This is a genomic window from Kineococcus anabasis (assembly GCF_054590795.1).
The window spans coordinates 308,366-356,414 of sequence record NZ_BAAIHU010000007.1 but is presented as its reverse complement, the minus strand read 5'-3'; the positions used below and the strand labels follow the sequence as shown (position 1 = coordinate 356,414).

General features: G+C 76.4%; 36 protein-coding genes, 1 tRNA gene and 1 pseudogene (1 of these 38 only partly in view). 31 read left to right on the top strand and 7 right to left on the bottom strand.

The genetic code is table 11. The features are described 5' to 3' along the window. The first annotated feature begins 161 nt into the window (after positions 1-161). Both ACYQBY_RS12410 and ACYQBY_RS12405 read left to right on the top strand, forming a co-directional pair. Positions 162-1,094 (top strand): hypothetical protein, encoded by a 933-nt coding sequence (locus ACYQBY_RS12410; protein WP_459644158.1) that lies wholly within the window; start codon positions 162-164, stop codon positions 1,092-1,094. Positions 1,095-1,222: 128 nt separating this feature from the next. Next, positions 1,223-1,753 carry a hypothetical protein gene (locus ACYQBY_RS12405; RefSeq protein WP_459644157.1) on the top strand — a complete coding sequence of 177 codons (531 nt, stop codon included), beginning with the start codon at positions 1,223-1,225 and terminating at the stop codon, positions 1,751-1,753. Between the two features lie 374 nt (positions 1,754-2,127). Here ACYQBY_RS12405 and ACYQBY_RS12400 read toward each other — a convergent pair whose 3' ends face one another. The 4 genes from ACYQBY_RS12400 to ACYQBY_RS12385 all read right to left on the bottom strand — a co-directional run bounded on the left by ACYQBY_RS12400 (position 2,128) and on the right by ACYQBY_RS12385 (position 6,268). Then, complete coding sequence (locus ACYQBY_RS12400; protein ID WP_459644156.1) at positions 2,128-3,312, bottom strand: glycosyltransferase family 61 protein; 1,185 nt, start codon at positions 3,310-3,312, stop codon at positions 2,128-2,130. A 75-nt stretch (positions 3,313-3,387) separates the two neighbouring features. Beyond that, positions 3,388-4,236: a DUF4097 family beta strand repeat-containing protein gene (locus ACYQBY_RS12395; RefSeq protein ID WP_459644155.1), complete on the bottom strand. Its 849-nt coding sequence runs from the start codon at positions 4,234-4,236 to the stop codon at positions 3,388-3,390. Continuing rightward, complete coding sequence (locus ACYQBY_RS12390; RefSeq protein ID WP_459644393.1) at positions 4,233-4,913, bottom strand: response regulator; 681 nt, start codon at positions 4,911-4,913, stop codon at positions 4,233-4,235. The genes ACYQBY_RS12395 and ACYQBY_RS12390 overlap by 4 nt, the downstream gene beginning before the upstream one ends. 8 nt (positions 4,914-4,921) lie before the next feature. Then, positions 4,922-6,268: a sensor histidine kinase gene (locus tag ACYQBY_RS12385; protein WP_459644154.1), complete on the bottom strand. Its 1,347-nt coding sequence runs from the start codon at positions 6,266-6,268 to the stop codon at positions 4,922-4,924. Positions 6,269-6,432: 164 nt separating this feature from the next. On the opposite strand from ACYQBY_RS12385, the gene ACYQBY_RS12380 reads away from it, so the two are divergent. From ACYQBY_RS12380 to ACYQBY_RS12330, 11 genes and pseudogenes are all read left to right on the top strand, one after another. Next, the gene (locus tag ACYQBY_RS12380; protein ID WP_459644153.1) at positions 6,433-8,709 is read left to right on the top strand and encodes an MMPL family transporter; all 2,277 of its coding nucleotides are present in this window, start codon (positions 6,433-6,435) and stop codon (positions 8,707-8,709) included. A gap of 64 nt (positions 8,710-8,773) precedes the next feature. After that, positions 8,774-9,619 carry an alpha/beta fold hydrolase gene (locus tag ACYQBY_RS12375; protein ID WP_459644152.1) on the top strand — a complete coding sequence of 282 codons (846 nt, stop codon included), beginning with the start codon at positions 8,774-8,776 and terminating at the stop codon, positions 9,617-9,619. Beyond that, positions 9,604-11,277 carry a SpoIIE family protein phosphatase gene (locus tag ACYQBY_RS12370; protein WP_459644151.1) on the top strand — a complete coding sequence of 558 codons (1,674 nt, stop codon included), beginning with the start codon at positions 9,604-9,606 and terminating at the stop codon, positions 11,275-11,277. Before ACYQBY_RS12375 ends, ACYQBY_RS12370 begins: the two co-directional genes overlap by 16 nt. Further along, positions 11,274-11,684: a YchJ family protein gene (locus ACYQBY_RS12365; RefSeq protein WP_459644150.1), complete on the top strand. Its 411-nt coding sequence runs from the start codon at positions 11,274-11,276 to the stop codon at positions 11,682-11,684. The genes ACYQBY_RS12370 and ACYQBY_RS12365 overlap by 4 nt, the downstream gene beginning before the upstream one ends. 13 nt (positions 11,685-11,697) lie before the next feature. Beyond that, positions 11,698-12,093 (top strand): VOC family protein, encoded by a 396-nt coding sequence (locus tag ACYQBY_RS12360; RefSeq protein ID WP_459644149.1) that lies wholly within the window; start codon positions 11,698-11,700, stop codon positions 12,091-12,093. A 45-nt stretch (positions 12,094-12,138) separates the two neighbouring features. Next, the gene (locus ACYQBY_RS12355) at positions 12,139-13,431 is read left to right on the top strand and encodes a lactate racemase domain-containing protein (protein WP_459644148.1); all 1,293 of its coding nucleotides are present in this window, start codon (positions 12,139-12,141) and stop codon (positions 13,429-13,431) included. A 254-nt stretch (positions 13,432-13,685) separates the two neighbouring features. Continuing rightward, a complete protein-coding gene (locus ACYQBY_RS12350) occupies positions 13,686-14,969 on the top strand; it encodes a protein-glutamate methylesterase/protein-glutamine glutaminase (protein ID WP_459644147.1) in 1,284 nt (427 codons plus the stop codon). Between the two features lie 4 nt (positions 14,970-14,973). Next, complete coding sequence (locus ACYQBY_RS12345) at positions 14,974-15,798, top strand: CheR family methyltransferase (protein ID WP_459644146.1); 825 nt, start codon at positions 14,974-14,976, stop codon at positions 15,796-15,798. Positions 15,799-15,801: 3 nt separating this feature from the next. Continuing rightward, on the top strand, positions 15,802-16,185 hold the full coding sequence (locus tag ACYQBY_RS12340; RefSeq protein ID WP_459644145.1) for a response regulator: 384 nt from the start codon (positions 15,802-15,804) through the stop codon (positions 16,183-16,185). Then, positions 16,182-16,661 carry a chemotaxis protein CheX gene (locus ACYQBY_RS12335; RefSeq protein ID WP_459644144.1) on the top strand — a complete coding sequence of 160 codons (480 nt, stop codon included), beginning with the start codon at positions 16,182-16,184 and terminating at the stop codon, positions 16,659-16,661. The genes ACYQBY_RS12340 and ACYQBY_RS12335 overlap by 4 nt, the downstream gene beginning before the upstream one ends. Positions 16,662-16,694: 33 nt before the next feature. After that, positions 16,695-17,051 (top strand): annotated as a pseudogene (locus ACYQBY_RS12330) (response regulator); the annotation flags it as partial. Between the two features lie 655 nt (positions 17,052-17,706). Here ACYQBY_RS12330 and ACYQBY_RS12325 read toward each other — a convergent pair. Further along, positions 17,707-18,438 carry a polyprenol monophosphomannose synthase gene (locus tag ACYQBY_RS12325; RefSeq protein WP_459644143.1) on the bottom strand — a complete coding sequence of 244 codons (732 nt, stop codon included), beginning with the start codon at positions 18,436-18,438 and terminating at the stop codon, positions 17,707-17,709. A gap of 158 nt (positions 18,439-18,596) precedes the next feature. Here ACYQBY_RS12325 and ACYQBY_RS12320 point away from each other — a divergent pair, with 158 nt between their 5' ends. The 4 genes from ACYQBY_RS12320 to ACYQBY_RS12305 all read left to right on the top strand — a co-directional run bounded on the left by ACYQBY_RS12320 (position 18,597) and on the right by ACYQBY_RS12305 (position 21,532). Then, positions 18,597-20,177, top strand: coding sequence for a methyl-accepting chemotaxis protein (locus tag ACYQBY_RS12320; protein ID WP_459644142.1), 1,581 nt, complete (start codon positions 18,597-18,599; stop codon positions 20,175-20,177). 211 nt (positions 20,178-20,388) lie between these two features. Then, positions 20,389-20,481 (top strand) — tRNA-Ser (locus ACYQBY_RS12315). Positions 20,482-20,568: 87 nt separating this feature from the next. After that, positions 20,569-21,051 (top strand): hypothetical protein, encoded by a 483-nt coding sequence (locus ACYQBY_RS12310; RefSeq protein WP_459644141.1) that lies wholly within the window; start codon positions 20,569-20,571, stop codon positions 21,049-21,051. 46 nt (positions 21,052-21,097) lie between these two features. Beyond that, a complete protein-coding gene (locus ACYQBY_RS12305; RefSeq protein WP_459644140.1) occupies positions 21,098-21,532 on the top strand; it encodes an ATP-binding protein in 435 nt (144 codons plus the stop codon). Between the two features lie 27 nt (positions 21,533-21,559). On the opposite strand, the gene ACYQBY_RS12300 is transcribed toward ACYQBY_RS12305, so the two are convergent. Further along, positions 21,560-22,366, bottom strand: coding sequence for an MBL fold metallo-hydrolase (locus tag ACYQBY_RS12300; protein WP_459644139.1), 807 nt, complete (start codon positions 22,364-22,366; stop codon positions 21,560-21,562). A 180-nt stretch (positions 22,367-22,546) separates the two neighbouring features. On the opposite strand from ACYQBY_RS12300, the gene ACYQBY_RS12295 reads away from it, so the two are divergent. After that, entirely contained in the window at positions 22,547-24,061 is a 1,515-nt protein-coding gene (locus tag ACYQBY_RS12295; protein WP_459644138.1) for a diguanylate cyclase domain-containing protein, read from the top strand. Between the two features lie 211 nt (positions 24,062-24,272). Here the strand turns inward: ACYQBY_RS12295 and ACYQBY_RS12290 are convergent, their stop codons facing one another. After that, positions 24,273-26,522 carry a putative bifunctional diguanylate cyclase/phosphodiesterase gene (locus tag ACYQBY_RS12290; RefSeq protein WP_459644137.1) on the bottom strand — a complete coding sequence of 750 codons (2,250 nt, stop codon included), beginning with the start codon at positions 26,520-26,522 and terminating at the stop codon, positions 24,273-24,275. Between the two features lie 415 nt (positions 26,523-26,937). Between ACYQBY_RS12290 and ACYQBY_RS12285 the strand changes: the two genes are divergently transcribed. The 13 genes from ACYQBY_RS12285 to ACYQBY_RS12225 all read left to right on the top strand — a co-directional run. Beyond that, on the top strand, positions 26,938-29,532 hold the full coding sequence (locus ACYQBY_RS12285; RefSeq protein ID WP_459644136.1) for a cell wall-binding repeat-containing protein: 2,595 nt from the start codon (positions 26,938-26,940) through the stop codon (positions 29,530-29,532). Positions 29,533-29,753: 221 nt separating this feature from the next. Next, a complete protein-coding gene (locus ACYQBY_RS12280) occupies positions 29,754-31,808 on the top strand; it encodes a cell wall-binding repeat-containing protein (RefSeq protein WP_459644135.1) in 2,055 nt (684 codons plus the stop codon). Between the two features lie 176 nt (positions 31,809-31,984). Then, a complete protein-coding gene (locus ACYQBY_RS12275; protein ID WP_459644134.1) occupies positions 31,985-34,141 on the top strand; it encodes a cell wall-binding repeat-containing protein in 2,157 nt (718 codons plus the stop codon). Between the two features lie 120 nt (positions 34,142-34,261). After that, complete coding sequence (locus ACYQBY_RS12270; protein WP_459644133.1) at positions 34,262-34,843, top strand: Uma2 family endonuclease; 582 nt, start codon at positions 34,262-34,264, stop codon at positions 34,841-34,843. A gap of 120 nt (positions 34,844-34,963) precedes the next feature. Beyond that, positions 34,964-35,755, top strand: coding sequence for a carbon-nitrogen hydrolase family protein (locus tag ACYQBY_RS12265; protein WP_459644132.1), 792 nt, complete (start codon positions 34,964-34,966; stop codon positions 35,753-35,755). A 69-nt stretch (positions 35,756-35,824) separates the two neighbouring features. Continuing rightward, on the top strand, positions 35,825-39,337 hold the full coding sequence (locus tag ACYQBY_RS12260; RefSeq protein WP_459644131.1) for an Ig-like domain-containing protein: 3,513 nt from the start codon (positions 35,825-35,827) through the stop codon (positions 39,335-39,337). A gap of 253 nt (positions 39,338-39,590) precedes the next feature. Then, a complete protein-coding gene (locus ACYQBY_RS12255) occupies positions 39,591-40,556 on the top strand; it encodes a trypsin-like serine peptidase (RefSeq protein ID WP_459644130.1) in 966 nt (321 codons plus the stop codon). 137 nt (positions 40,557-40,693) lie between these two features. Then, the gene (locus ACYQBY_RS12250; RefSeq protein WP_459644129.1) at positions 40,694-41,110 is read left to right on the top strand and encodes a carboxypeptidase-like regulatory domain-containing protein; all 417 of its coding nucleotides are present in this window, start codon (positions 40,694-40,696) and stop codon (positions 41,108-41,110) included. Positions 41,111-41,182: 72 nt separating this feature from the next. After that, positions 41,183-42,109 carry a D-isomer specific 2-hydroxyacid dehydrogenase family protein gene (locus tag ACYQBY_RS12245; RefSeq protein ID WP_459644128.1) on the top strand — a complete coding sequence of 309 codons (927 nt, stop codon included), beginning with the start codon at positions 41,183-41,185 and terminating at the stop codon, positions 42,107-42,109. Between the two features lie 143 nt (positions 42,110-42,252). Beyond that, positions 42,253-44,469, top strand: a complete 2,217-nt coding sequence (locus tag ACYQBY_RS12240) for an ATP-binding SpoIIE family protein phosphatase (protein WP_459644127.1) — start codon at positions 42,253-42,255, stop codon at positions 44,467-44,469. A 313-nt stretch (positions 44,470-44,782) separates the two neighbouring features. Beyond that, a complete protein-coding gene (locus ACYQBY_RS12235; RefSeq protein ID WP_459644126.1) occupies positions 44,783-46,693 on the top strand; it encodes a VanW family protein in 1,911 nt (636 codons plus the stop codon). A gap of 74 nt (positions 46,694-46,767) precedes the next feature. After that, entirely contained in the window at positions 46,768-47,547 is a 780-nt protein-coding gene (locus ACYQBY_RS12230; RefSeq protein ID WP_459644125.1) for a hypothetical protein, read from the top strand. Between the two features lie 120 nt (positions 47,548-47,667). Further along, positions 47,668-48,049, top strand: the 5' portion of a protein-coding gene (locus ACYQBY_RS12225) for a CAP domain-containing protein (RefSeq protein ID WP_459644124.1). The gene runs 110 nt beyond the window's last position; only the first 382 of its 492 coding nucleotides appear in the window; its start codon is at positions 47,668-47,670; the stop codon falls past the right edge of the window.

The following is a 48,049-nucleotide window of genomic DNA, read 5'->3' as shown; positions in this document are numbered from 1 at the left end:
CCCCCCCCGTCCGTGCGTCCGGGGAGGTGCGGTGCTCCGGGAGAGGGGACTCTCCGTGCACATTGCGGCCGTTCGCGTGACGATACTCAGGGCGGAGGTTGGCCCGGTGCAATCGTGGGGACACGGTCGAGCCTGGAGGCGCAGTCATGCACTACTCGTTGGTGAGTTCCCCCGTGCTGGGTTTCGACCTGGTCCGGCTGGCGGGGGGCGACGCGGTCGCGGGCGTTCTGCTGCGCGCCCTCGCGTGCTCGCCGGACGACCTGGCCGTCCTGGCCCGCCGGCACGACGGGCCCGCCCGGGAGCGCGCCTGGGACCGGGTGCGGGAGATCACCGAGTCGATGCCGCGGATGGGCGACGTCCTGTCGGACCTGGCCTCGGACCTGACCGAGGGCGGCGCCGAGGAGGGCTGGAGCGGCCCCCGGGCCGAGGCCGGTGTGCTGCGCGTGCTGCAGTCGAGCACCGTCGCCGACGCCGACGCGCTGGTGCGCCTGGTGCACCACGACGTGCTGGACTGGACGTGGACGCAGGACGGCGGGGTGGGGCTGCGCACGGAGCAGGCCTCGCAGGCCGCGGAGGTCCTGGCGGACGCCGCCGTCTCGGCGTACCTCTCGGCGTGGCTGCCGCCGGACCTGCGCCGGGTCCTGGCCGCGCCGTACCTGTCGGCGGCGAAGGAGCTGCCGCCGCTGCCGCGCATCCCCGCCGGGCTCGGGCCCGCGCAGGCGGGGGCGGTGGAGCTGCTGGAGCGGCTGGCGGCGATGGACACGGAGGACCGCGCGTGCCTGCGCGCCGCCACGCAGAGCGTGAAGGCCAGCGGCGGGGACTGGGCGTCCGCCGTGCACGACGCGTCGTGGGCGGTGCACCTGTCGGACCGCGTCCGGACGGCCGCGCAGGCGCAGATGCTCGCGGTGCGCGCCTTCCGCGCGGGTGGCCTGGACGCCGCGGACGGCGCGAACGGCGTGTGGAACGCCATCAGCGGCGCGCTGCACGCGGAGGTCGTGGCGGACCTGCTGGGCGGGCAGTCGCGCGAGCGGCTGCTGCGCCCGTGGGAGGTGGCGTTCCCGCCGGTCCCGCCCGCGGGGCCCACCCTGGCCTGACGTCCGTCCTGCCGGCGCCCCCTCCTCCACCCCGCCCGGGTGGGGCGAGGGGGCGCCGGCGTGTGCGGGGGTGTTCGCCCCGAGCGCACAGCGTTGACGCTGCAAGCGCGTAATCGTGTAATCAACGTATGGACGACATCGCAGCATGGTTCCGGGGCCGGCTCCCCGGGGAGTGGTTCGAGGGCGACCCCGACGTCACCGTCGACCGGGAGGAGGTCCTCGTCGTGGGGCGGCTCGCCGACCCCGGCGCGGCCCCGGGGGAGCAGCCCTCCGGGGAGCAGGCCGCCGGCGGGGACGCCTCCGCCCAGCGGCAGGCCGAGGCCGGGCGCATCGCCCGCTTCCGCGAGGACACCCGCACCGCGCGGATGCGCATCGCGGACGAGGCCGAGGCCCGCTTCGGCCGCAAGGTGGCCTGGGGCGCGACGTGCGGGCCGACGCGCTCGGTCTTCACCAGCCTGGCCGTGCCGGTCATGACGCGGCTGCGCCAGCCGGAGCGGCGGGTGCTCGACACCCTCGTCGCCGCCGGGGTGGCCCGCTCCCGCGCCGAGGCCCTGGCCTGGTGCGTGCGCCTGGTCGGGCAGCACGAGGGCGACTGGATCGAGCGGCTGCGCTCGGCGCTGGGGGCGGTCTCCGAGGCCCGGGCCTCCGGCCCGGCCTGAGCGGGGCCACGCGCGGGGCCGGCCCACGCTCCACCCCGCCCCTCTCCGGGTCTGGGCGGGCCGGGGCGGGCGTGGTGCGCCCGAACCCGGAGATGGGCGGGGTGGGGGAGCTCGGCGGTGAACGTCCGGTGACCTGGCGGTGGCGCAGGTGACGCGGAGGTGGACGGGAAGATTTCCTCCCGGGGCGTGTAACACCCGGACGGAGCCTGCCGATAGGGCTCGTGAGTCCGGGGGGACTCGTGCCAGGAGGGCGGGGGGCTCTCCGGCGCGAGCCGGGCGGGGGGGAAGTGCGTCGCGCCTGACGGTGGCTGGGGGGCCGCCGTCAGGCGCGTTGCTTTCTCCGCCCCACGCCGGACCGCCGGCCCCGGAGGACCTCAGCCCAGCGCCGCGAGCTCCCGGCGCAGCTCCGCGACCGGGACGTGCACGTCCGCCAGGTTGTCCGGGTAGCGCAGCGGCCACGGCAGCGCCGGCTCCGAGCCCACCACGCAGCGGTACCGCAGGCCGGCCGTCGCCGCGAGCTTGCAGGACGCCCCGTACACCAGGTTGCTCGGCATCAGCTCCAGCAGCGTCGAGCCCGGCCGGCACCACGCGACGTTCGCCATCCCGGCCCCGATCAGCCCGGCCACGACGTCCGCGCCCGCCATCAGCGACGCCTCCGCCCGCACCCCCAGCTCCTCCGGGTCCACGACCGTGAAGCCGTGCCCGTCGAGGACGTCGAGCACCTCCTCGCGGTTCACGATGCGCCGGTGCGTGCTGGCCCTGCGGTCCAGGAACACCCGGCGCGGCCCGCCGCCTCCCGCGGGGACCGCCTCCGGAGGCACCCGCTCCCGCAGCCACCGCACGATCCACGGGTGCACCCAGCGCGCCCGCCCCGGCACCGACGCCACGAGCAGCCGCTCGCAGGACAGCGCCTCCCCGGCGACGGGCGAGATGCGCCGCTCCTGCGGGACCCCCAGCAGGTCCAGCCACTCCCGCACGTACCCGGAGCCCTGGTCCGGCACCAGCCAGGCGTCCACCGCGGCCGGGTCGGCCACCTCCGCGAGCAGCTCGTGGCGCGGGGCCCCCTGCACCGTCCAGTGGTAGTAGTTCTCCCACCACGGCAGCAGGAGGCTGGCGACGGTGCCCTCCAGGCGCACCTGCCGCGGCGCCGCGGCCCCGGACCCGGCGAGCGCCCGCACCCCCGGGTTGCGCCGCGCCACGTCGGGCGTGGGGTGCCCCGGCTCCCGCCACAGGTCGGTGAGCAGCGCGCCGTCGACGACCGCCCAGCCCTCCGCGCCCACCACCGTCGCGTCCCGCACGTCGAGCACGACCTCCTCCGGCACCCGGGTGAGGTCGCCCCAGCGGAAGGCGCGCCAGTCCGCCGCGCCCATCCCGGCGGGCCGCGACAGCCGCGGCGCCCACGCCTGGCGCACCACCGTCCGGGACAGCCGGCCCGCCCCGGCCAGCTCGGCCGAGGTCGTCGTGCGCAGCGGGGTGCCGAGCGCCGAGCGGGCACGCTTGAGCGGGACGAGGCAGCGGTGCCGCCCCGTGCGGGCCAGGTAGGCGGCGCCCAGGTTCACGGTGCGCAGGGTGACAGATGTTCAGACGCGCAACGACTGCGACGTCACGGGAGGGTGTCGCGGGAGGTGGTCCGGTCAGCGCGTCCCGGCCACCACGGCCACGTCGCCCGTGGTCGTCCGCACGGTCATCGGCCGGCCGTCCACCGTGTCGGCGGGCACCGCGCCCGTCACGTCCCCGGCCCGTGTCGCGATGTCCGTCGCGTACTGCGTCCCGTCGTCGGGCACGGAGACCGTGATGTCGCCGGTGTTCGCCTGCGCGGTGACGGAGACCGGCGCCGCGGTCAGCTCCGCACCGATGTCCCCGGTGTTCGTGCGCAGCTCCAGCGTCGCGACGGCGCCCTCCACGGTGAGGTCGCCGGTCCTGGTGGTGGCGTCCAGGCGCCCGCCCGCGGCGTCCTCCCAGGACAGGTCGCCCGTGCTCATCCGCGCGGTCACCTCCGACAGCGCACCCGACAGCGCCGCGTCACCCGTGCTCGCGTCCACGCGGACGGAGGTGCCCGGCGGCACCTGCACCTCGTGCCGCACGGAGCACGGCACGTACCAGGTGCCGCCGGAGCAGTCCGCCGTCAGCCGCAGCGTGCCGCCGTCCAGGGCGGCCGTCGCCACGGGTCGCCCGCCCCGCCCGCTCAGCCGGGTCGTCACCCGCGCACCGGTGCTGCCGGGGACGACCAGCACCTCGAGATCGCCCGTGCCGCTCTCCGCGACGACGGCCGTCACCGGGCCGGTGAAGTCCCGCGTGCTGGAGCGGGTCGTGCTCGTCATCTGCCCCAGCGCCAGCAGGCCCGTGCACACCACGAGGGAGCCGGCCAGGCCCGCCGCCACCCAGCGCCCGGGGTGCGCCGGGCCGGGCCGGCCGGTGGGGTGGGCGGTCAGGGGACCGGGGCCGTGCGCGGGGGCGGCGGTCTTGTCGAGGGACGTGGTCACGGGATCCTCCGGGGGGTGGCGCCGCTGCGGACGGCGGTCTCGAGGTAGCGCAGGACGGCCAGGACGCGCCGGTGGTCCTCCGAGTCAGGAGGCAGGTCGAGCTTCGTGAAGATGCTCGAGACGTGCTTCTCCACCGCCTTCTCGCTCACGACGAGCTGGGCGGCGATCGCGGAGTTCGAGCGGCCCTGCGCCATCAGGCCCAGCACCTCCGACTCCCGCGGGGTCAGGCGGGCCACCGGGTCGTCCCGCCGCACCCGCGACAGGAGCTGGGCGACGACCTCGGGGTCCACGGCGGTCCCTCCCCCGGCGACGTGGTGCAGGCTGCGGACGAACTCCGCGACGTCCGCGACGCGGTCCTTGAGCAGGTAACCCACGCCCGTGGCCCGGCCGGCCACCAGGTCGGTGGCGTAGTCCTCCTCCACGTACTGCGAGAGCACCAGCACCGCGGTGCCGGGGTGCTGCTGCCGCACGACGAGCGCGGCGCGGATGCCCTCGTCGGTGAACGTCGGCGGCATCCGCACGTCCACCACCGCCAGGTCCGGGGCGTGCTCGGCGACGGCGGCCAGCAGCGGCTCCGCCCGGTCCACCGCGGCCACCACCTCCACGCCCTCCGCGGTCAGCAGGCTCACCAGGCCCTCCCGCAGCAGCACCGAGTCCTCCGCGATCACCACGCGCAGGGGGGCGCTCACCGCGCACCGAGCCCGTCGCGGGTGCCCCAGGGCAGGCCCGCGGTCAGGACCGTCGGCCCACCCGCGGGGGAGTCCACGTGCAGCCAGCCGTCCACGGACGCCAGCCGGTCCGCCAGCCCCCGCAGGCCGGAGCCGCCCGCACCGGCGGGCACCGGCCCGGAGGCGGCCCGCGCCCCGCCCGCGCCGTCGTCGCGGACCCGCAGCAGCAGCTCCCGGCCCTCGCGCCACACCTCCACGTGCGCCCGGGAGGCCCGCGCGTGCTTGGCGACGTTCGTCAGGGCCTCGGAGACGCAGAAGTACGCGATGGCCTCGCTCGTCGCGGACGGCCGCCCGTCGCGGGCCGGCTCCAGGGCCACGTCCACCGCCACCGGCACCGGCGAGCTCGCCGCCAGCGCCGACAGCGCCGCGTCGAGACCGCGGTCGGTCAGCACGGGCGGGTGGATGCCGCGGGCCACGTGCCGCATGTCCGCGATGGCCTCCTTCGCGGTGCCGTGCGCCCTGTCCAGCAGCTCCCCGGCCGCCGACGGGTCCCGCTGCAGCGCCCGCTGCGCCATGCCGAGCTGCATCGCCAGGGCCACCAGGCGCTGCTGCGGGCCGTCGTGCAGGTCCCGCTCGATGCGGCGGCGCTCCGCCTCCACCGAGTCCACCGCCCGCTCGCGGGTCACCGTCAGGGACTCCACCCGCCGCTGCAGCGCGGCCTCCCGCGCCGCCCGCGTCGGGGCCAGCAGCACCTGCGCGGAGGCGACCTCCGGCACGACGAGCACGCGGGCCAGGAACGGGGTGCCCAGCACCAGCAGCGCACCGAGCAGGGCCGCGGCGGGGCCGTCCACCGGCATCGGCACCGCCGGGGAGAGGAACGGCCAGGACAGCCCCGCACCCGCCCCGGGCAGGAAGGGCGCCACGAGCGCGGCGAGCCCGCCGCCCAGCAGCACCGCCACGACGGTGCCGCTGAGCAGGCCCCACACGCACACCAGGAGCAGGTGCAGGGCGGTGCGCCACGGCTGCGGGTCCAGCAGCACACGCCGCCACCACGAGCCGGGCCCGTGCGCCGGCAGCGGCCCCGGCACGGCCACGCCGAGCAGGTTCGCGTGCCGCCAGCGCTCCAGCGACGCCGTCGCCCGCGCCCCCCACCGCGCCGCCAGCAGCAGCGGCGCGCCGGTGAGCAGGACGGGCACGAGGGCGGCGCCCACGAGGAGCACGACGACCTCGGTGAGGTAGAGGCCCACCAGGAGCAGGTCCAGGAGCAGGTGGCACGCGGCCCACCAGCCCTCGGACCAGCTGCGCGCGAGGGAGGAGCGGTGCGGCACCGCCACACGGGGCAGCGGGGGAGAGGTGCTGGTCACGGAGCCGACACTAGGTCCGGGCCGGCGCCCCGCGGGAGCGTGCGGGCCCCCCTCCCCGGGGTGGGGGGAACCCCACCCCGGGGAGGGGTGGGCGCACCAGCGACGGGGTGGTGCCGGGGACGCCAGGTTCGGGGTGTTGCCGATCACGTCGCCCGGAGGCCCCTGTGACCACCCCGCCCGCCCCCACGCCCGCCCAGCACCGCGGCGCGTCCCTGCCCGCCCAGGCCGCCCCGCCCTCCGCCCTGCCCTCCGCCCTGCCCTCCGCCCCGCCCTCCGCCCCGCCCTCCGGGCCGCCGGACGGTTCCTCCCGGGGCGCGGCCCTCGCCGCGGCCAGCACCCGGCGCCCCCGGCTCGTCGTCCTGGCGTGGGTGCTGCTCGCCGCCGCCGCGTTCCTGCCGCTGTCCCGCGGCACCACGACCGTCGACGGCCCCCAGCAGCACGTGGGCGACTCGCGCGCCGCCGCCGTCGCCACCTCCGGCGCGGACTTCGGCGGTGGGGTGCGCGAGACCGTCGTGCTCACCGCGCCGCGGGCGCTCGGGGAGGCGGACGTGGCGCGCCTGCACGCGCAGGTCCTCGACACCTACCGCGGCACCCCGCACGTGCAGCGCGTCGGGGAGGGCGCCCTGTCCGCCGACGGGCGCACCTACGCCGTTCCCCTGCACCTGGACACCCCGCCCGGGCGGGACCCCGAGGAGGACGTCGCGGGGTCGCTGGAGCGCACCGCGGCGCTGGCGGCCGCCAACCCCGGCCTGCGCATCGGGCAGGTCGGCCCCGGCTCGGTCGGCCGGCAGATGGGCGAGCGGCTGGGGCAGGAGCTGCAGCGGGCGGAGCTGCTGAGCATCCCGCTGACCCTGCTCGTGCTGCTCCTGGCGTTCGGCTCCCTCGTGGCCGCCGTCGTGCCCGTCGTGCTGGGCCTGCTCGCCGTGGTCGTCGCGATGGGCCTGACCGCGCTCGTCTCCACCGTCCACCCCGTGGCGCCGGAGGCCGCGAGCCTCACGCTGCTCATCGGCCTGGCCGTCGGCGTGGACTACGCCCTGTTCGTCCTGCGCCGGGCCCGCACCGCCCGCGCGCAGGGCCTGACGGTGCGCGGGTCGGTGCTGCTGTCGGCGCGCACCTCCGGCCGCGCCGTCGTCGTCTCCGGCGCGACCGTCGTGGTCTCGATGGCGGGGATGCTGGTGGCCGGCGGTCTCTACACCTCCCTCGCCCTCGGCGCGGTCCTCGTCGTGGCGGTCGCGGTGCTGGCCTCCGCGACGCTCCTGCCGGCCGTGCTGGTGCTCCTCGGCGACCGGGTGGAGGCGCTGCACCTGCCGCGCCGCCGCCGCGACCGGGACGGCGCGTCCGGCTGGGGCCGCCTGGCGGCCGCCGCCGCGGCCCGCCCCGCCGCCGCGCTGCTCGCCGGGGGCGCCGTCCTCGTGGCCCTGGCGGTGCCCGCGGCGGGGATGCGCACGGCCCTCGCCGGGAACGAGTCGCTGCCCCGGGAGCTGTCGAGCGTGCAGGCGATGGACCGGCTGGACGCCGCCTTCCCCGGCTCCGGCTCCACCGTCGACGTCGTCGTCACCTCCCGCGCCGCCGACGCCGCGCAGGTCACCGCCGCGCTCACCCGCCTCGGCGCCCGCGCCGGGCGGGACGCGGCGGCGCTCGGTCTGCGCCCCTCCCCGGGCGAGCCGCCCGCCGTGCGCTCCTCCACCGACGGCACCGTCCACGTCCTGGCGCTGCCCCTGGCGGCGGCACCCTCCGGCGAGGCGGCCGAGGAGGCCGTGGGGCAGGTCCGCGCCTCCCTCGTGCCCGCCCTGCGCGCGGACCTGCGCGGGGTGGGTGGCACGTCCGTCCACGTCGGCGGCGCCGCGGAGGGGACCGACCTGGCGCGGTGGATGTCCGACCGGCTGCCGTGGGTCGCGGGGTTCGTCCTGCTCCTGACGTTCGCGGTGGTGCTGGTCTCCTTCGGCTCCCCGGCGCTGGCGCTGGCGACCCTGGTGCTCAACGCGCTGAGCTGCCTGGCGGCGTTCGGGGTGGTGACGCTGGTCTTCCAGGGCACGTGGGCGCAGGACCTGCTCGGGTTCACGTCCACGGGGGCGGTGGTGAGCTGGCTGCCGGTGCTGGTGCTGGTCGTGCTGTTCGGCCTGTCGATGGACTACCACGTGCTCGTCGTGGCCAGGGTCCGCGAGGAGTTCCTGGCCGGGCTGCCCGCCCGCCGGGCCGTGGAGGTGGGCGTGGCCCGCACGGCGGGCGTCGTGACCAGCGCGGCGGTCGTCATGGTGGTGGTCTTCGCGGTGTTCGGGACGATGTCGGACCCGGGCATGAAGCAGTTCGGGGTGGGCCTGGCGGTCGCGGTGCTCCTGGACGCGACGGTGGTGCGGGGGCTGCTGCTGCCGGCGGCGCTGTCCGTGCTGGGCCGGCGCGCGCACACCGGCCCGCGGTGGGTGCCGGCCCTGCACGGGTGAGGCGCGGGCCCGGCGGCGCCGTGGCCTGTGTACGGGAGGGCACCGGGCAGGGGAGAGTGGGCGGGTGGATGATCAGGCGACGGTGTGCCCACCCGCGGCCGGGGAGGTGCTGCGCCGCCACGCGGTCACCCTGCGGGGTGTCCCCGGGGCCGTGCCGCTCGTGTTCGCGCACGGCTTCGGCTGCGACCAGGGCGTCTGGCGCGAGGTGGCCCCCGCCTTCGAGAGCACCCACCGGGTGGTGCTGTTCGACCACGTCGGGGCCGGGACCTCGGACCTGCGGGCCTGCGACCCCGTCCGCCACTCCCGCGTGGAGGGGTACGCGCAGGACGTCGTGGAGCTGCTCGACGCCCTGCGCGAGGTGCACGGCACCGGGCCGGTCGTGTTCGTCGGGCACTCCGTCAGCGCGATGGTCGGCGTCCTCGTCGCCGCCGCCCGCCCCGACCTCGTCTCCCGGCTCGTGCTGCTGGGCCCCAGCCCCCGCTACGTCGACGACGAGGGCTACCGCGGCGGGTTCAGCGCGCAGGACATCACCGAGCTGCTGGAGACCATGGACGGCAACTACCTGGGCTGGGCCTCCACCGTCGCCCCCCTGGTGATGGGGGTGCCGGAGCGCCCGGAGCTGGGGCGGGAGCTCACGGCGAGCTTCTGCCGCACCGACCCCGTCCTCGCGCGGCGCTTCGCCCGGGCCACGTTCCTCGCCGACAACCGCGCCGACCTGGCCCGCGTGCGCACCCCGTCCCTGGTGCTGCAGACCTGCGTGGACGCCATCGCCCCGCCGGCGGTCGGGGAGTACGTCCACCGCGCCCTGCCCGGCAGCGGCTACGTGGTCCTCGACGCCGTCGGCCACTGCCCGCACCTGAGCGCCCCGGGCGAGGTCGTCGGCGCGCTGCGGCGGTGGCTGGAACCGTGACCATGACGCCCGCGCCCCCGGACGGCACGCGCACCGCGTGGGACGAGGCGCCCTGCGGGCTGCTGACGTGCACGGCGGACGGCACCATCACCGACGCCAACGCGACGGCGCTGCGCTGGGTGCACCGCCCGGCGCACGAGGTCGTGGGCCGGATGTCGCTGACGGACCTGTTCCCCGTCGGGGCCCGCATCTACTGGGAGACGCACCTCGCGCCGCTGCTGCACGTGGAGCGGGAGCTGCGGGAGGTCGCCCTGGACCTGCGCGGGCCCGCCGGGCGCCTGCCGGTGCTGCTCGCCGCGGCCGCGGAGCCCGCCGACCCCGCCGACGGCCCGGTGCGCACGGTCCACGTGGCCCTCTCCAGCGCCGCCGAGCGCCTCCGGTACGAGCGCGAGCTGCTCGCGGCCCGCACCACCGCCGAGCGCGCCGTCGAGCAGGTGCGGGTGCTGCAGGAGGTCACGGCGGCCCTGTCGGGGTCGCTGGGTGTCGAGGGGGTGGTGGCGGCGCTGCTGCGCACCGCGGTCCCCGGCTCGGGCGCGCAGGCCGGGACGCTGTGGCTGCACGCACCGGGCAGGGGGCTGCTCAGGAGCGGCGGCGTGGGCGAGGACCCCGCGGACTGCCCGGAGCCGGACCCGGAGCCGTCCACCGCGCCGGTCCGCACCCACCGGGGCCGGGTGCTCGTCGCGCTGCGGGGCCCCGCGGGGCTGTCGGGGGTGCTCTCGCTGCGCCCGCCGGCGCTGGCCCCCTCGCCCGCGCCGGGCGGGGAGCTCCTCGACGAGGACGTGCTCGCCGCGCTGGGCCGGCACGCGGGCCTGGCCCTGGAGCGGGCCCGGATGCACGAGCGCGACGCCGGGGTGGCCCACACGCTGCAGCGCTCCCTGCTGGCCGTCGAGCCGCCGCGGGACGCGCGCTACGCCGTGGCCACCGTGTACCGCCCGGGCGTGGAGGCGCTGGAGGTCGGCGGGGACTGGTACGACGTCTTCAGCCACGAGGTCTTCGGCCTCGACGTCTTCCCGCGCGGCGACCCCCGCCGCGGCGTGCCGGGTGCCGGGCGGGACGTGCTCTCCTTGGTGGTGGGCGACGTCGTGGGGCGGGGCCTGGGCGCGGCGAGCGCGATGGGGCAGCTGCGCAGCGCCGTGCGGGCGGTGGCCGGGCCGTGGGTGGGCCCGGGGGCGCTGCTCACCCGGCTCGACGCGTTCGCGGAGCAGGTGGAGGCCGCGGCGCTGGCCACCGTCGCCTACGGCGAGCTGGACCTGGAGCTGGGCCGGCTGCGCTACGCGTGCGCCGGGCACCCGCCGCCGCTGCTGCTGCGCGCGGGGGCGGAGCCGGAGCTGCTGTGGCGGGGGCGCTCGACGCCGCTGGCGGCGTCCGTGCCGGGCCTGTCGCGCCCGGAGGCGGAGGTGTGGATGCGGCCGGGGGACCGGCTGCTGCTGTACACCGACGGTCTCGTGGAGCGCCGCAGGCGGGAGCTCGACGCGGGCCTGCGCGCGCTGGTGGAGACCGCGGCCGGCGTCGGCGACGTGCCCGTCGCGGAGGCGGTGCGCTCGCTGACCGGGGAGCTGCTGCGGGACGAGGACGGGCACGACGACGTGTGCGTGCTGCTGCTCGCCTGGAACGGCCCGGCGGGCGGCGTGCCGCGCGCGGCCGCCGCGCGGTGGTGAGCGGCGGCGCGCCGCCCGCGGGGGCGCGCTGCCCGTGCGGGACGGGTGAGGTGTACGCCGCGTGCTGCGGGCGGCTGCACAGCGGGCAGGGGCGGGCCGCGACCGCCGAGGCGCTCATGCGCTCGCGCTTCAGCGCCTTCGCCGTCGGCGACACCGCGTACCTGCTGGCCACCTGGCACCCGTCGACGCGCCCGGCCGCGCTGGAGCCCGACCCGGACGTGCGCTGGGTGCGCCTCGACGTGCTGGCCACGGGGGCCGGTGGTTTCCTCGACGCCGAGGGGACCGTGGAGTTCCGCGCCGTCCACCGGGGCCCGGGCGGGCGCGGCGTGCTGCACGAGCGCAGCCGGTTCGTGAAGGAGGACGGGCGCTGGCTGTACGTGGCCGCGCTGCCGACGGGAGGACGCTGATGGGCGGGGCACGGTGACGGGCGCGGCGCCGCGGCTGCGGGTGACGTCGACGACGCTGGACGCGCCGGACGCGCGGGAGCTGGCGGGGTTCTACCGGCGCCTGCTCGGGTGGGAGGCCACCGAGGACGAGCCGGAGTGGGTGGTGCTCTCCCCGCCAGGCGGCGGCACGGGCGTCTCCTTCCAGACGGAGCCCGGCTACGTGCCGCCGGTGTGGCCGGGCCGCCCGGGCGAGCAGCTGATGATGGCGCACCTGGAGATCGCGGTGGACGACCTCGAGGAGGCCGTGGAGCACGCGCGGGCGGCGGGGGCGCGGGTCGCGGGGTTCCAGCCGCAGGACGACGTGCGGGTGTGCCTGGACCCGGCGGGGCACCCGTTCTGCCTGTACCTGCCGCACGGCCCGCAGGGCTGAGGCGCCCCGCTCCGGCCGCGGGCGCGGCCCGCGTAGCGTTCGCGCATGCGCTGGCCCGAGCCCGACCCGCACGCCGCCGCCCGCACCGGGGGGCCCGGGCAGCACCTGCCCGACGACGCCGTCACCGCCTTCATGGTGGAGCAGCTCGCCGGCGCGGACCTGGACGGCCGCAGCGTCTGCGTCCTGGTGCCCGACACCACCCGCACCTGCCCGGTGCCGCTGCTGCTGCGGGCCGTGCACACCGCGCTGCACGGTCGCGTCTCCCGGCTCACGGTGCTCGTGGCGCTCGGCACCCACCAGCCCCTGGACGAGGCGCAGCTCGCCGCCCACCTCGGCGGGCCCGGGGTGCGCACGGCGGCGGACCTGGCGGCCCTGTACCCGGGCACCGCGGTCCGCAACCACGAGTGGTGGGACCCGGCCGCGCTGACCGTGGCGGGGACGGTGCCCGCCGCGCGGGTCGCGGAGCTGTCCGGCGGGCTGCTGCGCCAGGACGTGCCCGTGCGCGTCAACCGCGCCGTCGTCGAGCACGACGTCGTGCTCGTGGCCGGGCCGGTGTTCCCGCACGAGGTCGTCGGTTTCTCCGGCGGCAACAAGTACCTGTTCCCGGGGGTGTCGGGCCCGGAGGTCATCGACGTCTCGCACTGGCTCGGAGCGCTCATCTCCAGCGCGGAGATCATCGGGACGCTCGGCACGACGCCCGTGCGGCGGCTGATCGACACGGCCGCGGCCACCCTGCCCGCGCGCCGCCTGGCCCTGTCCGTCGTCGTGGCGCCCGGCGGGGCCGTGGAGTTCTGCGCGTTCGGGACCGCCGAGGAGTCCTGGGCGGCCGCCGCGGCGGTGGCCGCCGAGACGCACGTGCGCTACCTGGAGGCGCCCGTGCAGCGGGTGCTGTCCCTGGTCCCGGCCCGCTACGACGAGATGTGGACCGCCGCGAAGGGCATGTACAAGGTCGAGCCGGTCGTCGCCGACGGCGGCGAGGTCGTGGTCCACGCCCCGCACGTCACGGCCGTCTCGCACACCCACGGCGAGCACATCGCCCGCATCGGGTACCACTGCCGCGCCTACTTCACCGGGCAGTGGGACCGCTTCCGCTCCGAGCCGTGGGGGGTGCTGGCCCACTCCACCCACCTGCGGGGGGCGGGCACCTGGGACCCGCGGGAGGGGGAGCGCTGCCGCATCCGCGTCACCCTCGCCACCGGCATCGGCGAGGCGGAGTGCCACGCCCTGGGCCTGGGGTACCTGGACCCGGTGGGGATCGACGTGGAGGCCTGGCGGGCGGCACCGGGCACCCTCGTGGTGCCCGACGCGGGGGAGGTCCTGCACCGCCTGCGCACCTGACCCGGCCCCCGGACCGCTCCGGAACCGCTCCGGAACCGCTCCCGTACCGCTCCGGAACCGCTCCCGTACCGCTCCCGTACCGCTCCCGTACCGCTCCGGAACCGCTCCTGCACCCCCGCCCGCGCCCGGTGCGGGCAAGGCGACGTCGCCGCGTTCCTTCAGACCCGGCCCCGCGCGGCCGATGGAGGGGGAGTCCGCCGGTCCAGGCGGGGGTCGAGGTGTGCGGTCCAGGCCGCACGGGGACGAGGTACGACGTGCCGCAGCGCATCCGCGTGCTGGTCGTGGACGACTCCGTCGTGGTCCGCCGGCTCATCACCGACGTCCTGGCGGGCGACCCGGACCTGGAGGTCGTCGGCACCGCCGGCAACGGGCAGATCGCGCTGGAGAAGCTCGCGCAGCTGAAGCCGGACGTCATCACCCTCGACATCGAGATGCCGGTCATGGACGGCCTGCAGACCGTGCGCGAGATCCGCAGGGTCGACCGCCGCGTGCCGGTCATCATGTTCTCCACCCTCACCGAGCGGGGCGCCTCCGCGACGCTGGAGGCGCTGTCCACCGGCGCCAACGACTACGTGACCAAGCCCGCCAACGTCGGCAGCGTCGCGGAGTCCATGGAGAGCGTCCGCTCCCAGCTCGTCCCGAAGATCAAGGCCCTGGTGCCGCGCTTCGCCGAGGCCCGCCCCGCCTTCCGCCCGCTGCCGGCCCCGGCGGCCCCCGCGGGAGCGCCCGCCGCGCCCCGCGCCCGCCCCGCCGGCGGGACCGGCCGCCCGCGCGCTCTGATCATCGGCTCCTCCACCGGCGGCCCCGAGGCGCTCACCGCCGTGATCCCCCGGCTCCCGGCCAACCTGCCGGTGCCGGTGCTCATCACCCAGCACATGCCGCCCGTCTTCACGAAGCTGTACGCCCAGCGCCTGGACAAGGTCAGCGCGCTGACCGTCGTGGAGGCCGTGGACGGCCAGCCCGTCGTGCCCGGCACCGTCTACATCGCACCCGGCGACTTCCACATGGAGGTCGTGCGCAGCGGCGCCGGCGCGGTGGTGCGCCTCCAGCAGGGCCCGCCGGAGAACTTCTGCCGCCCCGCCGTGGACGTCATGTTCCGCTCCGCCCTGGCCCTGTACGGCGGTGACCTGCTCGCCGTGGTCCTCACCGGCATGGGCTCCGACGGGCGGATCGGCTGCAAGGGCGTCACCGCCGCCGGCGGCCAGGTCGTCGTGCAGGACGAGGCGACCTCCGTGGTGTGGGGCATGCCCGGCGCGGTCGCCCGCGAGGGCGTCGCCGACGAGATCCTGCCGCTGCCGGCGATCGCCGACGCGATCGTGCGCCGGCTCGGGGTCCCCGGTGCGCCCGTGCGTGCCGCCGCCCCCGCCGTGCCGCGCGCCACCGCACCCACCGCACCTGTTGCGGCCCCCCGGGCCGCCGCCCCGCTGACCACCGCCCCCCGCACCACCGCCCCGCTGACCACCGCCCCCCGCACCACCGCCCCCACCCCGCCCCCACCGGCCGCACCCGCGCCCCGGTTCACCACAGGAAGGAGGTGACCACGTGCCGCTGACCACCCAGGCCTTCGACTGGGTCTGCACCCTCGTCCGTCGCGAGAGCGCCATCGTCCTCGAGAAGGGCAAGGAGTACCTCGTCGAGTCCCGGCTCGTGCCCCTCGCCCGCGCCGCAGGAGCACCGGACGTGTCCGCCTACATCGAGGGCGTCCGGATGCGTTCCGACCGCCGCAAGCAGATGGACATCGTCGAGGCGCTGACCACCAACGAGACGTCGTGGTTCCGCGACGGCGCCCCGTTCACGGCGTTCTCCACGGCCGTGCTGCCCGAGCTGAAGCAGGCCCGCGCCGCGACCCGCCAGCTGCGGGTCTGGTCCGCGGCCTGCTCCACTGGACAGGAGGTGTACAGCCTCGCGATGCTGCTGAAGGACTCCGTCGTCGCCGAGGGGTGGCGTGCGGAGCTCCTCGCCACGGACATCTCGCAGGAGGTGCTGGAGAAGGGCCGCGCCGGCCGCTACTCCCAGCTGGAGATGAACCGTGGTCTGCCCGCGAACCTGCTGGTTCGGCACTTCTCGCGGGCCGGCGCGCAGTGGCAGGTCAACGACGACCTCAGACGGATGGTGACGTTCCAGCAGATGAACCTGGCTCAGCCCTTCCGCGGGATCGGGCAGTTCGACGTCGTGTTCCTGCGGAACGTCCTGATCTACTTCGATGTCCAAACCAAGCGGGACATCCTCCAGCGCGTCCGGTCGGTCCTGCGGCCCGGCGGCTACCTCTTCCTCGGCGGCGCGGAGACGACGCTGGGAGTCGACGACGGGTGGGAGCGCACTCTCATCGGACGAGTCTCGGTCCACCGACCGAAGAACGGAGGCTGAAGCATGAAGGCGCTTGTCGTCGACGACTCGCGGGCCATGCGCAAGATCATCGGCGGGGCTCTCCGGAAGCTCGGCTACGAGATCCAGGAGGCGGCCGACGGGGCCGAGGCCCTGGAGGTGCTGAAGTCCGGCCCGCTGCCCGACCTGGCCACCATCGACTGGAACATGCCGGTCATGGACGGCCTGACCCTGGTCGGCCAGATCCGGGCGAACCGCGAGTACCGCGCGCTGACCATGATGATGGTGACCACCGAGGCCGAGCACGGGCAGATCGTCCGCGCGCTGGCCGCCGGGGCGCACGAGTACCTCATCAAGCCGTTCACCCCGGACGCGCTGGAGGAGAAGCTCGCCCTCCTCGGCCTGCTGCCGGAGGGGGCTCAGGCGTGAGCTCCGGTCCCGAGGTCGAGGAGCTGGGGCACTACGTCGAGGACGAGGCCCTCCAGCAGATCGTGTACCAGATGTGGGACTCCTTCTTCGGCACGGTCGAGCCGCCCTACCCGGCGTTCGAGCCGGTCGTGGCGGACGGCCCGGTCGTGTGCGCCAGCGTCTCCATCGCCGGCGCCAGGCCCGGCCTGGTCACCGTGACGGTCCCGGAGGCCATGGCCGCGCAGCTCGCGGCCGTGATGCTCCAGGAGGACGGGGAGCTGTCCGTGGAGGAGGTCGAGGACTCCCTCGGCGAGATGGCGAACATCGTCGCCGGGAACGTCAAGGCCCTCATCCCCGACGCCGGCTCCCTCGGGCTGCCGGTCCTGGCCGCGGCCACGCCCGGTCTCGGGGACGGTGCCGAGGAGGCGGCGAGGCTGGACGCCGTCTGGCGCGACGGCTGGCTGAGTTTCGTGGTGTTGTTGTCCAACGCCGGTTGAGGCGTACGGGAACGCGTGACGGGAGCAGGCGCGATGAAGGCGCTCGTGGTCGACGACAGCCGGGTGATGCGGCAGATCGTGATCCGCACTCTGCGGCAGGCCGGGTACGACTGGGTGGACATCGTCCAGGCGGAGAACGGCCAGGAAGGTCTGGAGGTGGTCCGCAAGGAGAACCCGGACATCGTCCTCTCGGACTGGAACATGCCCGAGCGCACGGGCTACGAGATGCTCCAGGCGCTGCGGGCCTCCGGTGAGGACGTGCCGTTCGGGTTCGTCACCTCCGAGGGGTCGCAGGAGATGCGGGACAAGGCCGCCGCCGCCGGCGCCCTGTTCCTCATCGCCAAGCCGTTCACCGCCGACATGTTCGCCGAGGCGCTCAAGCCGGTCCTCGGCGAGTCGGACGTGAAGCAGCAGGCGTCGCAGAGCGCCGGTGCGGCGGTGGAGTGGAAGGAGGGCATGCCCAGCCCCCTGCCCACCAACCTCGCCGTGCGCAACATGCTCAGCGACCTGCTGAACCGCGAGGTCGAGGTGGCCCCGGGCGATCCCGTGCCGGTCGGCGGCAGCCCGGGCGCGACGGTGGCGCTGTACGTGGACGACAAGCTGAGGTCCGCCGCGGTGGCCGTCATGACGTACGACCTCGCCGCGCACTGCGGAGCCTCCATCGGCCTGCTCCCGCCGGGCGCGAGCGAGGCGGCCATCGAGGACCGCGTCATGCCCAAGAACCTCCACGAGAACGTCGGTGAGGTCCTCAACGTCATGGCCGCGCTGTTCAACCTCGAGGGCGCACCGCACCTGAAGCTGCACGCGTACTACCGCCCGGACGAGATCCTGCGCCCGGACGTGAAGGCGTGGGCGGAGGAGAAGGGCAGCCGCGTGGACCTCTCGGTGACCGTCACCCGCTACGGCAAGGGCGGCCTGTCGTTCGTCACGTTCTGACCCGCGCCCCGCACCGCCGCGTCCTCCCGGCGCTCCCGGCCCGGTCCCCCGTCCAGGGGGGCCGGGCCGGTCCCGTCCCGCCCTCCCGGGGGTTCCCCGGGGCATGCCGTCAGCGCGGGGAGGTCCCCGACGCGCCGCGGCGGCGCATCCGCAGCACCGCCACCATCGCCTCCGCCACGATCGCCCGGGACATCTTCGAGGACCCGTGCGCCCGCTCGGTGAACAGGATCGGCACCTGCGCGGTGCGGGCGCCGAGCTCGCGCGCCGCGAGCGTCGTCTGGATCTGGAAGGCGTACCCGGTGGCGGTCAGGGCCGGCAGGTCCAGCCGCCCCAGCAGCTCCGCCCGCCACATCTTGTAGCCCCCGGTCAGGTCGGTGACGTCCGAGCGCAGCAGCAGCCGGGCGTACACGTTCCCCCCGCGGGAGAGCAGCCGCCGGTACCACGGCCACTGCGGGTCCACCCCGCCGCCGGGCACGTACCGGGAGGCGAGCACCAGGTCCGCGCCCGCCTCCAGCGCCGCGGCCATCGGCTCCAGCGCACCCACCGGGTGGGAGCCGTCGGCGTCCATCTGCACGACCGCCTCGTAGCCCAGCGCCAGGGCCTCCGCGAAACCGGCCCGGTACGCGGCCCCCAGGCCGTCCTTCGTCGCGCGGGTCAGCAGCCGGACCCTGCCCGCCGGCAGCCCCGTCGCCAGGCGGCGCACGATGTCGCCGGTGCCGTCGGGGGAGGAGTCGTCCACGACCAGCACGTCGGGCGAGACCGGGGAGGCGAGGACCTCCCCGAGCACCCGGGCGATGTTCTCCGCCTCCTGGTAGGTGGGCAGGACGACGATCGTGCGCACGCAGCTTCTCCGGCTCCTCGGGGGGTGCGCCGACGCTACCCGAACCGCGGGCCGCGCCCGGGCCCCGGGCCCCGGGCCCGCTCAAGGACCGCCCGGGCCGTGCCGATGCACCCCGGAGCGGCGGTCCAGCAGGGGGCGCCGATGTCGCGGAGAGGCCCATGAAGCGCAGCGGAGCCCGGTCGATCGCCGTCCGGCTGTTCACCATCGTCCTCGTCGCGGCCGTCGGCATGGCCGGTGTCGCCGTCCTCGCCGGCCTGCAGACCCGATCGCGCATCATGGCCGAGCGGGAGGCCGCCACCCGCGCCGTCGTCGAGACCGCCCTGGGCGTCGTGCAGCACCACGCCGCCGAGGCCGAGGCCGGCCGCGTCGGCGAGGAGCAGGCCAAGGCCGCCGCCCTCGCCACCCTGAAGGCGCTGCGCTACTCCGGCAAGGAGTACTTCTGGGTCAACGACATGGGCCCCACCATGCTCATGCACCCGATCAAGCCCGAGCTCGACGGCAAGGACCTCTCCGGCAACGCCGACCCGGACGGCAAGAAGCTCTTCGTCGAGATGGTCGACGTCGTGCGGAAGGACGGCGCCGGCTTCGTGGGCTACCAGTGGCCCAAGCCGGGCGCCGAGGCGCCGCAGCCGAAGATCTCCTACGTCGCCGGGTACGAGCCGTGGGGCTGGGTGATCGGCTCCGGCGTCTACGTCGACACCGTCTCCGCCGCCGCGCTCGCCGACGCCCAGCGCCTCGCCCTCGGGGCCCTGGCCCTCCTCGTCGTCTGCGGCGCCGTCTCCTGGGCCATCGGCCGCAGCATCGTGCGCCCCATCACCCGCGCCACCGACGTCCTGGCCCGCGGCGACCTGAGCGTCCGGCTCGACACCGGCCGGGGCGAGACGGAGCTGGAGAGGCTCGCCGTGGCGCTCAACGCCACCCTGGACCGCGCCGAGGGCGTCGTGCGCGACGTGACCGTGGCCGCCACCCGCCTCGACGACGCCGCCTCCCAGCTCGTGCGCTCCAGCGACCAGATCGCCGAGCACGCCGCGGGCACCAGCGAGCGCGCCGTGGCCGTCGCCGGCACCGCCGCGGACGTCAGCGCCACCATCGACGCCGTCGCCGCCGGGGCCGGGCGCGTGGGGGACTCCATCGTCGAGATCACCCGCAACGCGCAGGCCGTCGCCGGCATCGCGCAGGAGGCCGTCGGCGTGGCGTCGACGACCAGCCAGGCGGTGGCCGACCTGGGCCGCTCCTCCGCCGAGGTCGGGGACGTCGTGCGCGTCATCACCGCCATCGCGGAGCAGACGAACCTGCTGGCGCTCAACGCCACCATCGAGGCGGCGCGTGCCGGGGAGATGGGCAAGGGTTTCGCCGTCGTCGCCGGTGAGGTGAAGGAGCTGGCGCAGCAGACCGCCCGCGCCACCGAGGACATCACCGGCCGCATCGACGGCATCCAGGGCGCCGTGCGGCACGCCGCCTCCCGCATCGCGGAGATCTCCGAGATCGTCCAGCGCATCGACGGCTACCAGGGCACGATCACCGGCGCCGTCGCGGAGCAGAGCACCGTCACCGAGGGCATGGTCCGCGAGGTGTCGCGCGCCGCCGACAGCGGCCGCGACATCGTGGTGACCCTCGACGGGGTGGTGGACGCGGCGCAGCGCACCTCCGACGACCTCACGGGCATCCGGGCCGCCGCCCGGGACCTGGCCACGACCTCGGCGCAGCTCCAGCAGGCCGTGCGGGTCTTCGCCGGCTGAGGCCGGTCCGGGCGTTCTGCCCGGTGCGGGCGTTGCGCCCGGTGCGGGCGTTGCGCCCGGTGCGGGGACGTTCTGCGCGCGACACGCTGGTGTCGCGCAGCGGAACGTCCCCGCCGCCGTGTGCGGACCCGTGGGCGGGGACGTCCCCGCCGTCGCGTCCGGGTGCGGCCGGCCGGGTGGCAGACTGGGCACGCCGCGGGACCCGCGGCCGGGAGGGCTGGCCGAGTGGCTGAAGGCGGCGGTCTTGAAAACCGCTAGGGCGGTACCCACTCCGTCCTCGGGGGTTCGAATCCCTCGCCCTCCGCGACCGGCCCCGCCACGCCGCCCGGCCCCCCGAGGCCCCCGTGGGAGACTCGGGCAGGCCGGTGGACGCAGCACGGGGGAGGACGCGATGGCCCTGGTGGGCCCTCAGATGGACAGCGAGCGCCGCATCAACGCCGCCCGCGCCTTCCACGCGCTGGCGCCGGAGGACCGCCGCGACGCCCTGGCGCTGGCGCGGCAGGGGCGCCGCCACCCCGACGAGCGGGTCGCGGTCGTCGCCTGGTGGTACGCCGCCGCCTCCCTGCAGCCCACGTGGTGGAACAGGCTGCCCGTGGCGGTGCTGCCCCTGGCGGGCTTCGTCCTCGTCGCCGTCGCGTTCGCGCTGGACTCCTGGCCCCTGGCGCTCGTGGCGTTCCTGCTGGTGCTGGCGGGGGTCCTGGCGTGGTGGCAGCGGGCGACGGCGGCCCCCCTGCTGGCGCTCGGTCTGCGCCCCGCCACGGCCGGGGACGTCGCGGGGCTGCACGGGCCCGACGGGGCCGCACCGGAGGCCGCGCCGGAGGCCGCACCAGGGGCCGCACCGGAGGTCGCGGCGGACGGGGACGCACCGCGCTGAGCCGGCGCAGGTGTGAGCCTGACCGCCAGGGGGGTAACAGGAAGGCGTGACGGCAGAGACCCGGCGAACCATCGACCTCCCCGCCGACGGGCGCGCGCCCGCGATGGCACGCCGCCGGGTGCAGGAGGTGGTGGTCCCGACGTGCCCCTCACCGGGCATGGTCGACCTCGCGGCGCTGCTGGTGAGCGAGCTGGTGGGCAACGCGGTCCTGCACGCCCTGCCGCCCGCGACGCTGACGTGCACGTGCGGGGACTCCTCCCTGCGCCTGGAGGTCGCCGACGCCAGCCCCCACGCCCCGCACCTCGGCGCGGCGGGGCTCTCGGACACCGGGGGGCGGGGGATGCGCCTGGTGGAGACGCTGAGCTCCCGCTGGGGCGTGGAGGTCACCGACCACGGCAAGCTGGTGTGGGTGGAGATCGACCAGGAGGACGCGGCCGCGTTCGACCGCGGCGACTGCTCGGTCTTCCCCGACCCCTGCTGACCCGCGCGCCGGGCGCCGCTGGGCCGGTCAGATCAGCGTGACCGTCTCGCCCCGCGCCACCCAGCGCACGTCGTCCGCCCACCCGCGCCGCTCCGCCTCGGCCCGGAAGTCCGCGAGCGGGGAGCGGAAGACGGGGTAGTCGTCGAAGTGGACGGGCACGGTCTGCCGGGGCCGGACCACCTCGACGAGGTCCGCGCCCTCCGCGCCGTCCATCGTGACCACCAGGCCGCCGGGCAGGGTGGTGCCGCCGAGGTGCACGACGGCCGCGTCGATGCCGGGGAAGCGGCGGGGGATCTCCCGCACCTCCTCCACGAGCAGGGTGTCGCCGGTGACGTAGAGCGTGAAGGTGCCCGGCACGCCGTCGGTGCTGAACTCCAGCACAGAACCCATGACCGGCGGCAGGACGCCCTGCAGGGCCCCGCGGGCGTGCCGGCCGGGCACGGCCGTGGCCCGCACGCGGGTGCCGCCGGCCGCCAGCTCGGCCGCGTCCCAGGTGCGCAGGCCGCGCACGTCGCGCAGGCCGTGCCAGGTGGCGAGCCGGCGCGCCGCGTGGGGGGTGGTGAGGACGGGCAGGTCGCTGCGCAGCCCGCGGCGCGCGACCCGGTCGAAGTGGTCGCCGTGCAGGTGGGACAGCACGAGGCCGTCGAGCGGGGGGAGCTCCTCCACGCGCAGGGCGGGGTCGGTGAGGCGCCGGGAGACCAGGCCCCTGCCCAGCCAGGCGTACTGGCCGCGGTGCAGGAAGTTGGGGTCGGTCAGGAGGGTCAGGCCGCCGCAGCGCAGGAGCACGGTGGCGGTGCCGATGAAGGTGAGCTCCGGTGCGGGACGGGTGGGCACGGGGGTGCGGTACCCGCGCGGCGCGGCGGCACACGGTGGGGCGCGCGACCGGTGGTGCGGGTGGGGATGTGCCGTCGGGGAAACGTTGACGTCAACGCAGAGTCGTTGAAGTGTGTACCCCGAGTGACTACACGGCCGGCCGGTGCGGTCGGCCCGGCCCACGTCCACCGGGGGGTGACGATGGACGGCTCCACCCGGGACCCCGGGCCGCCGCGTGCCGCCGCCGTCCTGCTGCTGCTCGTGCCCGTCGTCGCGGCCGACGCGCTCCTGCCCGGCACCCCCCGCACCGAGCAGCTCCTCCTCGGCGTGCTGGAGACCGCCGCCGCCCTGCTCGCCGGCCTGGCCTGCCTGCGCGTCGGGCGCTCCCTGGGCCGGCTCGGGGTCTTCCCCGCCCGGCGCCGCTCCTGGCACCTCCTCGGCGCCGCCTGCCTCAGCTGGGCCGCCGGGCAGGCCGCCTGGACCTGGCAGGAGACCGTCCTGAGCCGGCACGCACCCCTGCCGTCCCCGGCCGACGCCGGCTACTGCGGCTTCGCCGTCCTGTCCGTGCTCGCCGCCCTCGCCGCCCACTGCGGCTCGGGGAGCTGGCGCCTGCGGCTGCGCACCCTCGCCGACGGCCTCGTCATGGCCGGTGCCGTGTTCTGCACCGCCTGGGTCCTCGTCCTCGGCGACCTGCTGCCCGGCGCCCAGCGTGCCGGCGTCCCCGCCGCGTCCGTGCTGCTGGCCCTGCTCTACGCGGCCACCGACGTCGTGCTCGTCACCGTGCTCGCGCTCGGCCTGCTGCGCAGCCCCCGCTCCCGCCCCGCGCGGCTGCTCGTCGCCGCCGCCCTGGCGATGACCGCCGCCGACACCGCCCTCGCCTACGCCGTGTCCACCGGCGGCTTCACCACCGGCGGGGTCGCCGACCACGCCTGGCTCCTGGCGTTCGGGCTGTTCGGCGCGGCCGCGCTCGAGCGGCACGACGACCCGCGCGGCCACGCCGTGCCCGCGCGCCGCTCCCGCGCGGCGCTGCTCCTGCCGTACGCCCCGCTGCTGCTCGCGGCCCCCGCGGCCTGCTGGCACCTGTGGAACAGCGTGGACCGGGTGGTCGTCGTGACCAGCGCCGTCCTCGTCGGGCTCGTCCTGGGGCGGCAGGGGCTCCTCCTCGCCGAGAACCACACCCTCCTGCAGGTCACCGGGCGCCAGCGCGAGGAGCTGCAGCGGATGGCCCACTACGACGGGCTCACCGGGCTCGCCAACCGCGTGCTGTTCGCCGAGCGCCTGCGCGCGGCCGTCGACGAGTCCGTCGCCACCGGCACCCCCGTCACCGTGGCGTTCGTGGACCTCGACGACTTCAAGGCAGTCAACGACACCCTCGGGCACGCCGCCGGCGACGCGCTGCTGCGCGAGGTGGGCAGCCGGCTCCTGCTGTGCTGCCCGCGCGGGGGCACCGCCGCGCGGCTCGGCGGGGACGAGTTCGCGGTGGTCGTCGCCGACGTCCACGTCGGCCGTGATGCGCTGGCCCGCTGCATCCGCGCCTCCCTGGACGCGCCGTTCGGCGTCGGGGGCGCGCAGCTGCCCCTGACGGCGAGCGTGGGGGCCGTCTCGGAGGTGGTGGGTGCGGCGGACGAGCACACCGTGGACCTGCTGCTGGCGCTGGCGGATGCGCGCATGTACGACGCCAAGCGCGCCGCCGACCGCAGCCGCGCCCTGGACTGACCCGGCGCGGCGGGGCCGGGGGCGGCGTCCCTCCCACCGGGGCGGCCCTCCCGCGGGGGCGGCCCTCCCACCGGAGCGGCCCTCCCACCCATCTCCGGGTTCGGGCGGCGGGGAACCGGTTCCCGGTCGCCCCAACCCGGAGATGGGCGGGAAGGCTGGGCGGGAAGGCTGGGCGGGAAGGCTGGGCTCAGGCGGCGCGGCGCGGCGGGGCTCAGGCGGCGACGGTGCCGGTGGCGAAGGTGCGCTGGAGCTGCTGCGCGAGCTTGTCGGCCGGCACGGCGGCCTCGAACAGCCAGCCCTGCCCGCGCTGGGCGCCCAGCAGGCGGCACACCATGGCCTGCTCGGCGGTCTCGATGCCCTCCACGACGACCATCATCCGCAGGCGCGTGGCGAGCTCCACGATGCAGGAGACGATCGCCTGCCCGTCGGAGTCGTCGGTCAGGGTGCTGGTGAGGGAGCGGTCGATCTTCAGCACGTGCGCGGGCAGGCGGCCGAGGTAGCCGAAGGAGGAGTGGCCGGCGCCGAAGTCGTCGATCGCGATGCGCACGCCCAGGTCGGCGATCTCGGTGAGGACGCGCTCGGCGGGGCTGCCGGAGTCGAGGAACACCGACTCGGTGACCTCCAGCGTCAGCAGGTGGGCGGGCGCGCCGGACTCGGCGAGCACGGCCCGCACCACGTCGGCGAAGCCGGGGGCGTGCAGCTGCACCACGGAGACGTTGACGGCGACGCCGGCACCGGCGGCGAAGACACCCGCGGCGGAGGCGGTCCGCACGGCGGAGGTCAGCACGTGCTGGCCGAGGGCGACGACGAGGTTGGCCTCCTCGGCGACGGCGACGAACTCGGCGGGGCTGACGCGGCCGAGGACGTCGTCCGTCCAGCGGGCCAGCGCCTCGAAGCTGGCGACGCCGCCGGTGCTCATGTCGATGACGGGCTGGAAGTGCACGTCGAGGCTGCCCTCGGCGAGGGCGACCTGCAGGCGCTCGCGCAGCAGGAGGCGGCGGCGGTGCGCCTCGGCGATCGCCCCGTCGAAGGCGGCGACGGTGCCGGTGCCGCCGGCGCGGGCCCCGCGCAGCGCGAGACCGGCGTCGGTGAGCACGGCGAGGGGGTCCCGCGTCGCGCCGGGGCCGGCGGTGCAGGCCGCGCCGATGGTGGCGTCGAGGTCGAACCGGTGCGCCTCGGGGACGAGGGAGGGGGCGCTGCGCACGGCGTCGCGCAGGGCCGGTGCCAGGGCCAGGGCCTCGTCGATGCCGCCGTCGACGAGGACGGTGAACTCGTCGCCGCCCGTGCGGAAGGTCCCGGCGGGGGCGGCGGCGGTGCCGAGGCGCTCGCCGACGGTCGCGATGACCGTGTCGCCGACGCCGAGGCCGAGGACGTCGTTGACGTGCTCGATGCCGTCGACCTCCACGACGAGGACGGTGCGCGGCCGGCCCGGCTCGCCCTCCTGGAGGGCCTCCGACAGCGCGGTGCGGTTGCCGAGGCCGGTGCCGCGGTCCAGCAGCGCCTGGGAGCGCAGGTCGGCGGTGACGGCCCCGTAGGCGCGGGTGGCCTCCAGGTGCCGGGCCGCGTACAGCACCATCACGACGAGGTAGAGCGCGTAGAGCGTGCGGTCGGCGGAGGACGGGTCGCTCAGCAGCCAGGCGAGGTCGACGACGAGCAGCGGCGCGGGGACGACCGCGGCGAGCTCGCGGCGGTGCTCGGCGGCGGCGACCGCGCAGCTGGTGCGCAGGGCCCGCGGGGTGGTGGGGACGCGGCTGGCGACGGCGGCGCAGCCGAGGACGGCGAAGCCCAGGGCGGCCCAGCCGGTGCGCGTGTCCCCGGTCAGCACGGAGTGCAGGTAGGGCAGCTCGGACAGGCCGCTGACGGCCAGGACCATCCCGGCGAGGCGCACGTCGGGGCCGCGGACGGCCGTGTGGATGCCGCGGGCGACGACGTGCGTCGTGGCGAGCAGCGCCGTGGCGGTGACCGCGTCCAGCGCGGGGTCGGCGCCGGTGGCACCGAGCGTGGACAGCACGTGCCAGCACAGGACGGCGAGGGCGGCGCCGAGCAGCCCGGCGTCCAGCAGGTAGGTCAGGACGGTGTGCGCGGTGACGACGCGGCGCAGGACCCCGAGCTGCAGGAGCACGACGACGCCGGTGAGGGAGACGGTGAGGGCCAGCAGAGCCGCCGTGGGGCCGCCGAGACCGGTGCTGTGGAGCAGGGAGGTCGCGAGGTGGCCGGCGCCCCAGACGCCGCAGGTGGCGGCGTAGCGGACGCGCAGGTCCCCCCGGCCGTCGGCGGTGGCCAGGAGCACGGCACCGCAGAGCATCGACAGGACGGGGGACCAGGGCAGGTAGGTGCTCAGCGAGGCGGGGTCGGTGAAGGCGGCGGCGAGGGGGGCGGCGAGGGCGGCGAGGAGGGAGAGGACGGCGAGGGCCCGCAGTCCGCCGGGGCGCGGCGGGGTGCTGGGGGAGGAGGCCGTCATGCCCTAGGTGTCGTCACTGCGGACGGGGTCCTTGAAGGAGTTGGGGGAAGTGCTGGTGGCCGCGGCCGGGGAGGAGTAGAACCTGTGGCAGGCGTGGCGCAGGTGACGAGAGTGGCCTCCTGCTGCGCCGTGCGGGTGCGCTACAGCGTTGTGGGCACATCCGGGCGGCCTGTTACCAAAAAGTTACATCTGCACCGGTAGGGCAAAAGTGCAGGTCACGGGCCGTTCAGGCATCCTTACCGAGAGTCCACAGCAAGAGATCATGGTTGCTCTCCGTGTTGCTGGTGTGACTCTCGTGTACGTTTTGGTGCGTCGCCAGGGGATCCCGCAACGGTGGGGGAGAAGGGCGACGCAGGCTCCATCGAGTCGGCCCCCGTGGGGGGGACATCACTTCACATATGCCTTGGAGGCAATCGTGACCGCAGCAACCTCCCGGTTGCGCCGGCGTGGTATCGGGGCCGGCGTCGCCGCCCTCGTGGGTCTGGGCTCCATCGGTTTCGCCGGTGTCGCCCAGGCTGCGCCTGGCTTCACCTTCCCCGCTTCCAACCAGATCGGCGGGGCCGACCGGTACCTGACCGCCGTCGCCGCCTCGAAGGCCGCCTTCCCGAACGGTGGCGCCGGTGCCGTCGTCATCGTCGCCGGTGGCGCCCCCGCGGACGGCCTCACCGCGTCCTACGTCGCGGGCCTGAACAACGCCCCGATCCTCTACGCGCGCAACGGCACGCTCACCGCCGAGACCGCCGCCGAGGTCACCCGCCTCAACGTCCCGAACGTCTTCCTCGTCGGTGGCACGGGCGTCCTGCCCGAGACCATCCGCGCCGAGGCCGCCCTGACGGGCAAGACGATCACCCGCTACGGCGGTGCGGACCGGTACGAGACCTCCGCCGCGGCCGCGACCAACAACGACGGCACCATCGCCGTCCAGCCGGGCCGCGTCTTCATCGCCGCGGGCACCGGCCTCGCCGACGCCCTCGCGGCCGGCCCGATCGCCTACAACAAGGACTACCCGATCCTGCTGACCCGCCCGAACGCGGTCCCGGCAGCGACGGCCGCGGCCCTGGCGAAGTTCACCACCGCCAACCGCACGGTCCTCGGTGGCGAGGGCGCCGTCACGCCGGCCACCTACACGGCCCTCAACGCCACGGCCCGCCTCGGTGGCGCCAGCCGCTACGAGACCGCCGTCCTCGTGGCCAACCACGCGGTCACCGTCGAGGGCTTCAGCCGCGCGAACCTGGCGCTGGCCAACGGCCAGGACACCGCCGCCGTCGACTCCCTCACGGGTGCCGTCGTCGCCGGCCGCAACGGCGTGCCGCTGCTCTTCGTGCAGACGCCGTCCACGCTGCCCACCGCGACCCAGGCGTACATCACCACCAACAACGCGGCCCTCACCGGCCAGCTGTACGCGTTTGGTGGCACCAACGTCGTCGCCCCGGCCGCGACGCAGGCCGCCGTGACCGCCGCGACGGCGCCGACCAACTTCAACTCGATCACCACCATCACGCCCAAGGAAGCGGCGACGCTGACGGTGGCGAACGACACCGCCCCCACCGCCAACGTGACCACCGACGACCGCACCTACACGGTCACCGGTCTCACCGCGGGCACCACCTACCGCATCACGCTGGTGAACGCGACGAACATCACGACCGCCGCGGACGGTTCGGTCTCCTTCACCAGCGAGCTCGTCAACGGTGCATACCTGGTCGCTCCGGGCGCGGACGTCGCGGACATCACGTCCGTGAACAACGCGGCGCCGACCTTCGACCAGGGCGACACGGCGCTCCGGTCCACGACGGTGCAGCCGGTCGCCGGCAGCATCACCTTCACCGTCGACGGCACCGGCCCGGGCACGGTCGTCCCGGTCGTCTACATCAACGGCGGGGCGGGTGGCACCTCCACCACCGGCGGCACCAGCCCGCGCCTGGAAACCTCGGCGACCGCCTCCAACCTCGTCGCTGGCGCTACCGAGACCTTCGGGCTCGGCGGCCCGACGACCTTCACCGCGCCTCTGGCGGCGGGTGGAGCGATCACGGGTACCACCGTGGCCGGTGTCGACAAGGCGACCGACTCGTTCACCACGTCGACCACCGCCAACAACGTCACCACGACGGTCCGCTACACCTACGACGCCGGTGACGACTTCACCGTCGGCGGTGTCCCGGTCGGCATCACCGCATTCGAGGCGGCCCTGTCCGCCGGTGACGGCATCACCGGCACCTTCGCCACGGACCCGCAGGCGGACAGCACCTTCACCCTCGTCGACGACAACCCGCCGACGGGTGCGACCCCGACCCTGGCCGCGGGTACCGGTGCCAGCAGCAACGACGTCACGCTGACGGTCGTCGTCCCCGGCGGTGGAGCCGTGGATGCCGTCCAGGTCGAGCGGGCCCCGGTGACCAACAACGTGGCCGGGACCTACTCCGTCATCGCCACCGCGACGACGGACGCTGACCCGGTGGCGGCCAACTTCCAGGTCCGCGACAACGACCTGGCCGCGGGTTCGTACAGCTACCGCGTCACCTTCATCAACGACGGCGACCCGGGTGCGGCGGGCACGGCGGCCAGCATCACGGTGACGGCCCCGGTCAACGACACGACGGTCCCGACGGTGGCGGACACCCGTTTCACCGCCAACGGCAACGCGGGCAACCCGCTGCTGCTGGAGACCGGTGACGTGTTCACCCTCGCCTTCAGCGAGGTCGTGACCGTGACGGGCAACGCCACCCTCCGCCTCAGGGACGCCGATGGCACGGAGGTCGACTTCACCAACGGCGTGAGCAACACCACGGTCGTCCTGAGCAACGCCCCCACGACCATCGGCACCACGACCTACGAGGCGGGTCGTGTGGTCACCGTCACCCTGGGCGCCGGCACCCAGCTCAGCGCCGGCACCAGCGCCGGGCTGAGCCTCCCGGCGACCATCACGACCCAGGCCGGCCTCGCCGACGCCGCCGGCAACGCCCTCAACATCGCGGGCAGCGCCGACGTGGTCGTCGACACCGAGTCCTGACAGTCAGTTCCACCCAGCAGCACCGGGCGGGCCTCCACGCACAGCGTGGGGGCCCGCCCTCCTGCGTTCCCGGGTCGTCACACAGGGGGTGGGAACCAGGTGGCTCAGCGCGACCAGCAGCCGGCGTCTCACATAGCGTTTCTCTGCTGCCGAATCCACCGCAGCTCCCTGGCGCCTGCCGTCCCCTCGCCGGGCGCCGCCTGCCGTGCCGAGGAGGACCCGTGCCCCGTCCGCCCGCCGCCCGTGCCCGCAGCACCCGCACCGGGACCGCCGTCCTCGCCGGCATAGGGGCCCTGGTGCTCCTGCCGCCCACGGCCTCCGCGGCGCCCTCCCTGACGTTCGTCCGGATCGAGGGCGCGAACCGCTACGAGACCGCCGCGAACGCCTCGGCCGCGACCTTCCCCGCCGGGCGCGGCGGAACCGTCGTCCTCGCGTCCGGGACCTCCACCGTCGACGCCCTCGCCGCCTCCGCCGTCGCCGGTGCCGACGGCGCGCCGGTCCTGCTGACCCGGCCCGGCGACGTGCCCGCCGAAACCCTCGCGGAACTGCGCCGCCTCGGCGCGACGCGCGTCGTCCTCGCGGGCGGCGAGGGCGTCATCGGGCCCGAGGTCGCCACCCGCCTCTCCCTCTCCCACACCGTCACCCGCGCGGGCGGCGCGAACCGCTACGACACCGCCGCGAGGCTTGCCGCGCTCGTCGGCGGCGCGCCGGGCACCGTGTTCGTCGCCTCCGCTCCGGCGGACGCCGTGGCCGTGTCGCCGGTGGCCGCCGCCGAGGGCTGGCCCGTGCTGCTGACCGCTCCCGGCCGGGTGCCGGCCGAGACCCGCGCCGCCCTGGCGGCCAACCCCGGCGCGCGGGTCGTCGTCGTCGGCGGCGAGGGTGCGGTCACGCCCGCCACCGCCGCCGCGCTCGGGGCCGACCTGCGGCTGGCCGGTGCCGACCGCTTCGCGACCGCGGCGCGGATCGCGGACTTCGCCACCACCGACGCCGGGTTCACCGGCGCGGACGTCGGCCTGGCGCTCGGGGTGAACGGCCCCGACGGCCACGACCTCGCCGACGCCCTCGCCGCCGGACCCGTCCTGGCCCGCACGGGCGCCCCGCTGCTGCTGACCGCGGGCCCCGACCGCCTCGGTGCCGCGACCGAAGCACACCTGTCCCGGAACTCGACACGCCTCACCGGCCGCGCCACGGTGTTCGGCGGCACCGCCGCCGTCGGTCCCGGTGCCGTCGCCGCCGCGGTCGCCGCCGCCGGTGCACCGGGCGGCGCGCCCTCGGTCGTCGGGGTCGGCGGGCTCCGGCAGGGGTCCGCCGCGGTCCGCGTCACCTTCTCGGAGCCGGTCACCGGGTTCACCGCCGCCGACGTGCGCCTGGCCGGCGCGGCCGCCGGTGCGGGCGTCGGGGCCGTGACCGCGGTGGACGCGGACCCCGCCACCGGTGCCGCCGCGTCCTGGGACGTCCCGGTCACCGGCGGGCTCGGCGCGGGCACCGCCTTCACCGTCGCCGCCCTGTCGGTCGTGGACCGGCAGCTGACCCAGGGTCCGGCGACGGCCTACACGGCGGTCACCACCCCGGACCCCGGCGTCCGGCCGGCTCCCGTGCCCGCAGCGCCCGCGCCCACGGCCACGGGCGACACCGCGGCTAGCTACGCGGGGCTCGCCGCCAACGGCGCCCTCACCGTCACCTGGGCCGAGCCCGCCCCCAACGGCGCCACCATCACCGGCTACCGGGTGGCCCTGACGTCCGGGCCGGCCGGCTTCGTGCCCACCGAGCACCCGACGCTAGCCGCAGGCGCCCGGACGGACCGCTTCACCGGGCTCGGCGAGGGCGACTACACCGTCTCCGTCACCGCGCTCACCGCCGGCGGGTCGTCCCCGGCCGGAACCACCACCACGACCGTGGGACTGGACCTCCCGGACGCCCAGCAGGCCGTCTTCACCGACCCCGCGGGCGGGACGGCGAACGTGTTCGGTGACGAGAACGGCGAGCGGATCGTCGTCACCTTCGACCGGGCGGTGAACCCCGCCGCGTTCCCGGACGGCTCGACGTTCAGCATCGACCCCGACGGTTTCGACGGTTTCGACGCGCCCGTTCCCTTCGGGATCGGGTCGAACCTGACCGCGGCCGTCGCGTCGAATGCGGGCGTCCACACGGTGACCTTCACGATCGTGAACGAGGGACCCGTCACCGCCGACGCGGCGATCAACACGATCACCACGCAGTGGGCCAGCACGTCCCCCGACGTGGAGCAGGAGACGGCGCTGTTCACCGCCGGCTGACCCGCGGGTTCCCCGGTTACTGCTTCCGGGGCACGTCGCTACTCCGTTCGTGGGTTCCGACCCCCTACACGGCGGCGCACTCCTAGCGTGACGGCGGCCGCAGACCCGGAGCGCCGGGTCCTGCGGCTCCCGTCTGCCCGCATACGGGCGCGGGCGACCCAGTGCAGGGAGTGCAGATGAACAACGCGGTTTCCCGCGCCCGCCGGCGCGCCGCCTCCGTCACGGCCGTGCTCGTCGGTATCGCGGCCCTCGCCGCCGCACCCACGTCCGCCCAGGGCGCCGCCGGTCTGGCCGTCGGGCGCGTCGAGGGCTCGACCCGCTACGAGACCGCCGCGAAGGCCTCGGCGGCGGCGTTCCCCGCAGGCGGCGTCCGCACCGTCGTCGTCGCCAGCGGTGCGTCCACCGTCGACGCGCTCGCCGCCGCCTACGTGGCGGGCGCGAACTCCGCGCCGGTCCTCCTCGCCCGGCCGGGCTCCGTGCCCGCCGAGACGGCCGCCGAGCTGCGCCGCCTGGGCGCCCAGCGCGTCGTCCTCGCCGGCGGCACCGGCGTCCTCGGCCCCGCGGTCGAGGCGGAACTCGCCCGCGCCTACGAAGTGCGGCGCGCGGGTGGCGGAAACCGCTACGAGACCGCCGCGCAGCTCGCCGCCCTGGTCGAGGAGACCCCGTCCGTGGTGTTCCTCGCCTCCGGTCCCGCCGACGCGACCGCGGTGTCCCCGGTGTCCGCCGCCAACGGCTGGCCGGTGCTGCTGACCGCGCCGGGCAGCGTGCCCGCGGCGACCCGTGCGGCGCTGTCCCGCCACCCGGCCGCCGAGGTCGTCGTCCTCGGCGGCGAGGGCGCGGTGTCCGCCGCGGTCGCGGCCGAGGTGGGCGCCGACGCGCGGCTCACCGGCGCGAACCGGTTCGAGACCGCGGTGCGGATCGCGGAGTTCGCCGTCCAGCGGGGAGGTTTCAGCCGCACCGGTTTCGGGCTGGCCCTCGGTGTCAGTGGCGCGGGTGGCAACGACCTCGCCGACGCGCTGACCGCGGGTCCCGTCCTCGCGCGCACCAGGCTGCCGATGCTGCTGGCCGCGAGCCCGACGAACCTCGGGCCCGTGACCACGGCGTTCCTCACCCAGAACTCCGCGCGCCTCACCGGCACGGCGACCGTGTTCGGCGGCCCCGGTGCGATCAGCCCTCAGGTCGTGCAGGCCGCGGCCACGGCGAGCGGGACGACGGTCACGCCGACGCCCACGCCCACCCCGACGCCCACGCCCACCCCGACGCCCACGCCCACCCCGACGCCCACGCCCACCCCGACGCCCACGCCCACGCCGACGCCCACGCCGACGCCCACGCCGAACACCCCGCCCGCCGTGATCAGCATGACCGGGCTGACCCAGGGCTCGACCACCGTGCGGGTGACCTTCTCCGAGCCGGTGCGTCTCCTGAGCACGGTGTACTTCACCCTCGGCACGAACACCGGCAGCGTCGGGTTCGGCGACGCGGTGCCGGTCAGCCCGACCGACGGCTCCGTCCCGCGCCAGTCCGTCCTCTCCGCGGTCTGGGACCTCACCATCGACGAGCCCGGTGGTGTGCCCGGCGGGGCGGACATCAGGATCGCCGCGGACTCCGTCGTCGACGCCGCGGGAGCCCACGGCCCGGCGACGTTGTACATCTCCGAACCCGCCACCGACCCGGCGCCCCGTGTCGCCGCGGTGGTCTTCGACGACCTCGGCGGGGCCAGGGCGGACTTCGACGACCCGGCGGACAAGATCTTCGTCGGGTTCGACGAGATCATCGCGGCGCCCCGCGCCGACGCCAGCGTCACCATCGGCGGGACGACGCTGACCAACGGCGTCAACGCCTCGATCGCCCTCGGTGGCGACAGGCGGTCCCTCGTGGTCACGCACACGAGCGCGGCGATCGCCGGTGTCGACGGGCGGGGCCTGACCGCCGTCACCGGTGTCGGGGACCGCACCGGCCAGGCCGTCGACCCGGGCAGCCTGCCCGAGCCGGTCAACAGCACCGCCCAGATCAGGTCGGCGACGTTCACCGACGCGGGCGGTACCGGAGGCGACACCGACTTCGACGAGACGGGTGACGTCATCACCCTCACCGCCAACGAGCCGGTGACCGCCGCGCCGGGCGCCACGCTGACCGTCGCGGGCACCACGGTCACGAACGGCGCCGGTGTCACCTTCACGTCCGTCGGCAACAGCCTCGAGATCGCGTGGACCGGTGGGCCCGGGAACGTCGCCGGTGCTGCCGGCGGCTCGTTCGCCGGGTTCTCCGGTCTCTCCTCCGGTGGCGGCGTGTGGGTCAACGGGCGGATCCTGCCGATCACGCTCACCTGACGACGCGCCACCCAGGGCCCGTCCCCACGGCCGCGGGGGCGGGCCCTGCGGCGCCCCCGGCCACGCGCCCACCGTCGCACCTCCTCGCTACCCTGACCGGGGAGTGAGGAGGTGCGAGCCATGTCGGTGACGCCACAGGTGTCGAGCGGTCAGGCCCTCTCCCCGGAGGAGTACGAGGCGTTGCCGGAGGACCCGCGCTGTGAGTACATCGACGGGCATCTCGTGATGAGCCCGAGTCCTACCGGCATGCACCAGAAGATCGGTCTGCGCCTGGCCCGGGCCCTGGAGGACGTGCTGCCACCGACGCACGACGTCAACCTGGCCTGGGAGTGGCGGCCGGGGCGGGACGCCTTCGTGCCGGACGTGATGGTGTACCCGGTCGCGGAGACGGCGGGGAAGCCGGACGAGCGCTTCACGGGCATGCCGGCTCTGGTGGTCGAGATCCTCTCGACGAACAGGGCCGATGTGGGGGCACCTCCCGCTTGCGGGGGACTGCTCGTCAAGATGACCCGGTACGCCGCCGTGGGGCTGCCGCACTACTGGATCGTGGACCCGCGCGAGCAGGCGCTGACGACCTACGTGCTCGACGACCGCGCCTACCGCCCGACCCGCATCCTCGGGACGTCCGACCCGGCCACCGTCCTCGACCTCGGCGTCGCGTCCGTCCGGGTCGACGTTGCGGAGCTCCTGCGGCGGTCGTAGGGCACCGCGACGTCAGGTCCGGTTCCGGAAGCCGTCCGGAAACACCTCGTGACCCGGACGTTGCCGCAGCGTGAGATTCCCGACACAGGAAATCGGCCGCGCGGGTGGCACGCTACGGCCGTGCGCATCGCCCTCGCCCAGATCGCCTCCACCCCGGAGCCCGAGCTCAACCTCGACATCGTCCGCAAGTCCGTCGGCACCGCTGCCGCGCGCGGGGCACGCCTGGTCGTGCTGCCGGAGGCGACCCACTGCTGCTTCGGGGTGCCGCTGGCGCCGATCGCGGAGCCGCTGGACGGCCCCTGGGCGGAGTCGGTGCGCAAGATCGCCGCGGACGCCGGGGTGACGGTGGTCGTGGGCATGTTCACCCCGGGGGAGGGCGGCCGGGTGCGCAACACCCTGCTGGCCACCGGCGGCGGGGTGGAGGCCCACTACGACAAGATCCACATGTTCGACGCGTACGGGTTCAACGAGTCCCGCAACGTCGTGGCGGGCGACGACCCCGTCGTCGTGGAGGTCGACGACATCGGCGTGGGGCTGACCACCTGCTACGACATCCGCTTCCCCGGCCTCTACCAGAAGCTCGGGGACCTGGGCGCGCAGTTCAGCGTCGTCGCCGCCTCGTGGGGTGCGGGCCCGACGAAGGTCGAGCAGTGGGAGGTCCTGGCGCGGGCGCGGGCCCTGGACTCCACGACGTTCCTGCTGGCGGCGGCGCAGGCCGACCCCGCCACCACGGGCGCCCCGGAGCGGGCGGGCGCCCCGTCCGGCGTCGGGCACAGCATGGTCGTCTCCCCCCTCGGGGCGGTGCTGGCACGCCTGGGCGACGAGCCCGGCCTGCTCGTCGTGGACGTGGACCCCGAGGAGGTGGCCACGGCCCGCGCCGTGGTGCCGGTGCTGGCGAACAGGCGGTTCTGAGGCGCAACCCCTCATGCGGGCGGTGTTCCTGCCGACACAGGTCAGGAACACCGTCGACCAGGGGGATCCATGCGCCGTCGCACCCGCGCACTCGCCGCCGCGACCGCCGCCGGCACCACGTTCGTGCTGGGCGCGACCACGGGCCCCTGGAGCCCCGTCGCCACCGCCGCGCCGAACCTGCCGCCGGTCACCGCCCCCGACCTCGTCACCACCGCCGCGGGCACCCCCGTCACCGTCCCGGCCCCCGGTGTCCTCGCCAACGACACCGGCACCAACCTCGTCGCGGAGAAGAAGACCGACCCGGCGGACGGCACCGTCGTCGTGCAGCCCGACGGCTCCTTCACCTACACGCCCCGGGCAGGCTTCTCCGGCACCGACTCCTTCCTCTACACCGCACGCAGCGGCGCGGTCGCCCAGAAGGTCCAGGGCACCGTCTTCATCACCGTCGGGCCCCTCGCGGTGGACGACACGCTCACCACCGCCTTCGGGGTGCCCCTCTCGGTGGACGTGACGGGCGGTCTGCTCGCCAACGACCGCGGTACCGGGATCGTCGCGAGCAAGGTCACCGACCCCGCTTCCGGGACCGTCGTCGTCGCCCCGAACGGGGCGCTGACCTACGTCCCCGAGCCGGGCCGCTCGGGCCGGGTCTCCTTCACCTACCGGGTCACCGACGCCGGCGGGCGGACCGCGCAAGCGGTCGTGAACATCACCGTGAACCCGCGCGCCGTGGACGACGTCGCCGCGACCGTGACGGCGGGCGGCTCCGTCAGCGGCGACGTCCTCGCCAACGACAGCGGCACCGGACTCACCGCCGCGCTGCGCTCCGCCCCCGCCTCCGGCAGCGCCACCGTCGCCGCGGACGGGCGGTTCACGTACACCCCCGCCCCGGGTTTCTCCGGGGCGGACTCCTTCACGTACACCGCCACGGACCCCACGGGGGCGTCGGCGTGGGCGTCCGTCGCCCTCAGCGTGACCCCGGCGGCCCTGGGGAACACCGTCGTCGTCCGCCCCGGCGGCACCCTGGAGGTCGCCGCGCCCGGCCTCATCGGCAACGACCTCGGCAACGACCTCGTCGCCGAGAAGGTCTCCGACCCCTCGTACGGCACGGTGGACGTCCGCCCCGACGGGTCGTACACGTACACCAACACCGCGACCAGCCCCGACGGCACGGACAGCTTCCAGTACCGCATCACGGACTCGCGGGCGAACAGCACCACGGGAGCCGTGAACATCACCATCCCCGTCTCGGCGCTCCCCGCCCCGCCGAACCTCGTCGACGACACCGCGACCACCGCGACCGGCGCCGCGGTGACCGTCGCCGCACCCGGCCTCCTCGGCAACGACAGCGGCCTGCCCACCGCGGCCCTCGCCGTCACCCCGCCCGCCTCCGGCGCGCTCACCCTGGGGCCCGACGGCGCCTGGGCCTACACGCCCGCGGCCGGGTTCTCCGGAGTGGACCGCTTCACGTACACCGCCTCCAACGCCGGCGGCGCCGCCCCCGTCCCGGCGACCGTCACCGTGCGGGTGACGCCCCGCATCACCTCCGACACCGCCACGACCACCGCCGGGCAGGCGGTGGGCGGGAACCTGCTCGGCAACGACGCCGGCGCCGGGCTGCGCGCCACCCGGCTCACCGACCCCGCCTCCGGTGCCCTGACCGTCGGCGAGGACGGCACCTTCACCTACACCCCCGCCCCGGGCTGGTCGGGGCGGGACACCTTCACCTACCGCGCCACGGACGCCAGCGGCCTGACCGACGACGCGGCCGTCGACGTCGTGGTGGCACCGGTGGTCCGGGACGACACCGCGCGCGGCACCGCCGGCGCACCGGTCACCGGGAGCGTGCTCGGCAACGACAGCGGCGGAAGCCTCACGGCGGCCCTGGTCCAGGGCCCCGCCCGCGGCGCCGTGGCCTTGGGCGGCGACGGGACGTTCACCTACACCCCCGCCGCGGGCTGGTCGGGGCGGGACTCCTTCACCTACCGCGCCACCGACGCCGACGGCCTCGTGGGAGGGGCGCGGGTGGACGTCGTGGTGGCGCCCCTCGCGGCGGCGGACGCCCTGGGCACCGTGCCCGGCGGCTCGGTCACCTCCGACGTCCTGGCCAACGACCTCGGCTCGGGCCTGACGGCCTCCGTGCTCGCCGCGCCCGTCCACGGCGGCGTCACCGTCGCGGCCGGCGGCGGGGCCACGTACACCGCGCCCGCGGGCTGGTCCGGCCGCGCCGCGTTCGCCTACCGGGTCGCGGACACCGCCGGCCTGACCGCCGACGCCTGGGTGGACGTCCTGGTGGTCCCCGTCGCGGCCGCGGACGGCGCGACCACGCCGGCGGGGGTGCCGGTGTCGGGGGACGTGCTCGCCAACGACTCCGGCTCCGGACTGACCGTGACCGGCGGGACGCAGCCCCTGCACGGCACCGCCACGGTCGCCCCCACCGGTGCCTGGACGTACACCCCGGCGCCCGGGTCCACCGGCACGGACTCCTTCACCTACAGCGGCGTGGACGCCGCCGGGTCGGCGTTCTCGGCCACGGTGACGGTGACGGTCACGGCCCCGCCGGTCCAGTCGGCGCCGGTCCAGCCTGCGCCGCCCGCGCCGGTGCAGCCCGCGCCGGTGCAGCCCGCCCCGACCGCGCCGGTGCAGCCCGCGCCCGCGCGCGTGGACCGGCTCGCCGGTCAGCACCGCACCGCCACCTCCGTCGCCGTCAGCCACGACGCCTTCCCCGCCCGCCACGGCACCCGCGCCGCCGTGCTGGCCACCTCCGCCCGCTTCGCCGATGCCCTCTCCGGGGCTCGCCTCGCCGGGCACGTGCGCGGCCCACTGCTGCTCACCGGCACCGGGCGGCTCGACGCGGAGGTGGCCGCCGAGGTGCGCCGCGCCGTCGCGCCGGGCGGGACCGTCTACCTCCTCGGCGGCACCGGCGCCCTGTCCGACGACGTCGCCGCGGCGGTCCGGAAGCTCGACCGCACGTACACCGTCGTGCGCCTCGGCGGGGCGGACCGCTACGGCACCGCCGTCCGCGTCGCGGAGCACCTGCGCGCTGCCGGCGACACCGGGCCCGCCTACCTGGCCTCCGGCACCGACTTCCCCGACGGCCTGGCCGTCGCCGCGTTCGCCTCCCACTCCGGCGGGGTGGTCCTCCTCAGCCGCGACGGCGTCCTGCCCGAGGAGACCCGCGCCCACCTCGCGGCGCACGACCCGGCCGGGGCGCGGGTCGTCCCCGTCGGCGGTGCCGCGGCCCGCGCCCTCCCCGCCGCCGCCGGGCGCGCCGTCGTCGGCCGGGACCGGTACGACACCGCACGCCTGCTCGCCGCCCGCTTCCCCGGCTCCGGTCCCGTCCGCTCCTTCGGCGTGGCCGTGGGCAGCGACTGGCCCGACGCGCTCGTCGGCGCAGCGGCGATGGGCACCCACGGCGGCCCGCTGCTGCTGACACCGGGGGAGGACCTCCACCCCGGGGCCCGTGACGCCATCGCCACCCTCGCCTCCGGCGCGGTGGGCGTCCGGCAGGGGTTCGTCTTCGGCGGGGAGGCGCGAATCGGCGCCCGGGTCCTCGACGAGGTCGCCGCGCTGCTGGCGGACTGACCCGGCACGCACCGCCGCCGGAGCGCGTATCACCGGAGCACCCGCCGCCTCCTCCTGGATGAGCCCCGCAGCCACCCGCCGGCGCCGAGACGCCGCCGGAGAGCTGCGCCCCACCCGGCCCGCCCCGGCGGGGCGACCGCGACGACGGCACCCGCCTGTCGCGGGGTGGGCTCGCGCCGTCCCGGCCCCGGACCCGCACACCGCGGGACCCGGCCCGGGCACGCCCACCCCCAGCGCGCAGGAAGGCACCGCCATGTCCCGAACCGCCCCCACCCGGACCGGACCCCTCCGGGCGACCCTCGTCACCACCGTCCTCGCGGCACTGTTCACCGCCGGTGCCTCCGCGGGCGCCTCCGCCGCGCCCGGCGCGCAGGCCACCACGTCCTCACCGGACTCGCTCGTCTCCGCCGCCGGCCACGTCGTCACCCCGCAGCAGGCCGCCGAGTCCGTGACCGGCACCGGGCCCACGGGCCGCAGCGGTTTCGCGGGCACCGCCAAGCAGCCCGCCACCGCCGGCACCGACAGCATCATCGGCGTGGACCAGCGGTTCCGCGTCAGCCCGACGACGTCGTACCCGGCGCGGGCGGTGGCCCTCGTCAGCCGCAACGGCAACCCCTCGTGCACCGCGTGGCTGGTGTCCAAGGACACCGTCCTGACCGCCGGCCACTGCGTGCACTCCGGCGGCCCCAACGGCGTCTGGTACAGCAACCTCACGTTCCGGGCCGGCAGCGACGGCGGGACCGCCCCGTACGGGACCTGTTCGTCCCGGCAGACGTACGCCCTCAACGGCTGGCTCAACGGCACCACGAGCTCCTACCGCAGGCAGTACGACGCGGCGATCGTCAAGCTGAACTGCACCGTCGGCTACCGGGTCGGCTGGTTCGGCATGTGGTGGCAGACCGCGAGCCTGGACGGGCTGTCGACCGCGATCTCGGGTTACCCCGGTGACAAGCCCTCGGAGCAGTGGCGCTCCTACGACCACGTGCGCGCCAGCGAGACGCAGAACATCTACTACCGCAACGACACGGTCGGCGGGATGTCCGGATCGCCCGTCTACCAGCGCCGCGCTGCGGGTGCGGCGTCCTGCTCCGGGGTGTGCGCCATGGCGATCCACACCAACGGCCTGTTCGGCTCGGGGCTCACGGCCTCGAACAACTCCGGCACCCGCATCACGCAGGCGAGGTTCAACACCTTCGTCAGCATCATCAACCAGCCCTGAGCACGTCCCGCGGGGGCCGTGGGGAGACCCGCGGCCCCCGCGGCGCACGCGGAACCACGGTGGGACGCGCCGCGTCCCACCACGACGGGACGGGACGGCCGGGTTCTCCGGGCCGGGCGTCGGAGGAGGGGACCGGGATGGACGGACGGGTGGTGCTCCCCGTGGTGGGAGCGGTGGTGCTGCTGCTCGGCGGGTGCGGGGACGCGGTGTCCCCCGGCGGGCAGGCGGGGGCGGCGTCCCCGGACACGGCGGTCAGCCGGCCGGCGGAGGATCCCGGCGCGGGTGCGCCGGGCCCGATCGCCGGCACGGTGCGCGACGCGGCCGGCGGGCCCGTCGCAGGGGCGAACGTCACGGTGCGCTCCCTCGAGGGCGGCGCCGTCCCCGAGATCGGCGTCCACACGAGCGCCGACGGGGCGTACGAGTTCCCCGCCGCCCTCGACCCCGGGCGCTACGAGGTGGCCGTCGACGTCCCCGCGGGGACCGCGACGGCCGTCGCGGAGGTCGGCTCCGGGCCGGGGCCGGCGCGCGCGGACCTCGTGCTCACCGCGCGCTGACACCCCGGGTGCCGGGGCGGGGCCGACCTGCGAAGGTGGCCCCCCCGAACCACCTCGTGAGGAGCCGCCGCGATGACGTCCGCAGCACCCGACCTCGCCGTGCACGTCGGAGGCCAGGAGCACCCGGGCCTCGCCGCGGCCGTGGAACGCGCCGGGGCCCGCGTGGTCCCGCTGGAGGAGGCGGACGCTCTCGTCTGGGTCGGGGGCCCGGACGGGTTCCCCGACCCCCTGCCCGCGTCCGTGCGCTGGGTGCAGCTGTCCTCCGCGGGCGTGGAGTCCTGGTTCGACTCGGGGCTGCTGGACCCGGCCCGCACGTGGACGTCCGCGGGCGGCGCCTACGCCGAGGCGGTCGCCGACCACGCCGTGGCCCTGCTGCTCGCCGGGGTCCGGCAGTTCCCCGCCGCGCTGGCCACCCAGACCTGGGACCCCTCCGTCGCCGAGGCCACGACGAGCCTGCGCGGCACGACCGTCGCGGTCGTCGGGGCCGGCGGCATCGGCCGGGCGATGATCGGGCCGCTGCGGGCGCTCGGTGCGGACGTCCTCGCCGTCACCCGCCGCGGGCACCCGGTGGAGGGGGCCGTGGACACCCTGCCCGCCGAGCGCACGGGTGAGGTGTGGGACCGCGCGGACCACGTCGTCCTCGCGGCGCCGGCCACCGCGGAGACGACCGCCCTCGTCGGGGAGGAGGAGCTGGCGCGCCTGGGGAAGCACGGGTGGCTGGTGAACATCGCCCGCGGCTCGCTCGTGGACACCGCCGCGCTCGTGGGGGCCCTGGACGCGGGCACGATCGGCGGGGCGGCCCTGGACGTCACCGACCCGGAGCCGCTGCCCGCCGGCCACCCGCTGTGGGGCCACCCGCGGGTGATCATCACGCCGCACGTCGCGAACCCGCCGCAGCTGCAGCGCCCCGCGCTGGCGGCCCACGTGGTGGAGAACGTCCGCCGCCGCCTGCGCGGGGAGGACCTGCTCGCCGTCGTGGACCTGGAGGCGGGGTACTGAGCGGGTCGGTGGGCGGGTCGGTGGGCGGGCCGGTGGGCGGCAGTCGGCGCGTGATGGGCCGCGCGGGTGACGCGGAGGCGGTCACCCGCGAGGCGCGTCGTGACTCGGCGCAGTGGCGCCAAAGCGTTGAGTAACGTATGGATGTGGAACCACCCCGCACCACCCCGCGCAGCCTCCTGGAGGTGGCGACGCTCTCCCTGCGCGAGGGGCACGACCTGCGGGCCATCCTCGACGAGGTCACCGCCGCGGGCGTGGAGGCCACCGGCGCCGGCTTCGGCGCGTTCTTCTACCACTCCGTGGACGAGGACGGCTCCCGCCTCGACGTCTTCAGCCTCGTCGGCGCCGACCCCGCCGACCTGCCCGGCAGCACCCCCGTGCGCCACACCCCGCTCTTCGCCCCCACCTTCGCCGGCCAGGGCACCGTCCGCGTCGGCGACGTCCTGCGCGACGAGCGCTACGGCCACAACGCCCACGGCGGCCTGCCCGCCCACCACCCGCCCGTCCGCAGCTACCTCGCCACCCCCGTCCAGGGCGTCGACGGCCACGTCTTCGGGGCGGTGCTGTACGCGCACGGCGAGCCGGACCGCTTCGGCCCCGCGGAGCAGCAGGCCGCCGAGGCCCTCGCCGCCGAGGCCGCCGTCGCCATCGACAACGCCCTCCTCTTCGCCGCCGAGCGCACCGCCCGGGAGGCCGCCGAGCGCGAGCGCGCCGCCGCCGCCGCCGCCACCGAGCGCATGCGGCAGCTCCAGCGCATCACCGCGCTGCTGTCCGCGACGGTGAGCACCCGCGACGTGGTGACCCTCGTGCCCGCCGCGGTGGCCGAGGGCCTCGGCTGCCACTCCGCCGCCCTCTACGTCCTCGACCCCACCGACCCCCGCGCCCTCACCGGCAGCGGCACCGCCAGCCTGCCGCCCGACCTCACCGCACGGCTGCCGCACCTGCCCCTCGACGTCGGGAGCCACGTCACCACCGCCTTCTCCACCCGGCAGCCGCAGACCCTGCTCGACCGCGACCGTGCCCGCTACCCCGCCTACGACGGGATCGACATCGGCCCCATCGGCGCGTCCACCGCCGTGCCCGTGCTCGACCGCGACTCCCGGCCCGTCGGCGTGCTCGTCGTCAACACCCAGCAGGTCGCCGCGCCGGACCCGCAGCGGGTGGAGCTGCTGCAGAGCCTCGCGACGCAGGTCGCCCAGGCCGTCGAGCGCGCCCGCCTCTACGACGCCGAGCGCGCCGCCCGCGAGCAGCTCGCCGCCTCCGTCACCGCCCTCACCGACCTCGCCCGCGCCCTCCAGCGCGGCCTGCTGCCCCGCGCCCTGCCCGCCCTGGAGCGCACCCAGGTCGCCGTCCGGTACCTGCCCGCCGTCGCCGGCGCCGAGGTCGGCGGCGACTGGTACGACGCCGTCCGCACCAGCGAGCACGTCGTCTTCGTCATCGGCGACGTGCAGGGGCACTCCACCACCGCCGCCGGCCTCATGGGGCAGCTGCGCACCGCCGTGCGCGCCTATGTCAGCGAGGGGCACGGGCCCGCCGCCGTCCTGGAGCGCACCAACCGGATGCTGCTCGACCTCGACCAGGACCTGTTCGCCACCTGCTGCCTCGTGCAGCTCGACCAGCGCACCGGCGTCGCCGTCGTCGCCACCGCCGGGCACCCCCTGCCCGTCGCCGCCGACGCCCGCGGCGTGCGGGAGCTCACCGTCTCCCCGGGGCTGCCGCTGGGCATCGAACCCGACGCCGGCTACGACGTCGCCGTGCACAAGCTGCCGCTGCCCACCCGCGTCGTCCTCTACACCGACGGCGTCGTGGAGACCGCCTCAGCGCCCCTCAGCACCGGGGAGGAGGCGCTGCAGCGCTCCCTCACCCGCCCCGCCGCCTCGTGCGAGCAGCTCGCCGACCAGATCGTGGCGGGCATCCCGCACCGCCTCACCGACGACGCCGCGGTGCTGCTCCTGGACTACGCCGGGCCCCTGGTGGACGGCCGGGAGGTCGCCGTGACCCTCCCGACGGACCTGCGCGCCGTGGCCGCCGCCCGCAGCTTCCTGCGCGCCGAGCTCGGCCAGTGGGAGCTGGAGCACCTCATCGACGACTCCGAGCTCGTCCTGTCCGAGCTGGTCACCAACGCCCTCGTCCACACCGACGACCCGCCCGTGGTGACCCTGCGCTACGCCGGCGACGGCGAGGAGCTGGTGCTGGCGGTGCGGGACCGCTCCGGGCGTGCCGTGCAGGAGCGCACCCCGGACCCGGAGGCGCAGGGCGGGCGGGGGCTGCTCGTCGTGGGGTCCCTGGCCTCCACCTGGGGCGTCACCACGCACGACGACGGCAAGACGGTCTGGGCGGAGCTGCTCGCCGCGCGCCCCTGAGCCCTGCCCTCCTGCCCGCCCCCGCCCGCCTGCCCGCCCTCGCCCGCCCATCTCCGGGTTCGAGCGCCTGAACCCGGCCTCACGAGCGCCCGAACCCGGAGATGGGCGGGGGGAGCGTGCTCCGGGAGCGCCCGAACCCGGAGATGGGCGGGGGGAGCGTGCCCCGGGAGCGCCCGAATCCGGAGATGGGCGGGGAGTGCGGCGGGGGCGGGTGCGATCCGCCGACGCCCCCGTCCGGTCACCCTTCCGCACGTAGAGTGGCGCCAGCCGCGGGGGGCGGCGAGGTGCTGGACCGAGGGGACGACGCGACATCGTGGACGGGCAGGGACGGGGCTCGGCGGGCGCCGGTGCGGGCAGGCGGGGCCGGGCGTGGCTGTGGTGGACGGGCGGGACGCTCGCCGCCGTCGCCGCCGGGTACTGCGGTGCGGCCGTGGCCACCGCCGGCGAGGTGCCGCGCGGCACCACCGTCGCGGGGGTGGACGTGGGCGGCCTGACCCGCCAGGAGGCCTCGCTGCGGCTCGCGGGGGCCGCCGACAGCCTGGCCACCGCTCCCGTGCCGCTGCGGGTCGCGGGCGCGGGCGAGCCCGTGGACACCACGCTGGACCCCGCCGCGGCGGGCCTGCGCCTCGACGTCGACGCGACCCTGGAGGAGCTCACCGGCTCCAGCTGGGACCCGCGCGTGCTGTGGCACCACGCCGCGGGCGGCTGGGACGCCGAGCCGGTCACGACCGTCGACCGGCCCGCGCTGGAGCGCGCCGTGCAGGCCGTCGCGCAGCGCGTCGACACCGCCCCCGTGGAGGGTTCCGTCACCTTCGCCGAGGGCCGGGCCGTGGCCGGGCAGGCCGCCGAGGGGCGCCGCCTCGACGTCGCCGCGGCCGCGGACCGCGTCGACGCCGCGTGGCCGCTGCCCGCGGGGTCGGCACCGGTGGAGGTGTCCGCGGAGGTGCTGCGCCCCCGCGTCGACGCGCAGGACGTCGAGACGGCGGTGCGCGAGCTGGCCGGGCCGGCCGCCTCCGGCCCGCTCGTCGTCGTGGCCGGCGCCCGGGAGGTGTCCCTGCCCCCGGCGGCGTTCACCCCGGCCCTGGCCGTGCGCCCCCGCGACGGTGCAGCCCCCGCCCCGAGCACCACGCAGCCCGCGGCGGCCGGTGGGCCGGCCGTCGTCGTGCCCGCCGCCGCCACCTCGCCCACCACCCCCGCCACGCCCCCCGCCACGCCCACGACCCCCGCCGGTGGGACGGGGGAGCTGGAGCTCGTCGTGGACGGCGCGGCGCTGGAGAAGGCGGTCCTGGCCGCCGACCCCGCCGTGGAGACCGCGCCGCGCGACGCCACCGTGGAGATCCGCGCCGGCGCGCCGGTCGTGGTGCCCGCCGTGGACGGCACGGACCTCGACCCCGCCGCCCTCGCCCCGGCCGCGCGCGCCGCGCTGCTGGACCCGGCCCGCCGGGCCGTCGTGGATCTCGTCCCGCGCCCGGCGGGGCGCACCACCGCCGAGGTGGAGGCCCTCGGGGTGCGCGAGGTGATCTCCACGTTCAGCACGAAGCTGACGTCGAACGCGGCCCGCACGGCGAACATCCGCCGCGCCGCGGCCGCCGTGAACGGCACCCTGCTGGAGCCGGGGCAGGAGTTCTCCCTCAACGACACCGTGGGCCAGCGCACCGCGGCGCGCGGCTACAACCGTGCGCCGGTCATCGCCAACGGCCTGCTCACCGACGACTTCGGCGGCGGGGTGTCGCAGCTGGCGACGACGACGTTCAACGCGATGTTCTTCGCCGGCCTGGACGAGCTGGAGCACAAGCCACACTCGTTCTACATCTCGCGCTACCCGGAGGGCCGGGAGGCCACCGTCAACTGGCGCAGCATCGACCTGCGCTTCCGCAACGACCTGCGCAGCGGCGTGCTGGTGGAGGCGTTCACCGCGGACGGGCAGGTCACGGTGACCATGTGGGGCACCAGGGAGTGGGACGTGCAGGCGTCCAAGAGCCCGCGCCGCAACATCCGCACGCCCGGCACCAAGTACGACCCGAGGCCGTCGTGCGAGGCGCAGGACCCGCACACCGGGTTCGACGTGGACGTCACCCGCACCGCCCGCCACCTCGTCACCGGCGAGGTGCGCAGGGAGACGTGGAGCCACCGGTACGCCGCGGGGGACAAGGTGATCTGCGGCCCGGACCCGGCGAAGGCCAGGCCCGCACCCGCACCCGCGGCGACCGCCCCGCCCTCCTGACCGGGGCGACGCGCTGTCGCTGGCGGTAACGTGGCGTGGTGCCCGCCGCGAGCCCGACCCAGGAGGGTGCTGACGTGCCTCCCGCCAGCCGTGCCACCGTCCGGGCGGTGCTGCCCGCGCTCCTGCTGTCCGCCGCCCTCACCTCCTGCGGGGGCGTGGGGTCACCGCCGGCGTCGTCGCCCAGCCCCACCGGCACCGCCGCCCCCACCGCGGTGCCGACGGAGACACCGACCGGCACGGCGACCGGCACGGCGACCGGCAGCCCGTCCTCCGGTGCGGGGTCAACCGGGGGGCCGCTGCGGCTGGTGGACGCGGTCGTGGTGGCCACGGACCGCAGCGACCCGCTGAGCCGGGCCCTGGCGGAGGCCGCGGGCTCCGGACGAACCCTGCTGCTGGACGTCGTGGCGCCCGTCTTCCCGCCGGAGAGCGACCTGGCCGCCGGCCGGCTGGTGATGCCCGGCCGGGGTGCGCCGCCGGGCCGCGGCACGGGGGTGGACGTCCAGGCGCCACCGGAGGCGGTCTCGGACCTGGGGCAGCCGCTGGTGCTGATCACCGGCACGTTCGAGGTGAGCAGCCGGGCGGAGAACAGCTACACCCTCGAGGCGCTGACCACCGAGAGCGACCCGGCGCTGCGCCCGCAGGGGCCGGACGACGCGGAGCGCTGCGCCTCGCCGGACACCGCCGCCGCGCAGGCCGCCGCGGACCGCCTGCGGCAGGACCCGGGGGCGCGCCCGGCGCTGCGCGAGGAGTGGGGCAGCTCCCCGAGCGTGTGGTGGGCGGTGCAGTTCGAGGCGGAGTCGCCCGGCGACCTGGCCGCAGCGCTGGAGACGGCCTGCCGGGCGTACCGGGGCTGATCGCCCGGCGGGTGGACACGCGGCTTCCTCACGTAGCGCACGTGGCACGCAACGCTGTGATCATGTGGTGAAGATCACTGCAAGCGTTTTCTCGTTTCCCGTTCGTGGTTGAGTGCGCCGGTGATCCGACGCCGCCTCGCCGCCGGGGTGCTCGCCGCCCTCGCCACCGCGACCGCCCTGGCCGCCACCCCCGCCGCCGCCGAGCCCCTGCCGGCTCCCGACCCCGCCCTGCTCGCCGCCCAGCGCGTCGTGGAGCTCACCAACGCCGAGCGCGCCGCCCGGGGCTGCCCCGCCCTCACCGCCGACCCCGTCCTCGGCGACGTCGCCGCCCGCCACAGCTCCGACATGGCGCTCAGCGGCCGCCTCAGCCACGTCGGCAGCGACGGCAGCACCCCCGGCCGCCGCCTGCGCGCCGCCGGGTACCGCGCCCGCGCCTGGGCCGAGAACGCGGCCTGGGGCCACGCCACCGCCGAGGACGTCGTCCGCGGCTGGCTCGACAGCC

Excerpts from the sequence above, each read along its gene's own strand:
- ACYQBY_RS12320 (WP_459644142.1), top strand. The coding sequence starts at position 18,597 with ATGAAGCGCAGCGGAGCCCGGTCGATCGCCGTCCGGCTGTTCACCATC.
- ACYQBY_RS12295 (WP_459644138.1), top strand. The coding sequence starts at position 22,547 with ATGGACGGCTCCACCCGGGACCCCGGGCCGCCGCGTGCCGCCGCCGTC.
- ACYQBY_RS12255 (WP_459644130.1), top strand. The coding sequence starts at position 39,591 with ATGTCCCGAACCGCCCCCACCCGGACCGGACCCCTCCGGGCGACCCTC.
- ACYQBY_RS12275 (WP_459644134.1), top strand. The coding sequence starts at position 31,985 with ATGAACAACGCGGTTTCCCGCGCCCGCCGGCGCGCCGCCTCCGTCACG.
- ACYQBY_RS12270 (WP_459644133.1), top strand. The coding sequence starts at position 34,262 with ATGTCGGTGACGCCACAGGTGTCGAGCGGTCAGGCCCTCTCCCCGGAG.
- ACYQBY_RS12290 (WP_459644137.1), bottom strand. The coding sequence starts at position 26,522 with ATGACGGCCTCCTCCCCCAGCACCCCGCCGCGCCCCGGCGGACTGCGG.
- ACYQBY_RS12310 (WP_459644141.1), top strand. The coding sequence starts at position 20,569 with ATGGCCCTGGTGGGCCCTCAGATGGACAGCGAGCGCCGCATCAACGCC.
- ACYQBY_RS12245 (WP_459644128.1), top strand. The coding sequence starts at position 41,183 with ATGACGTCCGCAGCACCCGACCTCGCCGTGCACGTCGGAGGCCAGGAG.
- ACYQBY_RS12355 (WP_459644148.1), top strand. The coding sequence starts at position 12,139 with ATGCGCTGGCCCGAGCCCGACCCGCACGCCGCCGCCCGCACCGGGGGG.
- ACYQBY_RS12405 (WP_459644157.1), top strand. The coding sequence starts at position 1,223 with ATGGACGACATCGCAGCATGGTTCCGGGGCCGGCTCCCCGGGGAGTGG.
- ACYQBY_RS12260 (WP_459644131.1), top strand. The coding sequence starts at position 35,825 with ATGCGCCGTCGCACCCGCGCACTCGCCGCCGCGACCGCCGCCGGCACC.
- ACYQBY_RS12250 (WP_459644129.1), top strand. The coding sequence starts at position 40,694 with ATGGACGGACGGGTGGTGCTCCCCGTGGTGGGAGCGGTGGTGCTGCTG.
- ACYQBY_RS12340 (WP_459644145.1), top strand. The coding sequence starts at position 15,802 with ATGAAGGCGCTTGTCGTCGACGACTCGCGGGCCATGCGCAAGATCATC.